At 46.0% G+C, this 57671-nt stretch carries 48 protein-coding genes, 5 tRNA genes and 1 rRNA gene (1 of these 54 running past the window's edge); 22 read left to right on the top strand and 32 right to left on the bottom strand.

Annotation, left to right across the window (positions count from 1 at the left end):
• From R7F64_RS06655 to R7F64_RS06635, 5 genes are all read right to left on the bottom strand, one after another.
• Nucleotides 1–810, bottom strand: the start of a protein-coding gene (locus R7F64_RS06655) for a diacylglycerol kinase family protein (RefSeq protein ID WP_318071553.1). Its footprint begins 855 nt before the window's first position; 810 of the gene's 1665 nt are visible here — the first part of the coding sequence; its start codon is at nucleotides 808–810; its stop codon lies beyond the left edge, outside the window.
• 144 nt (nucleotides 811–954) lie between these two features.
• A complete protein-coding gene (locus tag R7F64_RS06650; protein ID WP_005379185.1) occupies nucleotides 955–1386 on the bottom strand; it encodes a hemerythrin domain-containing protein in 432 nt (143 codons plus the stop codon).
• 104 nt (nucleotides 1387–1490) lie between these two features.
• Nucleotides 1491–1688: a hypothetical protein gene (locus R7F64_RS06645; protein WP_005379178.1), complete on the bottom strand. Its 198-nt coding sequence runs from the start codon at nucleotides 1686–1688 to the stop codon at nucleotides 1491–1493.
• An 8-nt stretch (nucleotides 1689–1696) separates the two neighbouring features.
• Nucleotides 1697–1873: a DUF1328 family protein gene (locus R7F64_RS06640; protein ID WP_005379177.1), complete on the bottom strand. Its 177-nt coding sequence runs from the start codon at nucleotides 1871–1873 to the stop codon at nucleotides 1697–1699.
• 45 nt (nucleotides 1874–1918) lie between these two features.
• The gene (locus R7F64_RS06635; protein WP_005379174.1) at nucleotides 1919–2470 is read right to left on the bottom strand and encodes a BON domain-containing protein; all 552 of its coding nucleotides are present in this window, start codon (nucleotides 2468–2470) and stop codon (nucleotides 1919–1921) included.
• 436 nt (nucleotides 2471–2906) lie between these two features.
• Between R7F64_RS06635 and R7F64_RS06630 the strand changes: the two genes are divergently transcribed.
• Nucleotides 2907–4250, top strand: a complete 1344-nt coding sequence (locus R7F64_RS06630; protein WP_005382945.1) for a sigma-54 interaction domain-containing protein — start codon at nucleotides 2907–2909, stop codon at nucleotides 4248–4250.
• A 93-nt stretch (nucleotides 4251–4343) separates the two neighbouring features.
• Here the strand turns inward: R7F64_RS06630 and R7F64_RS06625 are convergent, their stop codons facing one another.
• The 3 genes from R7F64_RS06625 to ftnA all read right to left on the bottom strand — a co-directional run bounded on the left by R7F64_RS06625 (nucleotide 4344) and on the right by ftnA (nucleotide 6660).
• Nucleotides 4344–5537 carry an NAD(P)/FAD-dependent oxidoreductase gene (locus R7F64_RS06625; RefSeq protein WP_005382944.1) on the bottom strand — a complete coding sequence of 398 codons (1194 nt, stop codon included), beginning with the start codon at nucleotides 5535–5537 and terminating at the stop codon, nucleotides 4344–4346.
• Nucleotides 5538–5717: 180 nt separating this feature from the next.
• Nucleotides 5718–6041, bottom strand: coding sequence for a universal stress protein UspB (gene uspB / locus R7F64_RS06620; protein ID WP_005379169.1), 324 nt, complete (start codon nucleotides 6039–6041; stop codon nucleotides 5718–5720).
• Nucleotides 6042–6132: 91 nt separating this feature from the next.
• Nucleotides 6133–6660, bottom strand: coding sequence for a non-heme ferritin (ftnA, locus tag R7F64_RS06615; protein WP_005379167.1), 528 nt, complete (start codon nucleotides 6658–6660; stop codon nucleotides 6133–6135).
• Nucleotides 6661–6942: 282 nt separating this feature from the next.
• On the opposite strand from ftnA, the gene uspA reads away from it, so the two are divergent.
• Together uspA and R7F64_RS06605 are read left to right on the top strand one after the other, a co-directional pair.
• A complete protein-coding gene (gene uspA / locus R7F64_RS06610; RefSeq protein WP_005379165.1) occupies nucleotides 6943–7368 on the top strand; it encodes a universal stress protein UspA in 426 nt (141 codons plus the stop codon).
• Nucleotides 7369–7432: 64 nt separating this feature from the next.
• The gene (locus R7F64_RS06605; RefSeq protein ID WP_017635030.1) at nucleotides 7433–8311 is read left to right on the top strand and encodes a carboxylate/amino acid/amine transporter; all 879 of its coding nucleotides are present in this window, start codon (nucleotides 7433–7435) and stop codon (nucleotides 8309–8311) included.
• 69 nt (nucleotides 8312–8380) lie between these two features.
• On the opposite strand, the gene R7F64_RS06600 is transcribed toward R7F64_RS06605, so the two are convergent.
• The 3 genes from R7F64_RS06600 to R7F64_RS06590 all read right to left on the bottom strand — a co-directional run bounded on the left by R7F64_RS06600 (nucleotide 8381) and on the right by R7F64_RS06590 (nucleotide 13134).
• On the bottom strand, nucleotides 8381–8953 hold the full coding sequence (locus R7F64_RS06600; protein ID WP_318071552.1) for a hypothetical protein: 573 nt from the start codon (nucleotides 8951–8953) through the stop codon (nucleotides 8381–8383).
• Between the two features lie 186 nt (nucleotides 8954–9139).
• A complete protein-coding gene (locus R7F64_RS06595) occupies nucleotides 9140–9919 on the bottom strand; it encodes a class I SAM-dependent methyltransferase (protein WP_005382933.1) in 780 nt (259 codons plus the stop codon).
• 89 nt (nucleotides 9920–10008) lie between these two features.
• Complete coding sequence (locus R7F64_RS06590) at nucleotides 10009–13134, bottom strand: EAL domain-containing protein (RefSeq protein ID WP_318071551.1); 3126 nt, start codon at nucleotides 13132–13134, stop codon at nucleotides 10009–10011.
• Nucleotides 13135–13247: 113 nt separating this feature from the next.
• Between R7F64_RS06590 and asnC the strand changes: the two genes are divergently transcribed.
• Complete coding sequence (gene asnC, locus R7F64_RS06585) at nucleotides 13248–13712, top strand: transcriptional regulator AsnC (RefSeq protein WP_005389595.1); 465 nt, start codon at nucleotides 13248–13250, stop codon at nucleotides 13710–13712.
• A gap of 66 nt (nucleotides 13713–13778) precedes the next feature.
• Here the strand turns inward: asnC and prlC are convergent, their stop codons facing one another.
• Nucleotides 13779–15821: an oligopeptidase A gene (prlC, locus tag R7F64_RS06580; RefSeq protein ID WP_258477649.1), complete on the bottom strand. Its 2043-nt coding sequence runs from the start codon at nucleotides 15819–15821 to the stop codon at nucleotides 13779–13781.
• Between the two features lie 399 nt (nucleotides 15822–16220).
• Here prlC and R7F64_RS06575 point away from each other — a divergent pair, with 399 nt between their 5' ends.
• Together R7F64_RS06575 and gorA are read left to right on the top strand one after the other, a co-directional pair.
• Nucleotides 16221–17060 carry a 23S rRNA (adenine(2030)-N(6))-methyltransferase RlmJ gene (locus R7F64_RS06575; protein WP_005379158.1) on the top strand — a complete coding sequence of 280 codons (840 nt, stop codon included), beginning with the start codon at nucleotides 16221–16223 and terminating at the stop codon, nucleotides 17058–17060.
• Nucleotides 17061–17319: 259 nt separating this feature from the next.
• Nucleotides 17320–18675: a glutathione-disulfide reductase gene (gorA, locus tag R7F64_RS06570; protein WP_054579538.1), complete on the top strand. Its 1356-nt coding sequence runs from the start codon at nucleotides 17320–17322 to the stop codon at nucleotides 18673–18675.
• Nucleotides 18676–18756: 81 nt separating this feature from the next.
• On the opposite strand, the gene R7F64_RS06565 is transcribed toward gorA, so the two are convergent.
• Nucleotides 18757–19662, bottom strand: a complete 906-nt coding sequence (locus R7F64_RS06565; RefSeq protein WP_005379156.1) for a LysR family transcriptional regulator — start codon at nucleotides 19660–19662, stop codon at nucleotides 18757–18759.
• Nucleotides 19663–19783: 121 nt separating this feature from the next.
• Between R7F64_RS06565 and xapA the strand changes: the two genes are divergently transcribed.
• Nucleotides 19784–20608: a xanthosine phosphorylase gene (xapA, locus tag R7F64_RS06560; RefSeq protein ID WP_005379149.1), complete on the top strand. Its 825-nt coding sequence runs from the start codon at nucleotides 19784–19786 to the stop codon at nucleotides 20606–20608.
• A 105-nt stretch (nucleotides 20609–20713) separates the two neighbouring features.
• Here xapA and R7F64_RS06555 read toward each other — a convergent pair whose 3' ends face one another.
• Both R7F64_RS06555 and R7F64_RS06550 read right to left on the bottom strand, forming a co-directional pair.
• Nucleotides 20714–21325 carry a bifunctional 4-hydroxy-2-oxoglutarate aldolase/2-dehydro-3-deoxy-phosphogluconate aldolase gene (locus tag R7F64_RS06555; RefSeq protein ID WP_318071550.1) on the bottom strand — a complete coding sequence of 204 codons (612 nt, stop codon included), beginning with the start codon at nucleotides 21323–21325 and terminating at the stop codon, nucleotides 20714–20716.
• A gap of 9 nt (nucleotides 21326–21334) precedes the next feature.
• A complete protein-coding gene (locus R7F64_RS06550; RefSeq protein WP_318071549.1) occupies nucleotides 21335–22711 on the bottom strand; it encodes a GntP family permease in 1377 nt (458 codons plus the stop codon).
• A gap of 153 nt (nucleotides 22712–22864) precedes the next feature.
• Between R7F64_RS06550 and R7F64_RS06545 the strand changes: the two genes are divergently transcribed.
• A complete protein-coding gene (locus tag R7F64_RS06545) occupies nucleotides 22865–23389 on the top strand; it encodes a gluconokinase (protein WP_318071548.1) in 525 nt (174 codons plus the stop codon).
• Entirely contained in the window at nucleotides 23389–25185 is a 1797-nt protein-coding gene (gene edd, locus R7F64_RS06540; RefSeq protein ID WP_318071547.1) for a phosphogluconate dehydratase, read from the top strand. The genes R7F64_RS06545 and edd overlap by 1 nt, the downstream gene beginning before the upstream one ends.
• Before the next feature lie 1234 nt (nucleotides 25186–26419).
• On the opposite strand, the gene R7F64_RS06535 is transcribed toward edd, so the two are convergent.
• From R7F64_RS06535 to R7F64_RS06520, 4 genes are all read right to left on the bottom strand, one after another.
• Nucleotides 26420–26749: an SMR family transporter gene (locus R7F64_RS06535; protein WP_005478614.1), complete on the bottom strand. Its 330-nt coding sequence runs from the start codon at nucleotides 26747–26749 to the stop codon at nucleotides 26420–26422.
• A complete protein-coding gene (locus R7F64_RS06530) occupies nucleotides 26746–27150 on the bottom strand; it encodes an SMR family transporter (protein WP_005379135.1) in 405 nt (134 codons plus the stop codon). Before R7F64_RS06530 ends, R7F64_RS06535 begins: the two co-directional genes overlap by 4 nt.
• Nucleotides 27151–27419: 269 nt before the next feature.
• A complete protein-coding gene (locus R7F64_RS06525) occupies nucleotides 27420–28355 on the bottom strand; it encodes a LysR family transcriptional regulator (RefSeq protein WP_005379132.1) in 936 nt (311 codons plus the stop codon).
• A 55-nt stretch (nucleotides 28356–28410) separates the two neighbouring features.
• A complete protein-coding gene (locus R7F64_RS06520) occupies nucleotides 28411–29418 on the bottom strand; it encodes a substrate-binding domain-containing protein (protein ID WP_047103689.1) in 1008 nt (335 codons plus the stop codon).
• Between the two features lie 219 nt (nucleotides 29419–29637).
• Between R7F64_RS06520 and R7F64_RS06515 the strand changes: the two genes are divergently transcribed.
• The 6 genes from R7F64_RS06515 to R7F64_RS06490 all read left to right on the top strand — a co-directional run bounded on the left by R7F64_RS06515 (nucleotide 29638) and on the right by R7F64_RS06490 (nucleotide 37330).
• Nucleotides 29638–30990 carry a serine/threonine-protein kinase gene (locus R7F64_RS06515; RefSeq protein ID WP_318071546.1) on the top strand — a complete coding sequence of 451 codons (1353 nt, stop codon included), beginning with the start codon at nucleotides 29638–29640 and terminating at the stop codon, nucleotides 30988–30990.
• 13 nt (nucleotides 30991–31003) lie between these two features.
• Nucleotides 31004–32476: a chromosome partitioning protein ParA gene (locus tag R7F64_RS06510; protein WP_238952165.1), complete on the top strand. Its 1473-nt coding sequence runs from the start codon at nucleotides 31004–31006 to the stop codon at nucleotides 32474–32476.
• A gap of 2 nt (nucleotides 32477–32478) precedes the next feature.
• Nucleotides 32479–33051 (top strand): sigma-70 family RNA polymerase sigma factor, encoded by a 573-nt coding sequence (locus tag R7F64_RS06505; protein WP_104979902.1) that lies wholly within the window; start codon nucleotides 32479–32481, stop codon nucleotides 33049–33051.
• A gap of 2 nt (nucleotides 33052–33053) precedes the next feature.
• Nucleotides 33054–34613 (top strand): hypothetical protein, encoded by a 1560-nt coding sequence (locus R7F64_RS06500; RefSeq protein WP_318071545.1) that lies wholly within the window; start codon nucleotides 33054–33056, stop codon nucleotides 34611–34613.
• A gap of 262 nt (nucleotides 34614–34875) precedes the next feature.
• A complete protein-coding gene (locus R7F64_RS06495; protein ID WP_318071544.1) occupies nucleotides 34876–37197 on the top strand; it encodes an acid phosphatase in 2322 nt (773 codons plus the stop codon).
• Nucleotides 37187–37330: a hypothetical protein gene (locus R7F64_RS06490; protein ID WP_012841245.1), complete on the top strand. Its 144-nt coding sequence runs from the start codon at nucleotides 37187–37189 to the stop codon at nucleotides 37328–37330. Before R7F64_RS06495 ends, R7F64_RS06490 begins: the two co-directional genes overlap by 11 nt.
• 75 nt (nucleotides 37331–37405) lie before the next feature.
• Here R7F64_RS06490 and R7F64_RS06485 read toward each other — a convergent pair whose 3' ends face one another.
• The 5 genes from R7F64_RS06485 to R7F64_RS06465 all read right to left on the bottom strand — a co-directional run bounded on the left by R7F64_RS06485 (nucleotide 37406) and on the right by R7F64_RS06465 (nucleotide 44022).
• Nucleotides 37406–38425 (bottom strand): SPOR domain-containing protein, encoded by a 1020-nt coding sequence (locus tag R7F64_RS06485; RefSeq protein WP_318071543.1) that lies wholly within the window; start codon nucleotides 38423–38425, stop codon nucleotides 37406–37408.
• Nucleotides 38426–38582: 157 nt separating this feature from the next.
• Nucleotides 38583–39533 carry an ABC transporter permease gene (locus R7F64_RS06480; RefSeq protein WP_005384239.1) on the bottom strand — a complete coding sequence of 317 codons (951 nt, stop codon included), beginning with the start codon at nucleotides 39531–39533 and terminating at the stop codon, nucleotides 38583–38585.
• 2 nt (nucleotides 39534–39535) lie between these two features.
• Nucleotides 39536–40513, bottom strand: coding sequence for an ABC transporter permease (locus tag R7F64_RS06475; RefSeq protein WP_005379110.1), 978 nt, complete (start codon nucleotides 40511–40513; stop codon nucleotides 39536–39538).
• Between the two features lie 147 nt (nucleotides 40514–40660).
• Nucleotides 40661–42214 carry an ABC transporter substrate-binding protein gene (locus R7F64_RS06470; protein ID WP_005379109.1) on the bottom strand — a complete coding sequence of 518 codons (1554 nt, stop codon included), beginning with the start codon at nucleotides 42212–42214 and terminating at the stop codon, nucleotides 40661–40663.
• Between the two features lie 92 nt (nucleotides 42215–42306).
• Nucleotides 42307–44022 carry a dipeptide ABC transporter ATP-binding protein gene (locus R7F64_RS06465; protein ID WP_005379108.1) on the bottom strand — a complete coding sequence of 572 codons (1716 nt, stop codon included), beginning with the start codon at nucleotides 44020–44022 and terminating at the stop codon, nucleotides 42307–42309.
• A 661-nt stretch (nucleotides 44023–44683) separates the two neighbouring features.
• Here R7F64_RS06465 and R7F64_RS06460 point away from each other — a divergent pair.
• Nucleotides 44684–45409, top strand: coding sequence for an HAD family hydrolase (locus R7F64_RS06460; protein ID WP_154204930.1), 726 nt, complete (start codon nucleotides 44684–44686; stop codon nucleotides 45407–45409).
• Between the two features lie 339 nt (nucleotides 45410–45748).
• On the opposite strand, the gene R7F64_RS06455 is transcribed toward R7F64_RS06460, so the two are convergent.
• The 5 genes from R7F64_RS06455 to R7F64_RS06435 all read right to left on the bottom strand — a co-directional run bounded on the left by R7F64_RS06455 (nucleotide 45749) and on the right by R7F64_RS06435 (nucleotide 46344).
• Nucleotides 45749–45825, bottom strand: a tRNA-Pro gene (locus R7F64_RS06455).
• A 64-nt stretch (nucleotides 45826–45889) separates the two neighbouring features.
• A tRNA-His gene (locus R7F64_RS06450) sits at nucleotides 45890–45965 on the bottom strand.
• A 47-nt stretch (nucleotides 45966–46012) separates the two neighbouring features.
• A tRNA-Pro gene (locus R7F64_RS06445) sits at nucleotides 46013–46089 on the bottom strand.
• A gap of 69 nt (nucleotides 46090–46158) precedes the next feature.
• Nucleotides 46159–46234, bottom strand: a tRNA-His gene (locus R7F64_RS06440).
• A 33-nt stretch (nucleotides 46235–46267) separates the two neighbouring features.
• Nucleotides 46268–46344, bottom strand: a tRNA-Arg gene (locus R7F64_RS06435).
• A 335-nt stretch (nucleotides 46345–46679) separates the two neighbouring features.
• On the opposite strand from R7F64_RS06435, the gene R7F64_RS06430 reads away from it, so the two are divergent.
• Nucleotides 46680–47093, top strand: a complete 414-nt coding sequence (locus R7F64_RS06430; RefSeq protein ID WP_005384252.1) for a c-type cytochrome — start codon at nucleotides 46680–46682, stop codon at nucleotides 47091–47093.
• A gap of 73 nt (nucleotides 47094–47166) precedes the next feature.
• On the opposite strand, the gene rep is transcribed toward R7F64_RS06430, so the two are convergent.
• Entirely contained in the window at nucleotides 47167–49182 is a 2016-nt protein-coding gene (rep, locus tag R7F64_RS06425; RefSeq protein WP_005379104.1) for a DNA helicase Rep, read from the bottom strand.
• Nucleotides 49183–49352: 170 nt separating this feature from the next.
• Between rep and R7F64_RS06420 the strand changes: the two genes are divergently transcribed.
• The 4 genes from R7F64_RS06420 (at nucleotide 49353) to ubiK (ending at nucleotide 54574) form a co-directional block, all read left to right on the top strand.
• The gene (locus tag R7F64_RS06420; protein WP_005384254.1) at nucleotides 49353–49934 is read left to right on the top strand and encodes a TetR/AcrR family transcriptional regulator; all 582 of its coding nucleotides are present in this window, start codon (nucleotides 49353–49355) and stop codon (nucleotides 49932–49934) included.
• Between the two features lie 18 nt (nucleotides 49935–49952).
• Nucleotides 49953–51056 carry an efflux RND transporter periplasmic adaptor subunit gene (locus tag R7F64_RS06415; RefSeq protein ID WP_042523871.1) on the top strand — a complete coding sequence of 368 codons (1104 nt, stop codon included), beginning with the start codon at nucleotides 49953–49955 and terminating at the stop codon, nucleotides 51054–51056.
• Nucleotides 51057–51068: 12 nt separating this feature from the next.
• Nucleotides 51069–54191: a multidrug efflux RND transporter permease subunit VmeD gene (gene vmeD, locus R7F64_RS06410; RefSeq protein ID WP_203345754.1), complete on the top strand. Its 3123-nt coding sequence runs from the start codon at nucleotides 51069–51071 to the stop codon at nucleotides 54189–54191.
• A gap of 131 nt (nucleotides 54192–54322) precedes the next feature.
• On the top strand, nucleotides 54323–54574 hold the full coding sequence (gene ubiK, locus R7F64_RS06405) for a ubiquinone biosynthesis accessory factor UbiK (RefSeq protein WP_005379099.1): 252 nt from the start codon (nucleotides 54323–54325) through the stop codon (nucleotides 54572–54574).
• A 278-nt stretch (nucleotides 54575–54852) separates the two neighbouring features.
• On the opposite strand, the gene ilvC is transcribed toward ubiK, so the two are convergent.
• Complete coding sequence (gene ilvC, locus R7F64_RS06400; RefSeq protein ID WP_005379098.1) at nucleotides 54853–56337, bottom strand: ketol-acid reductoisomerase; 1485 nt, start codon at nucleotides 56335–56337, stop codon at nucleotides 54853–54855.
• A 143-nt stretch (nucleotides 56338–56480) separates the two neighbouring features.
• Between ilvC and ilvY the strand changes: the two genes are divergently transcribed.
• The gene (gene ilvY, locus R7F64_RS06395) at nucleotides 56481–57371 is read left to right on the top strand and encodes an HTH-type transcriptional activator IlvY (protein WP_005379097.1); all 891 of its coding nucleotides are present in this window, start codon (nucleotides 56481–56483) and stop codon (nucleotides 57369–57371) included.
• A gap of 91 nt (nucleotides 57372–57462) precedes the next feature.
• On the opposite strand, the gene rrf is transcribed toward ilvY, so the two are convergent.
• A 5S ribosomal RNA gene (rrf, locus tag R7F64_RS06390) occupies nucleotides 57463–57579 on the bottom strand.
• Between the last annotated feature and the right edge of the window lie 92 nt (nucleotides 57580–57671).

Here is a 57671-nt window from a genome sequence, read left to right as displayed (position 1 = left end):
GCGATATTTTTTGGTTAGTTCACGAATCAAGTGCTGTTCGTTTTCCTCCCATTTGCCGCCACCTGCAACAGGGTTAACCACCATCCAAGTGGATTGATCCAGCCCCAGTACGCCTTTTTCACTGATCGCTTGTAACGTTCTAACCTGTAATTTATTCAATCTCGCGGTACTGCGTACGTCATTGATTTTTTTCATCACGGATTCAACCGTCAGTGACGGGTCTTTGCTCAGTAAATACGCCGCCACAACAAACACTGAACGACCGCGCCCTAACGCACAATGCACAACCACAGCCCGCGAGCACGAGATTTGAGTATCAATCCAGTTAATCGCATGGCGCAGGCGCTCTAGCGTTGGGGCTTTGTGGTCGAGTACCGGAATCGAAAGGTAATGAAACTGCTTGTCGGTCATCGCGCTTTCAAGGCCTGCAAATTCTGCGGTGACATCGACAATACAAGAGATCTCATTGGATTCGAGAAAATCTAAGTCACTCTGAAACAAACGGCGAGATAGGTATAGATTGTCGCTGACTTTTTGGATTGGAGGTACTGTATCACGCCGTCTTTCCCAGGCGTTATACGCTCTAGCCCCCAATAGAAATGGAATGAATGCCCAGCGAATCCACCTGACAATCTTGCCATCTTGGTTTTTTCTAAAAATAGAGGGAATGTCGAATACGTAGGCTACACTGACCAACGCTAAAGAAAGAGATATCCACAAGAACAGCAAACTAACAATAATTTGAGGCGTATAGATAGCGGCCAATAAACTGATCAGAGTGCCAAGAATATAATATTTGATGATAAACATTCGCTCTCCTTGCCTTCAGCGAGTGCACTTTTTAGTGGAAGTTAGAATACGCGGGGGATTGAGCTTGGATACATGAACTTGAGTAAACGCCTTGATTGAGTGCCTTCCCGTGCCGAAATGGCACGAAAAGGTCCAACACTCTACCTAGCTTGCCATCTCTTCAACATAACCATCCGCTAGTTTCATTTTCTGCTTATCGGTCATTACCTTACCGGCTAACTGGAAGAAACGCTGTTCTTCTTCCTCAAGATGGTGCAACACTTTGTGACGCAAGGTTTTCATTAGGTTGAGCCACGCTGGCGAGCTCATATCGGTTGCATCAAGCTGTGCAATCACTTTATCAATTTCATGATGCTCTGCGATGCCATGGCGAGTGAGATCAATGGTCTTATCGCTATCTATTAAAGGCGCGTAGAAAAATCGCTCTTCTGCCGCTGCGTGCTGTTCGAGTTCCTCTTTAAGGTTGTGATAAAACTCTTCACGAGCGGGGGAATCTCCAGACGTTTCCATCAGAGCATCGAGTAAAAGGCGTTGCTTTTCATGACTCTCTTTCAGTACATCAAATATGTTTTTCATCTTTGACTCCTTATCTGATTGTAAACAATTGGGACAAAAGGAAGGGCGGTTATTGACCGCCCCTCTCTTACATAGCTATGCGTAAAAAACCTAACCTGATTCGGCTAACAGTCTTGGTCTTCAGCGTTTAGATTTTCTTTAATGTTTTCACATTCATCTTCAATCGCATTTTGGGTTTCTTCGGCGGCTTCATCTATCTTTTTGCCGGCCTGTTCCATTGGCCCTTCTTCACTACAAGCTGCCAACGCAAACACCAAACCGAATACTGCGGCGATACGGTAAATAAATGACGTAAGTCGCATGTAATCTCCTATCTATTTACGTTTTTTCTTCCCAGCAGAACAATCACTATTGATACAATTAATGACAATAGGAATAGGTAAAATATCACTTGCGCGATAGAGGCAGCAGCTCCTGCAATACCGGTAAAGCCTAATAGTGCAGAAATTAGTGCCAGTGCCAGAAAAATAAACATCCAACGAACCATAGTGTTACCTCCTAATAAAAGTGGGTTAAATCACTCGGCTCGCTATTATTGAACCACTTCTAGCTTATCAATCACCTTATTTACGTCATTGGTGTTATTTGCAATTGAAATTGCAAGATCATGCTCCGCATCTGAATTAACTTTACCTGCCAACGTTACCGTTTTGCGTTCTGTCGTTACATCAATATCCGTACCACTCACATTGGTATCCATTAGTAGGCGCGTTTTAACTATAGTCGTGATTTTAGAATCGGTCAGTGTAGCTAAAGCTTCTGAATCAGTTTCTTTCTTGCCTTCATTCACTACTGACAATTCGTTGTTTACTTTTTTCACACCATCAAGACCAGTAACAAGCTCTTCGGCAAGAGATTTTTCAAGATCATTGTTTACCGAACCAGAAAGGGTAACGACCTGATTCTCAACATCGGTATTGATATCAAAAGAGTTGAGATTGCTGTTTAGCAGTAGTGTGGTTTCAGCTTTACCATCTAGCCAAGCGTCCATGGATTCTTTTTCCCATTTATCACTCGCTAAGACTGCTGTAGATGAAGTAGCAAGAACTGACGTAAGTACAATTTTAGCTGCGATGTTATTCATGGTAATTCTCCTTTATTGACGTTGCACTTCCCTAGGAGCAAACCATGTGCCAACTTTATAACTCATTGTTTTTAAGTGACTAATAAAGGAAAGAGGTAAAAATTAGATGAGCAATAAAGTATAAGCATGAATTATTTACACGTAAAAAATGTAATTTTTAATCGGTGATAAAGCCTCCGTCACTTGTGCCGAAATAACCTGATAAAACAGAAAGGCTATTTCTCCAGAATCAATTAATAGCAAAATTATTATTTTAAAAATAAAAATCTGAACAAAAGGAAATATCTACTGATGGCTCTCACCGATATATATCAAAAAGGGGCTAACAACATAAAAATACCGAACAAATCCTTAAATCTATGCTGACAATATTTTGTCTTGTGAAGTGAGAATAATCCACGTACATTGTTTCTGTCATAGTAAAGAGGACATTTCTATGTCGATGCCAAGCCTGTTTCTAAGAATACAAGATCCATCACTTAAAAATGCCATCGCTTCTTGCCAGGAACTGAACAAATTTCGTCTGCATGACATCGATGCCGCAGACCAATGGATTGAAGATTTCCTACAACTCAAACCGGAAGTTGCGATTGTTGAAGTCGCCCACTTTACTAGTGCAGATTATCAACGTCTTTCTAATATCGAAGACATCTACGATATGGACTTGATCATCATTAGCTCAGGCGCTCCAAACGAGAACTTGGATAAACTGATGAACTTGGGTGCTATTTTTCACTACAGAAAGCCCGTTGATATTGCCATTCTGACGGACACCCTGAGCGAAGTCAGCCAGTACTATCAACACAAACAAGATCAAGGGCGTAAAGTGTCCACCAGCGATCTTGACCAATTTGGTCTTTTGGTCGGATCTTCCTCTCCGATGCATCAGCTCTATCGTATGATCAGGCGCGTTGCTAAAACAGAAGCCAACGTCCTTATTGTCGGTGAAAGTGGATCAGGCAAAGAACTGGTGGCGCAGACCATCCACTTAGCGAGTGAGCGTAAACAACAGCCCTTTATAGCGATTAACTGTGGTGCCATTAGCCCTGAATTGGTTGATAGTGAACTGTTTGGTCATGAGAAAGGCGCTTTTACCGGAGCAAATAAAACTCACCAAGGTGTATTTAAGCAGGCAGAGGGCGGCACACTATTTTTAGATGAAATCACCGAGATGCCTATCGAGCATCAAGTGAAGCTATTGCGGGTGCTAGAAACCGGAGAGTATCGCCCAGTTGGCAGTAATACAGTTCATATCGCTAATACTCGCATCATTGCTGCTACAAACCGTGATCCTAAAATCGCCATTGAGGAGCAGTTCCTGCGTGAAGATCTGTTTTTCCGGTTATCGCATTTCCCATTAACGATACCGCCACTGCGAGAACGAGGCGGTGATATCGTCGGTCTGGCCAAGCACTTTATCGCGCACCGCAACGCCAATGAGGCAAAAACCAAAACGATTCTTGACTCTGCGATCCAAAAAATCGCTGCACACGACTGGCCAGGTAATGTCCGTGAGCTCAAACACACGATCGAACGTGCATTTATTTTGGCTGATGACACCATCCGAGATGAACACCTTATCTTCGACACACCACCATTGGAAACAGGCACCAGCATCGAAGACCTTGTTCCGGCGGGCGTTTCGTTAGAAGAGCTAGAAAAAGCCGCCATTCTCAATACCCTTGAAGAGAATCAAGGTAATAAAACGGAATCAGCGCAGGAGTTAGGCATTAGCGTGAAAACGCTCTATAACAAACTCGAAAAGTATCAAGACGAGTAACTCGCTATGGGAATACAAAAAAAGCACTGAATAAAACTCAGTGCTCTTTTTGTATCTTATCTTTTATGCAGTTAGGCTGCGTTTGGTGTTTGATTAAACCCACTGCCCCGCAACAAAACCGCTCGACCAGCACCACTGAAAATTGTAGCCCCCTAGCCAACCAGTCACATCCATCACTTCACCAATAAAATAAAGCCCTTTAATGTCTTTGCATTCCATGGTTTTCGAGGATAAGTGATCAGTATCGACACCGCCGAGTGTCACTTCCGCAGTTCGGTAGCCTTCAGTGCCATTCGGGGCGATATCCCAATGCTCTAGACGCTCCACAATCGCCGCAAGCTCCTTTTGATTGAACTGTTTTAGCGGTTTATCGACTAGCTCTTTACGTTCAATTAAGACTTCAACCAGACGCTTAGGCAGCACTTTGGCAAGCGTATTCTTGAGTGACTGATTTGGATGCTTCTCACGACTGCGTTCTAATAACTCAGCAACATCATCGTTTGGCACAAGATTGATCAACACCTTTTGTCCGGCCCGCCAGAATGAAGAAATCTGTAACACTGCTGGACCAGATAACCCACGATGTGTGAACAACAGGGCTTCTTTGAACATGGTGCCATCTTCAGCCGTAATTTCCGCAGGTACCGCGATACCAGATAACTCAGCAAAGTCTTCTTTGTCTTCTTTATGCAGAGTAAATGGTACAAGCCCTGCCGTGGTTGGGATAACTCGAAGACCAAATTGTTCCGCGACTTTATAACCAAATGGTGTCGCTCCCAGTTTTGGCATCGACAAGCCACCTGTTGCGATAACTAAAGACTCACATTCGACAATCTCAGTACCAGCATGCAAACGAAAGCCTTCATCAATTTTTTCAATCGAATGAACATCGCATTGGTAACGCTGCTCGATGTTCGGCATGTCACACTCAGCTAACAACATCTTCACGATATCTTTGGCCGTAAATGCATCGACACAAAACAACTGGCCGTGATCACGCTCTTCGAACTCAATGCCATGTTTACACACCATCGAGATGAAATCCCAGTTAGTGTATTGGGAGAGCGCCGACTTAACAAAGTGCGGGTTTTGACACAAATAGTGATTAGCTGAAACGTCGTAGTTAGTGAAGTTACAACGACCACCGCCCGAGATAAGGATTTTACGTCCTGGCTTTTTAGCATGATCGAGCACCAAAACACGGCGGCCTCGCTTGCCTGCTTCTGCAGCACACATTAAACCTGCTGCGCCTGCGCCAATTACAACAACATCAAATTTCTTACTCATCGGTAGCTCTTAGACTGATTGGTATCGAATCAAAATAAAAAAGGATGTGCACATTGCACATCCTTGCTTTCTAGGCGCGACATTCTACCGACAAATACCGAAAGGGAAAAGCGCTTAAACTCTAAGCGCTCTGTATGTCCGCAAAATCTCAGACAGAACAACTATCTAGATTATTGACTCTTAGAGAATGAAGGCTGCAAGTAGCGTCACGCCGAGCAACGCGGTCGATAGAACAAACAATTCACGCACTCTTTCACACTTACCAGTAAAAATTTCATCGTGGTGATGATGATATTCTTTACTTTTAATGTAGTGATACAACCTCACCTGCTTGGTGACATTTCCATGAGTGGTAAAAAAACCATTACCATCAACTTGCTGATATAACAGCGGATGCGCTTCACGCATGATATAAATTAGAGAACGAAGAGCGGTGAGATACCGGACCATATTAACTCCAGTTACCACCATTAGCGCAAATAAGATTGTGTCTCCACTGATCATCTTTTCCTCCCTACATCTTCAACAATGCTCAAGAGAAAAAGACGATCAACACTTCGTCTTTACCCGCTACTTACAGCGTCCCAAAACGCGTTTACGCAGCTGGAGCATCCATGATTGAAGATGAACCTTCTTTCGCCATTTGTGCTAGATCTTTGTCAATGAAGAACAACGCTTTACCGTCTTCACCTACCAGTTCGATCTTATCTAAAATCCCTTTAAACAACTTCTCTTCTTCGTGCTGTTCTGACACGTACCACTGTAGGAAGTTAAACGTTGAGTAGTCTTGGCTAGTAAATGCAACGTGCGCCAGTTTGTTGATTTTTTCCGTGATCATTTGCTCATGTTCAAATGTCTCGCGAAAAACGTCACCTAGGCTCGCAAAGTCATGCTTTGGCGCATCAATAGCGCCTAAGATTGGCATTGAGCCAGTTTCACTCACGTAAGTGAATAGGCGTTGCATGTGCTCCATTTCTTCTACGGCGTGAGCGCGTAAAAATTCAGCCGCACCTTCAAAACCTTTGTCTTCACACCAAGCACTCATTTGTAAGTATAGATTGGATGAGAAAAATTCTAGGTTAATTTGCTCATTCAATTGTTCGACCATAGTTTGAGACAGCATGTTAACTCCTATTATTGTGCATGCAATATACCCAAGTAACCTCGAAATAAGTGACGCTGCGAGAATAGCTTGGTCCGGCAGACACGGCGAAGTTTCACTTCAACTCTAGTCAGTAACACTACGCTTATTTCAGCATATCAAAGTCACTTGGGTATAACGCCACTATAACATGATTACTGAGACAAGACTTTGTACCTACGGCACCGATATGAGATCACTTCAGCAAATTTTTTTTGGGGTTGGTGCTAATCTAAAACTATGACCTTACAAGGAGATAGCAATATGAGTTACAAACACATACTTGTGGCAGTCGACCTTTCAGACGACAGTAAAGTGTTGATTAAGAAAGCCGTATCACTGGCTAAACCTCTGGATGCGAAAGTCTCTTTTATTCACATCGACGTGAACTACGCAGAACTCTACACCGGGCTTATCGATATCAATATGGCAGAAGCGCAACATCAAGCAATGGAAGCATCGCGCACACAATTGGCAAACTTCGCAGAATATGCGCAATACCCAATTGCCCATACTTTAGTCGGTAGTGGCGATTTGAGTAATGAGCTGTGCGATACCATTCAAGACTACAGCATTGATTTGGTGGTTTGTGGTCATCACCAAGATTTCTGGAGCAAGATTCTATCTTCGACTCGACAGCTGATTAACTGCTCACCAGTCGATATGCTGGTCGTACCGCTAAAAGACTGATTGGCGCAACGATAAAACTTGGTTAGACTGCGGGCACATTTGTTGTTGATAAAGATTCTCATCCATGGCTTATCTATCCGCAGTTACCCTACTTTGGGCATTCTCATTTAGCCTGATCGGCGTTTACCTCGCCGGTCAGGTTGATTCTTGGTTCTCGGTGTTCATGCGCGTGGCACTGGCGAGCCTGGTTTTCATTCCCTTTTTGAAATTCCGTGGCGTTAGCAAACCCCTGATCGCGAAACTGATGACCGTCGGTGGCTTCCAGCTCGGCTTGATGTATTGCTTCTACTACCAATCTTTTTTGCTCCTTTCCGTGCCAGAAGTATTGCTGTTCACCGTATTCACACCCATTTACGTCACGCTAATCTATGACTTCTTGAAAGGTCGCTTTTCACCTTGGTACTTAGTTACCGCTGCAATAGCCGTATTTGGTGCCGCCTGGATTAAATTTGCAGGCATTAATGAAGATTTCCTACTGGGCTTTTTGGTCGTACAAGGAGCAAACCTCTGCTTTGCCATCGGTCAGGTGGGCTACAAATATATCATGGAGAGTGAACCCGTCGATTTGCCACAACACACCGTGTTTGGCTACTTCTACTTAGGTGCACTTTGTGTAGCAACCGTGGCTTTCGCGCTCATGGGTAACCTCGACAAACTACCTACCACTGCAACACAATGGGGCATTCTGACATACCTTGGGTTGATTGCTTCTGGTTTTGGTTACTTTGCTTGGAACAAAGGCGCGACTATGGTGAACGCAGGTGCACTGGCAGTAATGAACAATGCATTGGTTCCGGCGGGCTTGATTGTAAACATTGTGATTTGGAACCGCGATGTTGATGTCATGCGACTCGCCATTGGCGGTGCGATCATCATGCTATCCCTATGGATTAACGAAACCTGGGTGAAAAAGCGCGTAGAGATGAGCTACGCCAATAAGTAACGCAGCTAATCCTATAAACATTTCGACAATAAAAAACGCTCTCCGACTGGAGAGCGTTTTTTTATTTGATTAATGCACTTTGGCTTGTGAGATTGCGTTCATCAAAGCATTAGGTGGCGTTGGCAGCAACACTTCTAGTTTCGCATTACGCGCTTCCAGTTTACGCTGACGCTTAAGTAACTTTTGTTGTTTTTTCGCCACTTTTAGCAACTTCTTTTGCTGCTTATAGTGCTTTTTCAGTGCTTTTTTCGCTTTCTTGAGCGATTTTTTATCCGCTAAATCAAACCATACTGATGCGTCGGCTCTTACTGGCTCCGGAGATTTTTCGGCTTGTTTTTTCTCTTTCACGCGCTCAACAACACGCTTCACAATCGCGGCTTTTTCGTTGCTTTGTTTAGTGGTCACTGGAATCGCTTGTGCTGGCAGAGCTTCAACCAATAAGCCACATGCTTGTTGCTCACTCAATGGCTTGTCTTGGCATTTTTGTGGAGGAATTGCGGCTGGCTTACAAAGGGTATCTTTGGCCGATGAAGAGCGTGCGCAAGAACGACAAACGAATTTTGGTGCGACAACTAAACGATGGATATCACCAAGTTCTGCCGCGATCTGTTTGCGACTCATTTTACATAAACGTTTAGCCATTCTACTACTCCAGCTTCCCAGTTATCGACCGCATCACAACAAGTGAAATAATAATAATTCTTAGTTAGATATACAGTCAGAGAAGGGAATTAGCAAGAGAAAACTATCAATAGAGACGAGGAAAGAGAGGCTGAGTCACAGCACGACACACCGCACTGTGACAAGAAAAGTTGAGCCGTCAGGAAGTTATGCCATCGATGCTTTAACGTAGACATCGAAGCGATTTTTTTTCGTTTCAATCGCCATGGTCGGTTTTTTCTCGTTCAGCCAGTTAGCATAGTCTGGGCGTTTAACTACTACACGCTTTGTGGCTAACGCCATGGCTGGTTCTAGTAGGCCATCGGCGTCCAAATCAGCGCCAACCAACGATTGGAAAACGCGCATTTCTTTTTTCACGAGCGCCGACTTCTTTTTATTTTCTGGGTGCGGATACATCGGGTCAAGATACACCACATCTGGCTGGACAAAGTCTTTATCTTGCGCCAATTGTTCCAGCGCATCATGGCTAGAAGCATGGATAAGCGACATGCGCTCAGATACCCAGGTGCCGATTTCTGGGTCTTGTTTCGCTCGATCCAAGCCATCATCTAACAAAGCCGCTACGACTGGATGACGCTCGACCATCTGCACTTTACAACCTAGCGAGGCGAGCACAAACGCATCACGACCAAGACCTGCCGTGCCGTCTAACACGGTTGGCGTTGCCCCTTTGTTCAACCCCGCCGCTTTCGCAATTGCCTGACCTTTACCACCACCGAACTTGCGACGATGACCGACCGCACCACCAATCAAATCCACAAAGATTGCACCCAGCTTTGGTTCATCCACTTTACGTAGCTCCAAACGCTCGGTGGTTAGCACCAAAGCAAAATCGCTATCGTCAGTATGAGAAAGCCGCCAACGCGCAGCGAGTTCATCAAGATGAGATTGTTGAGACGGGTTTTCACAGATCAATTGCAGTTGCAAAAGGAGGCTCCAATAAAAATCGAGGTAACTGGCGCTGAGTGTATACCTAAGTTACCTATTAATGCTAGGTTGAGCTTGCTACGCAGGGGTTATACAGCCGTCAGTTGCTCCACTAGCTCAGAAAGCGGCTTAGGATGGCCAATACCGTAGCCTTGGCCGTAGTCCACACCGAGGTCTATCAAATGCTGCATGACCTGGTCATTTTCGACAAACTCCGCCACCGTCACTTTGCCTAGTTGCTTCGCCAGGTCATTGATTGAACGAACCATCACGCGGTCCATTTCATTTACGTTGATATCTTGCACGAAAAGACCATCAATTTTCACGATATCGACAGGAAGTTTCTTTAAGTAACCAAATGAAGACAATCCAGATCCGAAATCATCCAATGCAATCATGCAACCCAAAGCCTTTAGCTTGGTAAACAACTCAATGGCTTGATCCAGATTGCTCATCGCCGCTGTCTCGGTGATTTCTAAGCAGATTTTTTCACACGGCAGAGTCGAACTTTCCAATCGCTCCAATAAGAAGTCAATAAACTCTTGATTCCCCATAGATTGACCTGAAAGGTTTATCGAACAGCGACCAAGCTGTTCAACCACCTCAGGACGCTGTTCAAACCACTCTAGTGTTTGAGTAATAACCTGCTTATCAATCCAATGGGCAATGTTGTAGCGCTCGGAAGCAGGGATAAACAGCGCAGGAGAAACATAATCACCGTACCCACTGCGAATACGCACCAAAATCTCAAAATACATTTGAGTCTCGTGCTTTTGTAAGCTTTTTATCGGTTGAGCAAACAGTTCTAAACGTTGATTCGACAATGCCTCATGCACCAAATTGACGCTCTGCATTTCCATCTGACGACGCTGCAACTCTTCGTTATCTAAGCTGAATAGATTATAGCGGTTACGGCCTTGCTCTTTAGCGGCGTGACAAGCAGAGTCTGCTTGAGCGTGCACCATTTGTGGCGTATCAGCGGTATGATCGATGATACGGATACCAATTGAGCAACTGATGAACAGGCGTGTGTCTTCCCAAATAAAGAGGTGTTCGCTTAGTGTCGAGATGATCAGTTTGGCAATATTGATGGCGCCATATTCGTCACAGTCTTTGAGTAACACCGCAAACTCATCGCCTCCCATTCGAGCCAAGATGGAATTGTACGGCAGAACGCCTTCCAGCATACTTGCGCAGAATTGAATCGCCGCATCACCTGCATCATGCCCAACCGTATCATTGAGGACTTTTAGTTGATCTAAGTCGAGGTACAACATGGCGTGGACTCGACGATGGCTGTCCACTTCGCACAGTGCGGTCTTAAGCTCTAGTTCAAAATGGTTTCTGTTGTAAGTCCCCGTCAGTAAGTCATAGCGAGCTTGGTATTCCAATTTCTCGGAGAGCAGTTTGGTTTCGGTAATATCTTCGCCCACAATCAGCAGTTGCTCAGATTCACTCAGCGGACGAATATTCTCGCGCACCCAAACACGATGACCATTTGCATGACGATACTCGACTTCACGTCGCCAAACACCATGCACTTGCTGGTTGGGTTGCAATAACACTTGGCGAGGGAACAGCACTTTGTCATCAAAATAGAACTCCCTCAGGCGATGTCCGAGCATGTCCATCGGTTTGTAGCCAAGAAGTAGTTGAGCAAATCGATTCACTTCTTGAATTCGGTTATTACTATCAAGCGTCACCATCATCACGGGCTGCTGCTCATAATAGTTGCGTAGGGTTGACTCACGTTGGTAGAGCTTGTCCTCCATCAATTTACGACTGGTAATATCGCGCGCTTCAAACAAGTATTGCTTATGATTCCCTACTTGCTGAGAAAAAGGCTTGAGCGAAACTTCTAATACCAAGGCGCCGTGTTCTTTACTCCAAATTTCAGCTTCAAACGTCGACACTTGATGGTGAGGCGCATGGAAATACTCCTCAAGCAACGCTTGGGCTTTCTCACTCCAGTTGGGATGAAACCAAAGTGGTCGGTCTAAACGCAGTCCTTGGTGATAAAGTAAGGATTGAAGGTGATCGTTGCCCGATTTAAGCACACCGTTGGCATCCAAAATGCCCATATACTGCATGCTCTGATCGAAAATCGATTCTAGAATAGCCTGGCTTTCTCGCGCAGCGCTCTCACTGCGACGCATCCGCTGTAAATAATAACCCATCAGCAAAATGACCACCGACATCACCACAAACAGACTACCAAACAGGCGAATTTCCTTGGCAAAACGTTCAGAAAGCTTCATTGGCTTATTAAAAAATACCGCAGAAATCTCTTGTTCAGCCCCCAATCCCCAACGCGCTACCGCTTGGTAATCGAGCTTTATTTCAGAATCACTTTTTTTCACGGCAGGCAGAGGCTGATCAGGGTTATCCAAAACGAATTCAAGCATCTCTGCGCTCTCAATACCATGCCGATAACCACTTTGAATAACCCCTCCAACTGCGCCATGACCCAAACCAATGTCATGCACCATAAACAGCGGCGCGTTTGAGACTTTGTTGACACCAACCCAGTCACGCTCGCTGCCAACCATACCTTGTTTATCTCGGTAATAGGTCCAGAACAAGACGACTTTATCGGAACTCAGTTTTGCGACTTGTTGTTTTAGATCGATAATACTGTCTGGAACAACTTGTACGATTTTGTCTCGATATTGCGGGAACTTGAGGACAAAATTGTCGATTTGATAACGCAACACCTCACCGGTCACCGAGTGGTCACTGACGATGAGAACTTGTGTGTAGTTCGGATGTAAGCGCTCAATAAGAGCGAGATTCGCTTCCAAATCGACATCTTCCATGACTCCGGTTGCATTCAGAGAACGATGTAAAGAAGGATGGTAGTTATTAATGCCGTTAAATATAACTGGGGTGTCTTTGATGATTGGGGCTAAACGCTGCATGAGTTCAAGCGCATTGTTATCGCTCACTAAAATGGCATCGAATCGCTCTTTGCGTAATTTCGTAAGATACAAGGATTTTAGTTGTGCAAAAAACTGCTCACTCTGGTTACGTTTCGAGTCTAGATAGAGCACACGCATGTCCAGCGCTCGATCGCCCAGCTGTTGCTCGATGCCTCGCTGTATGGAGTCCGTCCAGAAAAAACCCTGATGATAGGAGTGCACGACCAACACCTTCGGATCTGAGGCCGTAGCAAACGCGCTCCAACATAGCGCGGCAATAACCAGAAAACGCTGCACATTATCTCCATAGCTCGGAGTTAACCCGCAGTTACTCCTGCCAAACCTTGTGAATCCTATCCGCTATGAGTATAAAAGGGAGGTAAAACTCTATCCCTAACGGAAATCATAGTATGAATGCGAGCCTGCCGAAACTCGACGACCTTGACCGCGCAATATTAAAAACACTAATGGCTGACGCCAGAACGCCCTACGCAGAAATGGCAAAGCAGTTCGATGTCAGCCCTGCCACTATCCATGTGCGTATCGAGAAGATGAAGTCGGCGGACATCATCGAAGGAACGGAGGTGATCATCAATACTAAAAAGCTTGGCTACGATGTGTGCTGCTTTATTGGTATTAACCTCAATGCAGCTCGTGATTACCACTCCGCGTTAGAAAAACTCAACGCGCTCGACGAAGTCGTTGAAGCTTACTACACCACGGGCGCGTATAACATATTCGTCAAATTGATGTGCAAATCGATTGAAGAGCTGCAATTTGTACTGATCGACAAGCTGCAAGCCATTGATGAGGTTCAGTCCACGGAGACATTGATATCGTTGCAGAACCCGATCAACCGCAACGTAAATCCGTAAAATTTTTTATAAAAAATGTACAAAAAAGGCCAACCGTTCGGTTGGCCTTGATGTTTTTTGCTCAATTTACGCCGCAATACCCGAATGGCGCAACAGTGCGTCGATTTGTGGCTCGCGGCCACGGAAGCGCTTAAACAGCTCCATTGGCTCTTCACTGCCCCCCATTTCTAGAATGTTGTTCAGGAAGCTTAGGCCCGTCTCTTTGTTGAAGATGCCTTCTTCTTCAAAGCGAGAATACGCGTCTGACGACAGCACTTCAGCCCATAGGTAGCTGTAGTAACCCGCACTGTAGCCACCAGCAAAAATATGGCCGAAGCTGTGTGAGAAACGCGCCCACTCAACCGCAGGAACTACCGCGACTTTCTCTTTCACTTTTGCCAGAGTTTCCAGTACACGCGCACCCACTTCTGGGTCATATTCGGTGTGAAGCGTGAAATCGAACAAGCCGAATTCTAGCTGACGCAAAATACCCATCGCAGATTGGAAGTTTTTCGCTGCGAGCATTTTGTCTAGCATCGCTTTAGGTAGCGGCTCACCTGTCTCATAGTGACCAGAAATGAACGCCAGCGCATCCTCTTCCCAACACCAGTTTTCTAGGAACTGACTTGGTAGCTCAACCGCATCCCAAGGCACGCCATTAATACCTGAAACAGCACCTGTATCAACTTGCGTCAACATGTGGTGGATTCCATGACCAAACTCATGGAATAGCGTCACGACTTCATCGTGCGTGAACAGTGCTGGTTTGTCGCCCACTGGACGGTTGAAGTTACACGTTAGATACGCAACCGGCGTTTGCAGCTCGCCAGATAGCGTAACGCGACGACCACGACAATCATCCATCCACGCGCCGCCACGTTTGTGTTCACGAGCGTAGAGATCTAGGTAGAAACTGCCACGGAGTGTGCCTTCAGCATCAAAGATATCGAAAAAGCGCACGGACTCATGCCAAGTGTCTACGCCTTCGCGCTCAGTAACGGCCATGCCAAACACGCGGTTTAGCACTTCAAACAGACCGCTCACGACTTTTGACTCTGGGAAGTATGGGCGCAGTTCTTCATCCGAAATTTGGAACAGGTGCTGCTTTTGTTTCTCGCTGTAGTAAGCGATATCCCAAACGTTCAGCTCTTCAACACCAAACTCACTTTTCGCAAACTGACGTAACTCTTCGACTTCACGTTCACCTTGCGGTTTCGCTCGTGTCGCTAGGTCATTCAGGAAGCCCAGCACTTGATCCGGCGTTTCAGCCATCTTTGTTGCTAACGACTTTTCACTGTAAGTATTGAAACCTAGCATACGTGAAATTTCATGGCGCAGTTTTAGCTGCTCAGTAATGATTTCTGAGTTATCCCATTTGCCTGCGTTTGGACCTCGATCAGAAGCGCGCGTCACGTACGCTTCGTACACTTCTTTACGCAACTCTTGGTTATCGCAGTACGTCATGACAGGTAGGTAAGATGGGATATCTAGCGTAATGAGGTAACCATCTAACTCTTTTGCTTCTGCGGCAGCTTTCGCTGCTGCCAGCGCCGATTCTGGCATACCTGCTAGGTCTTTCTCGTCTGTGATGTGCTTGGTCCAACCCATGGTGGCATCCAGCACATTGTTAGAGAATTTAGAGCTCAGCTCAGACATACGTTTGCTGATCTCGCCGTAACGGTGCTGCTCATCGGATGGCAAACCAATGCCTGATAACTCGAAATCACGCAGTGCATCAGTGATGGTTTTCTGCTGGGCACGAGTTAACGTTGCAAATTCTTCGCTCGCTTTGATGGTTTTGTACGCTTCGTACAACCCTTTATGCTGACCAACCCAAGTGCCGTACTCTGACAAAATTGGTAGGCAACTTTCGTAAGCTTCACGTAGCTCTTCGCTGTTCACTACCGAGTTCATGTGACCCACTGGCGACCAGATGCGGCTTAAGCGATCATCCGCTTCTTCAATTGGCGCAATCACACTGTCCCAAGTTGGGTGAGCGTTGTCTTGTAGAACTTCATCGATTTTTGCTCGGCAGTCAGCAATCGCTTGCTCAACGGCAGGCTTGATGTGTTCTGGTTTAATTTGAGAAAACGGAGGTAGGTCCGTAAACGTCAGAAGAGGATTAGACATGAATAATTCCTTTTGTGTTTTGACTCTGTGATTGCCTGTCTATTTTGTGTAGATAGGCCAACTCAATGTACAGACGAGCCAGCAACATGGATTGGGGGAGCTCCGTTCCCTTTCTCTATGCCGCGATGACCATCTTATAGTCAACCAGCGCTACTCTGTCCTTGAGTCTTGTTATACCTAAATGAGATTTCACACCCTTTTGAGTGCGAGAAACTCACCTAGTTCAATTCGATTACCAATAGTAAGTGTGGGTGACTTAAAGAAATTTCAATAGCGTCCCCTTATCAGAGGAACAGATTTGATTGGAAGTTCTACATCTTTAAGTTACTTGAGTATAATACCGCCATAGAGTGAAAATCACAGACCACACTCAGCCAAAGAGTGTTTCGAGAGTTTAATTTGTTAAGTTACCGCCACAGCTTCCACGCTGGCAACCATGCCGACGTGGTCAAACACATCGTTCAAAGCCTCATTCTTGATGCGCTGAAACAAAAAGATAAGCCATTCGTTTATCACGATACCCACTCGGGTGTGGGCCGTTACGATCTGACTCACGAATGGTCTGAAAAAACGGGCGAATACAAACAAGGCATCGCACGTATTTGGGATAACCCAAGCATTCCTGAAGACATCAAAAGCTACATCGATGCCATTAAAGTGCTCAACAATGGCGAGAAGCTGCGTTACTACCCAGGCTCACCACGTGTAGCGCGCGCGCAAATCCGCCCACAAGATCGTATGGTGCTGACCGAGTTGCACCCGGCCGATCACCCATTGTTAGAGCAAGAATTCCATCGTGATCGCCAAGTGAGCATCTTCAAAGAAGACGGATTCCAACGCCTCAAAGCAAGCTTACCGCCACAAGAGCGTCGTGGTTTGGTGCTGATTGACCCACCATACGAACTCGCGAAAGAGTACCGCGATGTGGTGCGAGCGATTCATCAGAGCCATAAACGTTGGGCAACCGGTATCTACGCGATTTGGTACCCAGTGGTAAACCGCCACGACATCGAAGATATGATCGAAGGCTTGGAAGCACTGGGCATTCGTAAAATTCTGCAAATCGAGTTAGGTGTTGCACCAGATACCAACGAGCGCGGCATGACGGCATCCGGCATGATTGTGATTAACCCGCCATGGAAACTGGAAAGCCAGATGAAAGAGATTCTGCCATTCCTGCAAGACGCGATCGCACCAGCAACTGGCCACTGGAAAGTGGACTGGATTGTGCCAGAGTAAGCACTTCAGTACTGCTATCTTCAAGCGCAACGATATTCTCGTTGCGCTTTTTTATGCTCTCACCTTCTCCCTCCAATCGTGCTTATTCTTCTTTTTGTGCCTCTCATCGCTATTTGTCATAAGTATTGTCGCTTTTTCCCATTTAGGAATTAGTCGAATTCGATTTATGATAGTGGGATAACGGTGGCATTGAGTTCGGACAAGGTCATCCCAATCTATCTATGTACCAGATAAAATTTATAAGCTCTTGGAGAAAGTAATGGCGACTCATTTTGACTATATCTGTATCGGTGGCGGCAGTGGCGGCATCGCATCTGCAAACCGTGCGGCGATGTACGGCGCGAAAGTTGCGCTAATCGAAGCTCAAGACCTTGGCGGTACCTGTGTCAACGTAGGTTGTGTACCGAAAAAAGTGATGTGGCATGGCGCGCAAATCGCAGAAGCAATGAACCTGTACGCAGAAGATTACGGTTTTGATGTCGACGTGAAAGGTTTCAACTGGAGCAAACTAGTTGAGAGCCGTCAGGCGTACATTGGTCGTATTCACCAATCTTACGATCGCGTTCTTGGCAACAACAAAGTAAACGTGATTAAAGGCTTTGCTAAGTTTGTTGACGAAAAAACTGTCGAAGTAAACGGTGAACACTACACAGCAGATCACATCCTGATCGCGGTTGGTGGTCGTCCTACTATTCCGAACATTCCAGGCGCTGAATACGGCATCGATTCAAACGGCTTCTTCGACCTAGCAGAGCAACCAAAACGCGTTGCGGTTGTGGGCGCAGGCTACATCGCAGTTGAAATTGCTGGCGTACTGCACGCGCTAGGTACAGAAACGCACCTGTTCGTACGTAAAGAGTCACCACTACGTAGCTTCGATCCAATGATCATCGATACGTTGGTTGAAGTGATGGACGCAGAAGGTCCAAAACTGCACACCCACTCTGTACCAAAAGAAGTGGTAAAAGAAGCCGATGGCAGCCTAACTCTGCACCTAGAAAACGGTGAAAGCCAAAACGTTGACCAACTGATTTGGGCAATCGGTCGTCACCCTGCGACAGACGCAATCAACCTAGCGTCAACCGGCGTGGCAACGAACGAAAAAGGCTACATCAAGGTAGACGAATACCAAGAAACTAACGTGAAAGGCATCTACTGTGTGGGTGACATCATGGAAGGCGGTATCGAACTAACACCAGTAGCAGTGAAAGCGGGTCGTCAACTTTCTGAGCGTCTTTTCAACAACAAACCAAACGCGAAGATGGACTACGATTTGGTACCAACTGTGGTATTTAGCCACCCACCAATCGGCACTATCGGTCTAACAACGCAAGAAGCAGAAGAGAAGTACGGCAAAGACAACATCAAAGTCTACACATCTGGCTTTACTGCGATGTACACCGCTGTTACTAAGCACCGTCAACCATGTAAGATGAAGCTTGTATGTGCGGGCGAAGAAGAAACGGTTGTTGGCCTACACGGCATCGGTTTCACGGTAGATGAAATGATCCAAGGCTTCGGCGTAGCAATGAAGATGGGCGCAACCAAAGCAGACTTCGACTCTGTTGTGGCTATCCACCCAACGGGCTCTGAAGAGTTCGTAACGATGCGTTAATTACGCTCTAATCGCATTGCTGATTTCAGTGAATCATTTGAAAAGGTCATCTTAGGATGACCTTTTTTTGTTATCCCATGCTTAACTCGCATTCTCTAATAATGTGCGAATAAACTCGGCTTTAATAGCACTCTCTTGCTTACCATCATGAATCAGACACAAGTCTGCACGCAGTGACTCTTTCAGCTTGATAAAACGAATCCCATGCCAATGATGCTGAGAAAACGTCGACGGAACCAACGTCACGGTATTGCTGTTTGCTACATATGCCATCAAGGTGCTTGGCTCCACCACTTGTTTGCCAATATGGGGTGAAAAGCCTTCTTGCAGACAGGCATTGATGATGAAGTTTGCCGAGGCAGAATTCGCCAAACTCATAAACGCAAACTCACACGTCTTTAAATCTTGGAGCCGCAGCAAAGATTTGCTGGCTAACTCATGTTGCTCCGACACCGCCACCACAAACACATCTTTGCCCAAAGATACCGACTGATACGGATAAATGTTGAGTGCATCAGCAAAACGCACAATGCCCACATCGATTTTCTTCTCGCTCAGATGCTTCTTTTGCGTCTCTGGGTTAAGGTCAAAAATGTCGGCGTGATAAGTGTCATGCTCAGCATGGAAGCGCTGTAACAGACGATCAAATCCGCCCCAAAATGCGCTACTTACCACACCAACTCGCAGGATATTTCTCTGGTTCAACCCCACTTGCTGCACTTGATTGAGCGAGACATCCAAGGTCTGAAAAATCAGTTGGCATTTGGACTCCAACAATCGCCCGGCCTCCGTCAGCATGACATTTCTTGAATCGCGCTCAAACAGTTTGACGTTAAGCACCTCTTCCAACTCTTTGATGCGATTGCTCAACGGCGAATTGGTGATATTGAGATTCTCAGCCGCCTTAGTGAAATGCTTGGTTTGTGCGACCTCGTAAAAGTAACGCAGCATCTTCAGCGTCACGCGCTCAAATGGTTCTGACTTCATGCATTGAGTCCTAGCGAATTTCATCATCCTCTTTTTAAGGATGATAGTAGCGAATAAAGCAAAGATAACCAGCGCAGAAAGTCACACAATGGAATCAACACACAACCAGAAGGTGACTAACATGAATCACGATCCAGTAATCGGCGCGCTACAAACCATTCGCGAACGCAAACCAAACTTCCAACCTAAAGCGGCGTTTATTTTAGGCTCTGGCTTAGGCGTATTGGCAGACGAACTACAAGACAAAGTGGTCATTCCATACGAAGAGCTCGAAGGCTTTCCGGTTAGTACCGTGCAAGGCCACTCTGGTGAGTTGGTGCTTGGTACCATGGGCGGCGTAGACGTAGTGTGCATGAAAGGTCGCGGTCACTACTACGAACACGGCTCAATGAAGGTCATGACCACGCCCGTGCGCACCTTTAAAAAGCTGGGCTGTGAGTTTCTGCTCGTCACCAACGCGGCAGGCTCACTTCGCCCTGAACGCATCGACGTCGGTTCTCTGGTGGTATTTCATGACCACATCAATACCATGCCTGAATCGCCAATGATCGGTCCGAATGATGAAGAGTACGGCCCGAGGTTCTTCAGCCTCGCCAATGCGTACGACAAAGACCTACGTGCAGAAGCGTTTGAAGTCGGCAAAGCCAATGGTATTCACCTGAATGAAGGTGTGTTTGTCTCTTACACAGGCCCCAACTTTGAGACCGCAGCCGAAATCCGCATGATGCAAATCATCGGTGGTGATGTCGTGGGCATGTCGGTCGTGCCAGAAGTGATTTCTGCGGCGCATTGCGGCTTACCCGTATTGGCAGTATGTGCGATCACCAACATGGCAGAAGGCTTGGGAGATGTAGAATTGTCTCACGCCCAAACATTGAAGTGCGCGAAGCTAGCCGAAGCCGATTTCATTCGCTTTATTAAGCGCTTTATGAAGCATCACTTCTAAAGCCGTTTCATCCCAAAAAGAAAAAGGGTCATCAAGTTACTTGATGACCCTTTTTCGTATCACGTTTCCCAACGTTCGGGGGCATTTCGGAGCCGTTTGTGCGTTTTACTTAACTGCGCGAACCAATTCAGCAATGCCTTCCCAATCGCCGTTGTCCATCATTGCGGTTGGCACCATCCACGTACCGCCACAAGCTACAACCGATTTCAGCGCTAGGTAATCTTCCACGTTGGATGGGCTTACGCCACCTGTTGGCATGAATTCAACTGGGTAAACCGCCGTGAGTGCTTTCAGCATGCTTACGCCGCCTGATGGCTCAGCAGGGAAGAACTTCAACGTACGCAGACCCATTTCCATCGCTTGCTCAACCAAGCTTGGGTTGTTTACACCCGGTACGATAGTCACGCCACGTTGCTGACAGTATTTCACTGTGGTTGGGTTGAAGCCTGGGCTAACGATAAAGTCCACGCCCGCTTCGATCGCGATGTCCACTTGTTCTGTGGTCAGAACGGTGCCCGCGCCAATCAACAATTCTGGGTACGCTTCACGCATGATGCGAATCGACTCCGCCGCAGCTTCGGTGCGGAATGTCACTTCCGCACATGGTAAACCGTTTTCTACCAACACTTGTGCCAGTGGCAGAGCGTGTGCTACGTCGTTGATTGCGATAACTGGGACGATTTTGATTTCTCTTAATCGTTGTTCAAGTGTTGTCATGGGGAACCTCTAAAGAATAAAGCTTAATGTTGCGACGATAATAAACGCGATACTGCCAAGTAACGTTTCCATTACCGTCCAAGTTTTTAATGTGGTTTTCTCATCCATCTCAAGCAGACGAGATACCAACCAGAAACCAGAGTCATTGAAGTGAGACAGTACCGTTGCACCACCCGCAATCGCGATTACGATAAAGCAAAGGTCGAGTTCACTCAAACCTGTTGATGCTGCCACAACTGGAGCGATAAGAGCCGCCGTAGTGGTTAGCGCTACGGTTGCCGAGCCTTGAGCAACACGCAGACAAGTTGAAATCACAAACGCCGCCACAATCACAGGCATACCTGTGTCTGTAAGAACGTCAGCCAGTGCATCACCAATACCGCTTGAGCGCAGTACGCCGCCAAACATGCCACCTGCACCCGTTACTAGGATAACACCACAGATAGGAGCCAATGACTCACCACATAATTTTTCTAGTTTTGCCATGCCGTAGTCTTTGGCAAACACAGCCAGACAGACAATCAAAGTGATCAGCAACGCAACTGGGGTTTTACCTAGCATACGTAGGAACTCAACCAGTGCCGTTTTACCATCAATCACACCCGCAACCGCCAGTGTGTTCAATACCGTATCCAAACAGATTAGCAGTACTGGCAGCACAAGGATGGTCATAACCGTGTCAAATTTTGGTGCGTTGCGCTCATCCACCATCGCTTCGCCATTAAAGAAGGCTTTAGATAGTGGGATATCGAATTTTTTGCCCGCGTACAAACCAAATAGGTAAGCGCCAAGGTACCAAGTTGGAATAGCCACCAGAATACCCACCACCAATAACAGACCGATGTTTGCGCCAAGGAATTCTGCCGCTGCAACCGGACCTGGATGTGGTGGAACAAACGCGTGCATAACCGCAAAAGCACCGGCTGCTGGCAACGCGTATTTAATTGGTGAGCCACCAAAACGAGCCGCCACACTTAGGATGATTGGCATCATCACTACAAGGCCAGCATCGAAGAAGATTGGGAAGCCAAACAGTAATGAAGCGACGCCCAAAGCAAATGGTGCGCGCTCTTTACCAAAGCGACCAATCAAAGTGTCTGCCAGCACTTTCGCACCGCCAGTCACTTCAAGAATTTTACCGATCATCGCACCAAGACCAACCAGCAATGCCACGGAAGCCAGTGTGCCGCCGAAGCCGCCCATCATGGTCGATACGACTTTCTCAGAAGGAACGCCAGTGGCGATTGCCGTACCTAAACTCACCATAGTAAGGGAAGCAAAAGCATGGACTTTCAGTTTAATGATCAGAACGAGTAACGCTGCAATGGCAAGGCCTGCAATCGTCAGTAGGAACGTAGGATCTGGGGCTTGGGTTAATTGCTCCATAGGTTCACCTTTAAGAATTATTGTTTGTGTTATGGTTCACATTTATTTCAGTTACCGGTAACATGTTACCGATAACATGAATAAGATAAACCCATATTTTAAAGTGAATTCAAAAATTGAGATCACGCGCAAATTTGGTTATGAGGATAAGTTATGGCTGGTAGTAGTATCATCGTTATGGGCGTTTGTGCTAGTGGTAAAAGCACAATTGGTGAGCATCTAGCGAAAAAGCTAGGGCGTAAATTCATTGATGGTGATGATCTTCATCCACGAGCGAACATTCAGAAAATGGCATCGGGCCAGCCTCTGAACGATGATGATCGCAAGCCATGGCTAGAACGCATTCGTGATGCGGCGTACAGCCTAGAAAGCAAAAACGAACACGGCATCATTGTCTGTTCAGCACTGAAAAAGATTTACCGCGATCAGATCCGCGAAGGCAACAACAACGTGACCTTCCTGTTCCTTGATGGCGATAGGGAGTTGATCCTTAATCGCATGCGTATGCGCAAAGGCCACTTCATGAAAGAAAACATGGTGAAGAGCCAATTCGAGACGCTAGAGCGCCCAGACAACGAGCCTCAAACTCTGATCGTCAGTATCGACGGAGACATCAGCGACGTGGTGGAACGCTCTGCCGCTGAGCTAATCAAAATGCAAGCGATCGAGGTGGCGTAATGACTCACTCTGTTGTTCTTGAGGTCACACAGCGTTTGACCGAGCGCAGCCGTGAAGCGCGCGCTGCGTTTCTTGCTCGCACCGAAGTGCAAGCCGAAGCGGGCAAAGGCCGCGTTGGTTTATCTTGTGGTAACTTAGCCCATGCAGTCGCCGCTTCTTGCTCTTCTGAAAAGAAAAATATTCTCGATTTTACTCATGCCAATGTCGCGCTGATCAGCGCCTACAACGACATGTTGAGCGCCCACCAGCCGTACCAAGACTACCCAGCACAAATCAAAAAAGTGCTGGCGGACTACGGCCATACAGCGCAAGTCGCAGGTTGTGTGCCAGCGATGTGCGATGGGGTGACTCAAGGTCAAGCAGGCATGGATATGTCACTGTTTTCGCGTGACTTAATTGCGCAATCAACGGCGTTGTCTTTGAGTCACAATGTCTTTGATGCCACATTACTGCTTGGCATCTGTGACAAAATCGCACCGGGGCAACTGATGGGCGCGCTGTCTTACGCACACCTACCAACGGCGTTTGTGCCAGCGGGTCTGATGGCAACAGGCATCAGCAACGAAGAGAAAGTCGACGTGCGCCAAAAATACGCAGCGGGAGAAGTCGGCAAAGACGCTCTGCTGGATATGGAGTGTCGCGCTTACCACTCTGCGGGTACGTGTACATTTTACGGCACCGCCAATACCAACCAGTTGGTGTTCGAAGTCATGGGCTTGATGCTGCCAGGTTCGGCATTCATCCATCCCCATACCCAACTGCGTAAAGCGTTAACCGATCACGCGGCTCTGAAAATCGCCTCAATGACGGCGGGTTCTGCACACTTCCGTCCGCTGGCCGAGGTGGTCACAGAAAAGAGCTTGGTCAACGGCATCATCGCTCTACTTGCATCTGGCGGCAGCACCAATCACACCATTCATATGATCGCCGTGGCGCGTGCTGCTGGCATCTTGCTCACGTGGCAAGACATCAGCGATCTGTCGGATGTGGTTCCTTTATTAGCGCGCGTTTACCCGAACGGCCCAGCCGATATGAACGCGTTCCAAGACGCGGGGGGCGTGCCAGCGTTATTGCACCGCTTGAACGAATCCGAGCTTTTGCATCGCGATGTGAAACCCGTGTTTGGTGAATTTGAAGACCAGATAACGCTACCGAGTCTTGTCGATGGACAACTGACTTGGACACCGTGCCAAGGCAGCCAAGACGGTGACGTGATCGCCAAACCAGACGCCACTTTCCAAAACACTGGCGGCACTCGCGTACTGACTGGCAACTTAGGCAAAGCCGTGGTGAAAGTGTCTGCGGTGAAAGAAGAGCAACGCGTGATTGTGGCACCAGCGATCGTATTCCAATGCCAACACGAAGTGGAAGCCGCTTACAAACGTGGCGAGCTGAACAAAGACTGCATCGTTGTGGTCACACACAACGGCCCAGCGGCAAACGGCATGCCTGAACTGCACAAGCTGATGCCAATTTTAGGGAACGTGCAAAAAGCGGGCTTTAAAGTCGCGCTAGTGACGGACGGTCGTTTATCTGGTGCATCCGGTAAAATTCCGTCTGCGATTCACGTTTCTCCAGAAGCCATTCGTGGTGGCGCGATTGGTTTAGTGCGCAACGGTGATTTGATTCGTCTGGATTGCCAAACGGGCGAACTGAACAACTTAAGCGATACCACTGGACGCGAGTTGATTCATTTCGATACCGAATCGACCCAACAAACATGGGGACGAGGCTTGTTTAGCGTGATCCGCCAAAACGTATCGAGTGCAGAAGAAGGCGCAAGCTTTATTGTTTAAGGCGAGAAGAAAGACCTCGTCATTCCGACGAGACTAAGCAAGATCAGGAATCTACTATCAACGTACTGTGAAGTCAGAGAAAACACCTCTGCCACAGCACTTTTTGTTGGTAGATTCTGAATCACACTCGTCCCTCGCTTTTCAGAATGACGAGCTTTAGGATTGGCCTCTATTCTTTCTAAAAAACGAATGAATCCGTCATTCCGACGAGCCTAGGCGAGATCAGGAATCTAATAGCAAAATGCTGTGAAGCCAGAGAAAACCCCTCTTCCACAGCACTTTTTGTTGGTAGATTCTGAATCACGCTCGTCTCTTGCTGTTCAAAATGACGAACTTTAGGATTGGCCTCTGTTCTTTTTAAAAATGAATGAGTCCGTCATTCCGACGAGCCTAGGCGAGATCAGGAATCTAATATCAAGGTGCTGTGAAGCCAGAGAAAACCCCTCTGCCACAGCACTTTTTGTTGGTAGATTCTGAATCACGCTCGTCCCTCACTGTTCAGAATGACGAGCTTTGGGATTGGCCACTGCTCTTTCTAAAAAACGAATGAATCCGTCATTCCGACGAGCCTAGGCGAGATCAGGAATCTAATAGCAAAATGCTGTGAAGCCAGAGAAAACTCCTCTGCCACAGCACTTTTTGTTGGTACGACCGTCCCTCGCAGTTCAGAATGACGAACTTTAGGATTGGCCTCTGTTCTTTCTAAAAAACGAATGAATCCGTCATTCCGACGAGCCTAGGCGAGATCAGGAATCTACTATCAACGTGCTGTGAAGCCAGAGAAAACCCCTCTTCCACAGCACTTTTTTGTTGGTAGATTCTGAATCACGACCGTCCCTCGCAGTTCAGAATGGCAAGCTTTAGGATTGGCCTCGGTTCTTTTTAAACGAATGAATCCGTCATTCCGACGAGCCTAGGCGAGATCAGGAATCTAATAGCAAAATGCTGTGAAGCCAGAGAAAACCCCTCTTCCACAGCACTTTTTGTTGGTAGATTCTGAATCACGCTCGTCTCTTGCTGTTCAAAATGACGAACTTTAGGATTGGCCTCTGTTCTTTTTAAAAATGAATGAGTCCGTCATTCCGACGAGCCTAGGCGAGATCAGGAATCTAATATCAAGGTGCTGTGAAGCCAGAGAAAACCCCTCTTCCACAGCACTTTTTGTTGGTAGATTCTGAATCACACTCGTCTCTTGCTACTCAGAATGACGATATCTAGCATTCATTAAATTACATCAAGCGGTCTTCATCACCACGACGGCAGCAATCACCACAAAGATACCAAACCAGCCGATTGGCTTGAGTTTCTGCTTAAACAGCAAGGCTCCACCCACTGCGGTACCCAAGATACCGATCGCACCCCAAGAGGCATAAGCAATGGCTAAGTCGATCTCTTTCACCGCTTGTGCCAACAGCGTGAATGCTGTCAGTACCAACACAATCGCCGCAATGCCCCAGCCTTTATATTTAAAACCTTTTGAGCGTGTCAGCGCCATATTGGCCATGATATCGACCAAGGCAGCCATCACGACAAATCCAAATGACATCGTAAAAAATTGACTCATGATTCGCACCTTGTACTAGTAGAAAATGAACGTTCTTTTGCCGGTTTATCGGCATTTTTCTTGGCGTTAGGTTGACCATGTGATTCCCCTAAGGTCACACACACAATGCCAACAACGGCTAACATCAAACCAAACAACTCTTGATGGTTTAAGTTGGCATCAAAGGCGATGATCGACACCACGGTGATCAACGAGATACCCAACCCTTCCCAGACAGCGTATGCCACACCGATAGATATTTTCTTCGCGGCAAACGCGAGAAAGTAGTAAGAGATTGCGATCAGTACATACATTACGATGTAGCCCCACCACCCGTGCCCTTGTCCGATAAGAGACATAGTGCTGGTGCCAGCCACTTCGGCAACGATGGCGAGCAATAAAAATAGACGTGCAACTAGCATGATTAATCCTCCATCAGAAATTAAAAAAATGCATAACGGAGAATGGTGAATGCCGCGTACCTGTATCGACATTCAAAAAGTTAAAAAGATAAAAATAAGCCACTTCTCCTGACTATTTGAGATAAGGTTAGCGCTGGGTAGGAAAAAGAGACAGGTAATTGAGATATTCATTTTTGAATATCTTAAGAAATAAGTTGTCTATGTAATCACACAACATTGATAAGGTTAAAGCATCTGCTCTCTCATTCAGCTGATGCCATCAGGTGACGTCACTGCGTAAAAATCAGCGGCGTATTGAGGGTTTGTCGCACCACTTTATGTAGGTGTCTGTGCAAAGGATGGTTGCGGTTGGTTTGAAGGAAACCGCCAGAGACCACAAACTGACTGAACTCACGATTAACGGGTGGCATTGCGTAAGAGGCGAGTTCTGGCATCAACAATGCCGAGCTTTGACTGGCATACATAATCGCGTCGGTTTCTTGCAACATTTGGCAAGCCAAACGCAAATTATAGGACTTCAGTAACACTACTGGCTCATAACCCATACGTCGATACTCGGACTCCACGGTACAAAGCGGTTTATATGATGCAGGCGCAGGCAAAGAGACGAGTGGTAGTTTGGACACCGTGTCCCAATCATTGCTGACTTTCGACAACGTTGGGTGGTTTTTGCGCGCCAAAATCACTCGTTTTTCAACGAATAACGGGCGCATGTAAATGTCTTTCGACAGCTCGGTCTCTTGGTCAAGAATGCAGTAATCGTGCTCGCCTTCTAACATTTCATCGTGCGAGTAAGTATTCCAGCTGGAAAAGGCAAAGTGCGCTTTGGGAAAGGCTCGATGACAGCCAGTGAGCAGTCGCTGCCCTTGTTCATCCATCAAATAAGGGTCAGTTACAATCGCAATCTGCCCTTGGTATTGCAGTGGGTCGAACACTTCAAATTCTTGCACCACTTTTTCCAGTGGTGCAACCATATTGTCGAACTCGGCGGCGAGACGAATCGCCATGGGTGATGGCTCTACCCCATGTGCTTTACGCACAAAAAGCGGGTCATCAAACACTTGCTTCAACTTCATCACGCCGCGGCTGGCGCTCGGTTGAGAAATGCCAAGCTGCATTGCGGCCAGCTTGATGCTGCGGTTTTCCACCACGGCTTTTAATAAACGCATTAAGTTGAGATCCAATGCATCCAGCTGATGTGCCATACCCTAACCTACCAATACCATTGATGAGCGAATACAAAGAGCAGTTAACAATTAGTTAAACACTCTCTCCCGACGTGATCTGATACCCCATATCGAAGACTTTTTCTTCTTGCGTTTCGCCTTTCAGGCGCGCAATTAATAGCTCTGCGCTCTTTACACCAATTTGGAAACGCGGCGTATCAACGCTGATCAGTTTCGGGCTGATGGTTTGACCGATATCCAGCGCGTTATAGCCCGCCACTGCCAATTGCTGTGGAACTTGAATGCCACGTTGCTGCGCACTCAGCATGGTGCCAATTGCGATGTCATCGTTGGTACAGAACACCCCATCGAGCGTTGGGTGCGTTTCCAGTGCGCGTTCGAGCAAATCATGCGCTAAAGAAAAACTAGAATGATCACCAGTTAATACATGTTTGGGTTCTAGCCCTGCTTCTGTCATCGCGCGATCGTAACCTTGCATCCGCAACTTGGTTCGCGTATCCAGACGCGCGCCAAAATAGACGATTGTACGCTTCCCCGTATCTAGCATCTGCTTAACCACGGTGTACGACGCATCTTCATGATCGAGTCCAACCGCCATATCAATCGGCTCCGATGGCAGTTCCATGGTTTCGACCACCGGAATGCCCGCATTTTTGATCATCTGTAATGTACGCGGCGTGTGATGGCTTTCAGTTAGAATAAGCCCATCGACTTGATAAGAGAGTAATGACGCGATCTTGCGCTCTTCTTCAAGCTCATCGTAGCTAAAATGCGCTAAAAGCGTCTCATAGCCATTGGCTTTGGTCACCATCTCTATGCCCTGAACAAAGGAAGCAAAAATTTGGTTGGACAAAGACGGCAGTAAAATACCAATGGCTTTACTGGAGGACTTTGACAACATCGCCGGTGCACGGTTTTCGATGTAACCCATCTCTTCAATCGCAGTCGCAATCTTGGCCCGAGTCTTTTCTGCCACCGATTCAGGGTTACGCATATAGCGTGAAACGGTCATCTTCGTGACGCCAACCTGGTCTGCGACATCCTGCAATGTCGTACGAGTTTTCTTATTCTGTTGAGCCATAAATATGTGATTTATCAGTAATGTTACAAGTAACATTATGACGAATAGACTCTCTGCCGACAAGTTCAGTGAAAATAATTCGCAAAATCATGACGTTATTACTCCATTAGCAATCAAATTGCGTTTCATGGATTGTGAATCAAAACCGAATAAATAAATGACATTTATATCAAAGTTCTTATAAAATGCCGTACCTAAAAGAATAAGACATTAGTCACAGTGCAGTTAGGCTCTAGCGAAACCCAGATTTACTACCACCTGCTTGATCTGGACGACTCCCAAAAGCAGCAATACCTCCAAGCATTGCAACGAAGTCAACCTGAGCTGTATCGACAACTCGTTCCTCTTTTAGCCAACGAGACACCGGAAGAACAACTAACGCAGTTACTTTATTTTGGTGCTCATCAGGCAACGAACCAAGACGTCGATCTAAGCGGAGAAATCATCAGTAAGTACCGCCTAACTCATGAGTTGGGGCGTGGTGGCATGGGTGTCGTATACGCAGCTCTACGTGCAGATGAAACGTTCGAGCAAGATCTGGCTATCAAGTTTATTCAAAGCAATTTGAGCAATGTGTTAGGGCAACGTGCACTCTTCGACGAAGCTCAACTTCTCGCGCGTCTAAACCATCCTTACATCGCGAAAGTGTTTGACGGCGGTCTCCATCAAGATTCGGTTTACATCGTGATGGAGCGGGTGTTTGGTCAAACTTTGGATGAGTATCTATCTGAAAATAAGCTAGAAAAAACGGAGAAGCTGCTGTTGTTTAAGCAGATCTGCCAGGCGATGGAGCACGCCCACCAACACCAGGTTTTGCATGCCGATCTAAAACCAGAAAATATACTGATTGATCGTAGCAAGCGTCCCAAGCTGCTTGACTTCAACTTGACTCAAAAAGCGCACTCCAACCGAGAAGACTCACCCTCAGCGCTGATTGCGTTTAGCCAAAATTTTGCCAGCCCAGAGCAGCAAGCAGGACTGGTTCTAACAGAGCAAAGCGACGTGTACTCCTTGGGCAAAATTCTCGCTTTGATGTTTCCATCACCAACAATTTGGTCTGATGTTTACTGGGTGATAAGACGCGCAACGCGTCCTGCCACTCAAATGCGATATACCGATGCTAGAGCATTGCGCATTGATATCGAAAGAATTATCGAACGCCGTCCAATCGAGCAGAAAAAAAACTGGCCATTGTATAGCGCCTTTCGCTTGGTACAGCGACGTCCCCTTGCTTCGGTATTGTCAGGCATCATTGTGCTCTCTGGTGTGTTATTTGGCAGCGCCATGATGCAAAAGAATATCCAGCTGCAACAAGAGAAGAAGATTGCAGAAGATATGATGTACGAAATGACTCGCCTCATCTTCCACGCGAAGGGGCAAAATGTCGAACATCTCTCAGTGAACTCCATGATGGAGTTAACACGAAGGCGGATACTCTCTAACCCAGATATCCCCAAACATATAAAACAAAAAATGTTGTTGGCGATGATGACACCGGTGCCAGAGAAGCACCTAACTACACCAATGAGTTGTCAGCCAAATTGTGCGTCTAAGGACAGCACCAACCAATAAGGCTTAAAACAAGATGTATACACGTTCAGTGGTATTTTGGCTGTCTGCATTGACGGCTACGTCCACGTTGGCAGCAGACGTTTCAGCTGCCACTTCACACCCACCAGCTTCAACCTTGAAGCAAGGCTACTTTATCGACGCCCCAGTGACTGGCCTGTATTACAAAACCAGTTCCAATATCACTGGCGTCACTCAGCAAGGAGCATTTCATTACCAACCCGGTGATGTAATTAGCTTCTTCCTTGGTAACGATGATAAAGGTTATCTGCTGACGACCTTATCAAGCCAAGAAGTGCTGACGCCGACGATGGCGACAACCAAACCTAGCCGCAGCATCAATATGACGCGTCTGCTGCTTTCTCTCGACAGCACGCCTGAGAATCGTGAGGAAATTGTCCTAGCAAACCGTGTGCTGTCTGATCCTCACTTTCAAAGCCAGCTCAAAGGCCTTGATCTCAATTACCTGGATGACGCTAAACGCTACCTCAATCTCGATTGGGTATCTGTCAATGAGGCGATTGAACACCTAAACGAAAGCCAGCAGTACATTGAAAAAAACTTTTCCTCTGATGAGATCATTTTTGAACCTCGCGACATGACGTTCAAAAACATCGTCATCAAAAAGAAGGATTGGCAAGGCCGCGCTTGTGCTTACGATCTACGCTATCAGCATCATCCCAAATATCGTCCTCCTATTGGTGAAACTCGATTCACCATCACCAAAGACTCATTGATTGAACACCCAAGCATTGGCGACCATTTTCAAGGCTGCTTCCTCTCGATGAAGCGCCCTATCACGGAAGATGTCGTCGAACCGATAAGCAAGTTTGCGGATTGGTTTAATATCGTTGGTTGTTCAATCACAGGGTGCACCCGCAACGACTTGAATGGCTTTTCTCTCGAAGACTTCGATGATGAAGGCGACTGGAAGTACCGCTCCGTTGCCCTCAATTTTGATCCGAGCACCGAGTTATTGATGGAAAAAGTACAAGGTCTCGGGCGTAAAAAAAACATCCAACACAATAACCGCACAGAAATGCTCTGGTTTACGTATCCCAATACTAGCGAACACGATATTGACTACCTCGGCGTGTGGCAGCAAACCGAATACCACCAACAGTCCATGACACAATCGTGCCTATTGATGCGCCATCAACAAGTCATGCGACTGCCGAAAAATACGGACACCTGCCCAACCGATACAAGCCTGTACACCCAAGATGTTACCCGCGAATTTGCCGACATGTGGTGGGTCAACAATAGCGCCCCCAAAGCCGAACTCGCGCAAATGAACGTCATGGTACGTTGGTCAACAACCCCATCCGAAATCAATTACACCACCTGGGAATACTTGCCAGCTGGTGCAACTTGGGAGCAAGGCATTTTATATCGCTATCAACAAAATGTTCTGCGCAACCAAGACGGCTCTGATCGCATTGAAACCCACACCATTTCTGAATTTGTCAAAGTGAGCGAGGATGTATAACCATGGCAACAGCAGTAGCACTGACACAAATCATTCAACAATGGCAATCTGGTGATAAACAAGCTGAGAGCGAGCTCTATCAGTTTGCTTATTTACAGTTGCGTAAGATCGCCCAACACGAACGTGAACGAAATGCAGAAAAGTACGGCACCGACAACAAAGTACTGGCAGACAGCGTCAACAGCACCACGGCATTAATTCATGATGCTTACCTGAAAATGTCCAACTGCGACATGAGTGAAATTGAAACAAAGCGCGATTTCTTTTTGATGGCCGCCAAAGTGATGCGTCAAATCTTGATCGACAACGCACGCTCGCACCAAGCACAAAAGCGTCAACACATTACATTGATGAGAGATGAAGAAGATCGTTTCGAGCAATTGATTATCATGGATAAAGCTCTGGATAGTTTCAGTAGCCGCTATCCACGCCAATCGAGCGCACTCAAACTCAAGTATTTAATGGGCATGAAAAACCAAGAAATCAGTGAGCTACTCGAGTGCAGCGCAAGCCTGATAGAGAAAGACCTCAAATTCTCTCGCAGTTGGCTACAATCACGAATGGCGCACACGTAATCATGAACAAAAAGCTTTGGATAATCGGCGCAGTATGCGTCGGTTTGTTCGGTATTTACTTCATTTCAAACAAACACAATTTGGCATCTGTAAAAGACTCGTCAGACAACGCCGACAAGTCAACCCAGCAAGCACATCGTCAATATGAGCGCACATCTTTAGTTGAAGTAAAGCAAGCGTTGACAGGTTCTGCGTTGGATCGCACTCCTAAAAAAACGGGAGATGACGCATTTAACTCCGCCCTTTTAGGACAACCAGGCCCTGTTACGAATCCATTTCATACCACAGAAGACAACACGTTTTACGAGTCAGCATTGGGTGATAAGAACAGCCGACCACAAGAGGACCCATCAGAGAATAATAAACCCATCATCAACCTCACTGTGGAACAGCAGCTACAAACCATTATTTATGCTTGGGAGCTGAAACAAAACTCTCCGGTGAGTTATTCGCTCAACCTTAACCAGCTTTTTGAAGACCCAGATGGCGATCTCCTCACCACTCAGATTTGGCTTGAAAACGCCAATGGGTTAAGAGTCCTCAACCAAGGACAAATGATGGTACAAGGAGCGCCTGAGGAAATAAAAACCACCACATATTTGGCGGTAGCCGCGCGCGATGATTATCACGGTAATAGCGATCATGCATGGGTCACAACGCACTTTGAGTTACCCGTTATCACACCCGATCAAAATGACACAGAACACCCGTTAGTTGGCGATGTAGTTTATCGCCTAGAGACGACACAAAATCTTGCCGGTATCGCGTACGCGTATGAAGTGGTGTATTGCGAGGCCTTTCAGTTTGAGGGGGGCGAAGTAAGTTATGCCGCCTCACACAACAAACGCCAGTGTCCTGAAAAGGGAGACTTGAAAAAAGTGGGCAAGTACAAAATCAGTGATGACTCGTTGATCGTTTATGTCCAAGGTGTACGCCAAATTTGGACCATCAAAAAAGAATACCCATCTCAGGTTCATGAAGATACTCGGAACTACTTCACCACCGTGTTTGATGGTAAACAATTCGAAAGCTATACCATGCAAAAGAACAAGCAGTCCATGGAAAAGCGCATCAATGTCCACACTGGCGAGTACGAATATCAAGGAACGTCGTTTGACTACCTCTTCCCAATTTCAGGAGGAGGTTACATAAACGGGACTGCTAGCAACTACATATTTGATAAAAGTGTTCAGGGTAACGAACCAGTGCACAAACTGGACTCTGATCTCAATATGAAATCAAATCAACATGACCTATTTTGTCATGATTATTTATTTTACTGGTACAGCTCTATCGTAGCGGGGCGAGGCGAGTTTGCCGATATTATCTCTAGCTCAATGGATTTTGACGGCGTAAATCCAATACATTGTGCTGAATGGCCAGATAATTACTGGCAACGAACATTTATGTTTTACAACCTTGAATACACAGATTACGACATATTCATTCCAGGCGAAGTCTACAGTTATGTGCTTAAACCTCACCCTCAATTTGCTGATCGCGTTGAGGAATTTAAGATCAACATGATTTATCACGCCCCTGTCCTTAGCGACACCCAATAAACCTTTTTTACCGGTGGTTATATTAACAAAACAATCATTCCCAAAATAAAACTGGAACCGTGATCAAATTATAAATTTTCCATCATAGACAAAAAATAGAAATAAATTTTACGGGTTTTGTGCGGATTTTCGTGTCTTGAACCTAAGCTCAATAGTCATTAAAAAGACACCACTCTCTTATATCTCACTAGTGAGATATAAAGAAAAAAATAATAAAAAAAGCGACTTTCTCATTCGGAAACGAAACAAGGACAAATAAATAATGAATAAGGTGAGTTTACTAGCAGCGTCAGTGGCTATCGCTCTTACAGGCTGTGGCGGTTCAGATGGTGGTTCAAACAGTGCTAACGACGGCGTTGTGATCACAGGTTTTGACGGCTACTTCAAGCATGCCGTTGTTTTTGAAGATACGAACAACAACGGCCAATGGGACACTCAAGAAACATTCCTTGGTCTGACCGATGAGAAAGGTCAACTGAAATTGGATGCAAAACCAGAAAGCACTCTAGCGCTACAGACCATCACACCAAACGGTTCAAAGCAGAAACAGCTCATCGCCTTGGATGCGAAAGAGTACGCTGGCAAATACACGGTTGATATGGATCATCCAGGCCAAGCTATGGCGCACGAAATCGTATTCCGTGCACCAACATCGTCAAACGTGATTTCACCTATCACGGATCTTGTGGCGATTGAAATGGCAAAAGATCCAGCCATTAGTGAAGAAGATGCGAAAGCGAAAGTAAACCAAGCGCTAGGAGGCTCAGAAGAAGCACCAATTGATCTGTACAGTGATTTTGTTGAAGGTGCGACAAAAAACGCCGAACTACATAAAACCGCTCAGATTCTGACCGACTCGAAAGCACAAAACCCAACGAACTACGAGAAAAAAGCCACGGAGTTTGCTCAAGCGGCAAACCAAGAAGTGGAACGTCTTGTTGCATCTGGCGAAAACATCAATGACCCAAATCTACGTCCAATCATCACTGACGCGACCCCAGACAGCGATACCTTAGCACCTGAAACGGCAGTTAATAACAAGCTAACCGTAAACAAAATCGTCGAAAAGGCAGCTAAAGATAAGCTAGAAAAACTACCAAAAATCGTACAAGGCGTGGACTTTGATGGCTTAGAGCTAGACATTGAAGGTCTATTTGCAGACAAAGACCAAAACCTTGTGACAACCAAACTGACGCACAACTTTGCAGGCACAGGCATTGAAGTTGTGCAAACTGGCAACCTGATTGTTCTACATCCAACTGCAATCGTAGAGAAAGCTGGTGATTTTGAGATTGTTCTAACGGCGCAAGACATTGATTCGTCAGGTAAGGTTTTGGGTACGGTAAGCACCGTATTTCAGTTCGAAATCGAATCGGCAAACTTACCACCAATGGTTGTAGAAACAGAACAAGCGCGTCTGCAGTCCATCGTTGATGGTTGGTACCTACAACAAGGTGAAGTGTTTGAACAAACACTCGATATTTCTGGTTTGTTCCAAGATAAAGACGGTCAAATTACCGACTACTCAGCGGACTATGTAGACATCGAAGGTCTAACAGTATCTGAGGATGGTAATGCAATTATCACCATTAAAGGCACACCAACAAAAGCAGGTGAAGCTGGAGCAGTACTTGCGATTAGCGCAACAGATGGCCATACCGCGGTACAAATTGCGCTCAGCATGCCAACGGTTATCGAAGGCGTCACGCCACCACCAGTAGTACCGACTTTGGGCTTCACTCACGAGCACTTCAACGGTCAAGAATGGAAAATGGGTAGCTTTGCACAGAAAGATGGTGAAATTGGCTACGCCATATTGATGCAAGATTCTGAAGGCCTACTATTCTGCTGGGGTTCAAACCACGATGAGATGAATCAAGAGTACAAAGCGAACATCAGTGACTTCCTAAAAGACACATGGGAACACGATGCTTACGCCATTCTTGCCGATCTGGACCAACAAACTGGTTACACGGAATACAACAATAAAGACTGTAACGACGTTGAGCTGAAAGACGGTAAGCTATACAACAGCTACGGCGACGAGTATGAAATGTTGTACCAGCACAAAACCGAGCATAACGGCACTCAAATGATCGTTAAAATATCAGATGATGAGCTGTTCTGGATGGACTCAAGCAATACCCCATTTGCAGAATCACTTTCGGTTGCAGAACACATCAAACACGGCACGGTAGAGCATGACTTGATGGTAGAAAGTAATGGCACAGGCGACGACACAGTCCTGAAATACTCGTCAGGTGCGTACGAATACGACACTGATACTTACAACTACACTTCGTTCATGCCAACAGGATTCCAAACTCCAGGTAATTGGGAAATCCAGAATGATGAAGACCGTGAACTGCTGATTCTAGAAGAAACAGGCTCAGAGTCAGATTACAAAACTCGTCATCGTTACATCAACCGCGATTTTGGTGACTTTTATATTGGTATTCGTTGGAGTAAAGAACAAAACGGTCATGAATCCGCACCGGAATATGGTCTGTACTCTAACAGCAAAGAAGCCATGACAAGCATCGCGAGTTCACTACCGATTTTGGAGCCTGGTGATGATGACTAAAGCAACCATCGTTAACCCTTGCTGTGATAGCGTGCATTTGCGTAGAAGACGCAGAACACTTTGGGAACGATTGGTCGGCATCAAAGAAGTGTATATCTGCTCTAACTGTCACAAAGAAACGCCACTCAAATAGCGATAATATTTGAGACCGCAAAAAAGCCCCGAACTCGGGGCTTTCTTCTATATTTTGACCACAATATCTGAGTCGTTATTTCACGCACACCACGTTCAATAATGAGGTCCCGGTGAGCTGATTGGGCTCACGATCGGCGAACAAACCTTTCTTATCTTTGCCCCAATACGGCAGTTGCAGTGGCCATTGATTTTTTTCCATCACCCCAGACGCCCTCAGCGCTTTAAACTCTGCAGGGTTAGCTAAGTTCATACCCAGTTGCTGACATACTTTGTGCGAGTTTTCGTAGTTGAGGCGGTTCCACGGCTTACCATGTTCCATGTAAAACTGATTATGGTGATCGAGTAAATATGGGACCACGTACGTTTTGCCCTGCACTGAAGTTCTCAACCGAACTTCAATGTCATCATTTCCAGTGACAATTGGCTTCGCTTTGGTCTTAGCAACAGGCGTAGACGAAGAGCTATCACGTGAACTTTTTGCCTTGGTATCTGGCTTCTCTGCCCGCGCTTTAAAGGCGTCGGTATCAGCTCGCACAGCAGGAACTGGCGCGGGTTTCGGGGTCACCGTCGGTGTTGGCTTAACCGAAGATGCGGCTGATTTCGACGATACAGTAGATTTAGGTGTAGGTGGTGTTACTGGTTGTTTCGTCCCTTTCCCAACCACTCGGATGAACGCCTCTTTGTAATTCGACAAGGTTTTGACTCCTCGTAAGTCATCCCTCGCATCAGACAATGCCTTGTAAGGTCCAATCAAACAGCGATAGCCTTTGGATTCAGGCTTCATCCATACGTCAGTCGTGATTTTACTATAGAGAGGCTTAGCTTTCGCGAGAGACATAGGCTTGGGTAGCAATCCGCATTGAATCCAGTAAAGGTAGTTGCCCCCCTGCGGCACTTTCTTTCCCCATACTCCGTTACCAATTGGGCACGTTTTCTCAAGCATCGGTAATTCTTTCTCGCTGGCTTGAGTGGCTTGGCAAAGGAACTCCTCCGCCGATACTGGGCTAGAAAACTGGGCGCATACCAGCAACAAGCCGAAAGCTAGGCTTGCTTGGAAGACGTTAGATGGGCGTTGGGCCTTCTTCATTTCCATACACTTCACTCTAAATTAGTGGGTAAGGTCATTATGGCGGCAAAGCGCCAAAAAAATGTGAACAAAGAATAACTAGCAAAAAAAGAGCCGGAATTTGCATCCGGCTCTCAGTTTAGGAAGGAATTAAGCGAATTTACAACGCTTGGCGGGAAAATTCTTAACCTTTGTACAGTTTCGGGTTGAATACATCTCGTAACCAGTCACCCAATAAGTTGATAACCAGAACCAGTGTAACCAACACGATGCCTGGGAAGGCAGTAATCCACCACGCACCTGAGAAGATGTAGTTAAAGCCGATGCTGATCAGCGCACCTAGTGACGGCTGATCAACAGGAAGACCCAAACCTAGGAATGACAGTGCCGCTTCCGACATGATCGCGTTCGCTACCTGTACCGTCGAGATAACCAAGATTGGCGATAGACAGTTTGGCAGAATGTGACGGAACATGATTCGAGGCGCTTTAAAGCCCATCACACGCGCCGCTTCGACGTATTCTTTCTTCTTCTCTGCCAATACCGAGGCACGAATAGTCCGTGCGTATTGCGGCCATTCTGCCACACCGATGATCACCACCAGCATGACCACCGCATATTGGCTGTAAAAATCACTGCCAAAGCTGGCTTTAAAGATTGCAGAGACGATGATCGCGACCATCATGGTCGAGAACGATAGTTGAACATCCGCAAAGCGCATCAAGAAGCTATCGATACGACCACCGAAGTAACCCGCCGACAAACCAATGATGATACCCAGAATCAACTGAAGACCGACGGCTAAAAAGCCGATCGTCAAAGACAAACGAGAACCGTAAAGAATGGTCGATAAAATATCGCGACCTTGCTCGTCAGTACCCAACACAAAGCGCTCATCGCCATCTTCCATCCACGAAGGTGGCAACTCAGAATCCATGATGTCGATAGACGTCAGATCGTACGGGTCTGTTGGCGCAAGAATCGGTGCAGCCAATGCCAATACTAAGAACATCATAAAGACGGTAAAACTCGCCATCGCCACTTTGTCGCGTTTGAAGTAATACAGAAAATCTGACTCTTTGAAACGCTGCCACGCTGATGGAGCAGGAGCTGGTGTTAAATTTGATTGGCTCATGATTAAGCTCCTTTTCCAGTTAGGTTCACAGTTGGGTTGATGATGCCGTACAGCAAGTCAACGATGGTATTGGTTACCACGAAGATCAGACCAACAAAGATAACGTAGGCAGTGATCAGCGGTGTATCTACACGGTTGATTGCCTCTAGGAAAAGGAAGCCAGTGCCCGGCCATTGGAACACGGTTTCAGTAAGAATGGTGTAGGCCACCATGGTACCAATCTGCACGCCACCTACCGTCAATACTGGTAGCATGGTGTTCTTAAGTGCATGTTGGTAATAAATCTTTTGTAAGTTCAAACCTTTTGCTTTGGCGAACTTAATGTATTCCGAACTCAGAACTTCCAGCATTTCTGAACGCACCAAGCGGATGAACAACGGCAACATGATAGACGCTAGCGCAATACAAGGTAGGATGAGGTGCTTGATACCATCAATGGTAAAGAAGCCAGATTCCCAACCGAGTACGTTAGCGGTCTCGCCCCGCCCATAGGAAGGCAACCAACCAAGTTCTATGGAGAAGACATACATCAGCATGATTGCGGTTAAGAACACCGGAATCGAGATACCGACACTGCTCATCGCCATGACAAATTTGGTAAAAACACTCTTAGGATGAATCGCAGAGTACACCCCAAGCGGAATAGAGAAAACAATGATGATAAGCGTCGCGCCAAACACGAGCTCTAATGTAGCCACCAGCTTGTCGAGAATCACCTCAACCGCAGGTCGCTTGAAAAAATATGAGGTACCCAAATCACCTTGCAGTGCATTACCCACAAAGCGCGTGTACTTTGTGATAAAGGGATCGTTCAGGCCCAAGTCATCGCGTAGCGCTTGACGCTCCGATTCCGAAACCGACTGACCTACAAGCTCACGCAGCGGATCACCCAGGTTGTCCTGAATGGCAAACGCCACCAAACTGATCACAAACATCACTATCAGTGCCTGAAACAGGCGCTTGACCAGAAACGAAAACATTCCTTGCCCCTTAACTATCCATAGATCTCTAAATTAGAGAGAAAATTCAGTCTAAATAACCAACTCAATCCGACTGAAACAAAACTGAGTCGAGTGCTTTAAGTTGAGGAGGGAAATCCATCCCTCCTCAAAGTCGACTAACCGTGATTATTCAACCACTAGGTCACCGAAGTAAGGCATTACCATTGGGTTAACGATGTCTGCCGCTTTCACGTTAGACTTCGCACCCCACGCTTCACTTTGCCAGTGTAGCGGTACGAATGCTGCGTCGTTGTATAGTGTTGCTTCTACACCTTTCAGCATTTCTGCACGTTTCGCAGGATCCGTTTCTACGTTCGCAGCTTCAACCACTTTGTCCATTTCTGGGTTTGAGTAGTAACCACAGTTGTACTGACCACGACCGGTTTCTTCGTTACGAGTCATAGTTAGGAACTCGTTGAAGTTCGCTGAGTCTTCTGTATCTGAGTGCCAACCGATCATCAGCATGTCTGCCGCACACTTGTCGAACTCAGGCCAGTACTGCGCTTTTGGCATGGTCTTCAGATCAACCTTGATACCGATCTTAGACAACATTGCCGCTGCCGCTTGTGCTACTTTCGCATCATTCACGTAACGGTTGTTTGGTGCGATCATCGTTAGCGTCAGGCCGTTTTCGTAACCCGCTTCTTTCATCAGTTCTTTCGCTTTCTTCAAATCGTAGCGAGGAACCAGTTTGTCATCGTGACCTACGTAACCTGCCGGGCTTTGCTGACCAGCGGCCGTTGCGAAGCCTTTCATGATTTTCTTCACAATACCTTCGTTATTGATTGCGTGAACAATCGCTTGGCGAACGCGAACGTCTTTCAATGCTTCGTTGCTGTTTTGGTTTAGTTGGAACGTGATGATACGAGTACCAGGTAGCGTAACTAGGTCGATGCCGTCAGCATCTTCAACGCGTTTGTGGTCGTTTGGCGCTACAGGGTGAATCATGTCAACACCGCCAGAAAGCAGCGCTGCTACACGAGTTGCGTCTTCTTTAATTGGCACAAGCGTTAGCTTATCAACATTACCTTTCGACTCTTTGTCCCAGTAATCTTTAAAGCGTTCAAATTCCACTTTTACGCCCTGCTCACGTGAAGTCACAATGAATGGACCCGTGCCAGATACGTTAGTCGATGCAAATGAGTTACCGTGCTTCACTAACTCAGACTTGTCTTTGCCGTCCGCAGTTTTGCCCGTGTAGAACTTGCTGTCCATTGGGAAAATGTACGTTGCGGTTTGCAGCACTAGTGGGTAAGGACCTTTGGTTACAAGATCGAACGTGTTGTCGTCCACTTTGACGATTTTTTCGTACGGGTCGAAGATGTTTTTAAAGTCAGGAGAGCTTTGTAAACGCTGGAACGTCCACACGACGTCGTCAGCCGTTAGAGTATTGCCAGAATGGAATTTCACACCTTCACGCAGTTTGAAACGAACAGTCGTATCGTTTATGCGTTCCCAGCTTTCTGCTAGGCGAGGCTCGAAATCCATTTTTTGAGTAAAGCGAACCAACGGATCAAATACCATGTGTGACATTTGCAGTGTGCCACCTGATAGCTGCTCATGTGGGTCAAGCGATACTGGGTCAGCTGCATAGCCAACTTTGATATCTGCTGCCATTGCATTAAAGCTTAGGCCCGCAGCCATTAGCGCCACTGCTAATTTGCTTTTCATGGTTTTCATTTGCATAACTCCTTCATGCGGGGATACGGATCCCTTGTTGTTGTGTTTGCGTCTTTGTTATGACTAAAGGTTAGCCAAGCGAATTGCTTGGTTTATGCCGTTTCGATCTCTTCTCGCAAGCCAGTAAACTCCGGCATCAGAGAAATCAATTTTTTGCTGTATTCGTGTTGAGGTGCCGTGAATAACTGTTCTGTTGGTGCCACTTCTAAAAGTGTACCCATTTGCATCACACCTACTCGGTCACACATCTGGCGAATAACAGGTAAATCGTGGCTGATAAACAACATAGTCAAGTTCAGCTCACTTTGCAGATCTTTCAGCAAGTTTAGAATTTGTGCCTGTACCGATACGTCCAGAGCTGAGGTCGGTTCATCACAAATCAAAAGTCGAGGACGAGTCGCCAACGCACGCGCAATAGAAATACGCTGACGCTGACCACCGGAGAATTCATGAGGGTACTTAAGCCCAGCCATTCGACCCAAACCAACATGATCCAATAGGTCATTCACGATTTGGCGAGTTTCCGACTCGTTTTTCGTCAATTTATGGAAACGGATTGGCTCAGCAATAATATCGAATACCTTCATACGAGGGTTCATTGAAGTATATGGGTTTTGGAACACCATCTGCATTTGACGACGCATCGGGCGGCGCTCTTTCTCAGAGGTTAAAGCGGTCAGGTCAATGCCCTCGAATTTCACCTGACCAGAGTTAGGTTGGTATAAACCAGCAATCACACGTGCAATGGTCGATTTACCTGAACCAGACTCGCCCACCAAACCAAAGGTTTCGCCTTCGTGCACTTCAAAGCTCACATTATTAGATGCTTGCACGTATTCTCGGCGGCTCTCGAACAAAGAGTCTTTGGTCACAAAGCGAAGATTGACGTTCTTCACGTCCAAAAGCGGGCCAGTGTACTCACGCTCATCTTGGCTTTGTCCTAACCAGTGGTTCTTGATATCGAGTGGCTCCATTTCCGCCGCTTCTTCGATATAGCTTACTAACGGGAAACGATCTAGCTTTCTGTCTGAACGTGGTACCGCTGAAATTAGACTGCGAGTATAAGAGTGATCAGGATCGCCCAATACTTTGGCTGTTGGTCCAAACTCCACTAAGTCACCACGATACATTACCGCCACGCGATCGGTGACGTTGGAGACGACACCCATATCGTGAGTAACCAACATACAGCCGACATTGTTCTTGATACACAGCTCGCGGATCAAGTTGAGGATTTGGTCTTGGATAGAAACGTCTAACGCCGTAGTTGGTTCGTCCGCAATGATCAGATCTGGCTCACCAGCCAAAGCAATCGCAATGACGACACGCTGACGCATACCACCAGAGAATTGGTGCGGGTACTGTTTTAAGCGGTTTTCTGGCTGCGGGATGCCAACTTGCTGCATCAGAGAAAGTGCACGCTGATACGCCTCTTCATCAGAGACTTTCATGTTGGCGTGGATCGTCTCTTTCAGCTGCTGCTCAACCGTAAAAAGTGGGTTAAGTGAGGTCATTGGATCTTGGAAAATAAAACCAATTTTCGATCCGCGAACCTTACGCATCGCTTCTGGTGATAAACCAGAAATTTTTTCTCCATCCAAGAATACATCACCGCTAGCAACGCGACCTGGAGGGCTAAGCAAATCAATAACGGCGTTACCAACGGTGGATTTACCCGCACCTGATTCGCCAACAACACCCACGATTTCACCACGTTCAATATGAAAAGAAAGTGACTTCACGGCAGCGTGAACGCCGTGTCGGGATGGGTATTCAATACGAAGGTTTTTCACTTCTAATAGTGACATTTCAGACCTCTACTGCCTTGTCTGTGGTATCGAATCGCGCCAAAGGCACCATTCATCACCTGAATGAATCCGTTCAAATTCAGAATAATACTCTGAAATCTTAATGCGGAAATAATTTGGCAAAAATCACACAAAAAAGCAACAATTAAAGTATATTCCGCCGAAAAAACATTAAATAAACGCACAATTAGCGAATAAAAATGCATTAACAAGTATTTAACCATTTTCATATCACACTATTTTTGTGCGTCATGCACCAATAAAACTAGAAAAATGCTCTAAAAGTAAACATGAGCTAAACAAGATCATTAACCATATTATTCATGTGCATTTATTAACATTTAACAAACAATATCATATGCAAAAAGTGTTTTTTCAACATAAAAAACTATTAATAAAATAGTCGGCAAATACAAAAAGCCAAACTTAGGAAGAGAAAGGATCGGTCAAAACGTGAACAAAACAGCAAAACCACACAAATCCAGCTCCAACGCAGATTATGCGCCACTTAAGCGGTTTATTGACTAAGCAAAGGAAAGTACCGCTATCCTCATTCGTACGTCATAAGAAAACTCGCCGATTTTAACCCTTTACGACACAATTGAGAGTGGGATAATAGATGAACAGTGTCAAAGCCAAGCCGTAAATAAAAGGAGCTCCTGTGCTTAAAGCGATTTTTTTTGATATGGACGAGACTTTATGTGCAACGTCACAAGCCGATAAAGTTGCAGGACAAGCGTTTACAACTTGGATTCATAAAACCTACCCACAAGTGACTGAGCCAAAAGCGTTTTTGCAGCGCTACTTACAGGGTGTATACAAAAAGCTGAATGCTGAGTTCCCTCACCTTGTGGCTCTGCTACCCGATGAAAATGCCTTCCGTTGTGGCCTGATCCAAAACATCTTGGCGGAGCACGGCGTCAACATTACTGCAAAAGAGGCTCAACAAGCTCAAGACTACTTTGACTCTGCACGTATGGGCGCGTTCACTTTCTTCCCTGGTGTAAAAGAAATGCTCAGCGACCTTCGTCAACATTACAAACTCGTCGTGATCACTAACGGCCCGATTTTTTCTCAACACCCTAAATTAAACGCGACACAAATGAGCAACTGGGTGGACCATATTATTGTGGGAGGAGAAGAGCCAGAAGAGAAACCTGCTACAAGTATTTTCCAAAAAGCGCTCGACTTGGTCGAAGTAAAACCAGAAGAGGCTCTACACGTGGGCGACTCTTTACCTGCTGACATTGCTGGCGCTAACAATATGGGCATTTTGAGTGTGTGGGTGAATGCGACAGGCGCAAGTAACTCAACGGATATAACGCCAAGTTTTGAAATCCAAAAAACGGTAGAAGTAAAAGAAATCCTTAAAACACTCGCCCAATAAAAGCAGCGGATTAGAAAACTACAAACCCCCAGACACTGCTCTGGGGTTTATTTTGTCAGCTCGAAAAGCATTTGGATCATAGGTGGTCAAAAGCCCCTAGAGCTGTACACTTTTGGGGAAAATTGAAATGGAATGCCGATTCTTTTCAGGAGAGATGCAAAAAAGCCCCAGTCTTTCGACTGAGGCTCTAAATAGCGGTCGGTGAAGAGCCGAATTCTAACTTCAGGCGAACCCCCACTTGGGTTCAAATCCATTGATACATTACCGACTAATACAGTCCAAGCGAGATCATAAACTCTAAAACGACGAAAGCCTGCTAAAAAGCAGGCTTTCTAATAGTGGTCGGTGAAGAGGGATTCGAACCCCCGACCCTCTGGTCCCAAACCAGATGCGCTACCAAGCTGCGCTATTCACCGAACTGTATTTACTGATTTTCTCAAATCAGACAGGACACTTCAACTAAGAAGTCACCTTAATTAATGGGGTGGCTAACGAGATTCGAACTCGCGACCACCGGAATCACAATCCAGGGCTCTACCAACTGAGCTATAGCCACCATCAATTTTTGCTGTTTACCGCTCTATATAGCCATAAACTAAATAGTGGTCGGTGAAGAGGGATTCGAACCCCCGACCCTCTGGTCCCAAACCAGATGCGCTACCAAGCTGCGCTATTCACCGACGATGTTTTATCTTGATTGAATCAAGATTGGGAGCAATGCTACCGCATTCAATCTAAAAAAGAAAGAATGGGGTGGCTAACGAGACTTGAACTCGCGACAACCGGAATCACAATCCGGGGCTCTACCAACTGAGCTATAGCCACCACTGATTTTTACCGATGTATCCTCCGAGGCAATGGTACGCCCGAAAGGATTCGAACCTTCGACCTTTGGCTCCGGAGGCCAACGCTCTATCCAACTGAGCTACGGGCGCATGCCCTATCGGCGGAGTGGAATAATACGGATATCACACTATGCCGTCTAGTACTTTTTTTACTTTTTTTATCGTTTGGTCTCTTTTTCGACAGTTATCTTCCGTTAAAGTGGATTTTTGATGTGATTCACGCCCTGTCATGGATAACTTGTTGTTTATTGCAACAAGTTATCGGGATATAATCACCCATTATTTACATTGATTTAACAGCTGCAACCAAGTTGTCTAATCATTCTATGCCATTCAGTGGAATTTAATGATTTCTCTGCTCGGCATTAATACTCTAACTATATAAATAGGTAAGTCACTTACCTCGGGAATGTGAAGTGGGTTTAATGGATATGTCTCGACAAATGATTAGCGTTTTGTTCGCTGCCTTAACGTTTTCTACGGCAGCTTTAGCTTCTGACATCAGCCAAACTGAATACGATGCGATCGCAGAACGCATCCAACCTGTCGGTGATGTTTATCTAGCGGGTTCTGAGCCAGTGAAAGAAGAACCAACCGGTCCACGTGATGGCGCCACAGTTTATGGTACTTTTTGTATTGCTTGTCACGCATCTGGTGTAAACGGCGCACCTAAAACAGGTAATGCCGATGATTGGGCACCACGTATTGCACAAGGCAAAGATACGTTAGTGAAGCACGCATTAGAAGGCTTCAATGCGATGCCAGCCAAAGGAACCTGTATGGACTGTTCTGACGATGAAATCATCGCAGCAATTGACCACATGATTGAAGGTCTATAAGTAAAGACATCAACGAAAAAGGCTTGCCAGTTGGCAAGCCTTTTTGTTTTTAGTCAGTGAGAACAAGGTTACTTTACTTCTTGAACATTGCTCGAATATTGGCAATGTGTGCTTGACCTTTCGCCATACGCTCTTCTGCTGATACTGGCTTTTTGTTTACTTCCCATTCAACGTCATCAAATGGCAACTCATCCAAAAAGCGGCTTTGAGTCGGTTTTATCAACTCGCCGAACTGCCGACGCTCTTTGCACATAGTGAAAGTCAGTTCACGTTGCGCTCGAGTAATACCAACGTACATCAGGCGACGCTCTTCTTCCACGTTATCTTCATCAATACTGGTTTGGTGCGGTAAAATACCTTCTTCGGACCCAATTAAGTATACATATGGGAACTCAAGGCCTTTTGATGCGTGCAAGGTCATCAGTTGTACTGCATCACTGTCTTCATCTTCTTCACCGCGCTCCATCATGTCACGCAAGGTCAAACGTTGAACGACTTCTTTTAACGTTTTCTCTTCTTGATCGTAGTTGTCACCCTCTAGGTCCGCCACTATCCATGAATAAAGGTCAGAAACGTTCTTCATTCTCATTTCAGCGGCTTTCGGACTTGCTGAAGTTTCGTATAGCCAATCTTCATAATGGATATCACGAACTAGCGAACGAACCGCTTCGACGGTATCACCACGCTCAGCTTGATCAGCAATCGCCACTAGCCATTGGGTGAAACGACGCAAGTTTTCTAGGCCACGTCCCGTTAGGTGCTGTTCGAGCCCCATTTCAAAGCTCGATTCAAACAGGCTCTTGCCTCGCATATTGGCATAACTGCCTAATTTCTCTAACGTTACTGGGCCAATTTCACGTCGCGGAGTGTTCACAATGCGCAAAAATGCATTGTCGTCATCCGGATTAACCAAAACGCGCAAATACGCCATGATGTCTTTAATCTCTGCGCGCGCAAAAAACGAGGTGCCGCCAGAAATTTTATACGGTACACGGTTTTGCATCAGAGACTTTTCAATCAAACGTGATTGGTGGTTACCACGATATAGAATCGCATAATCTTTATATTCGGTACGGTTTAGGAACTTATGCGCAATTAGTTCACCCGTTACGCGCTCTGCTTCGTGCTCTTCATTTTTAGCCAACAACACTTTGAGTTTTTCACCGTCAGGAATTTCAGAGAACAAGGACTTCTCATAGACGTGAGGGTTGTTAGCTATCAAAATGTTGGCCGCACGCAAGATTCGACTCGTTGAACGGTAGTTTTGCTCTAGCTTAATCAAACGCAAATTCGGATAATCTTCACCCAGCAACACGAGGTTCTGAGGTTTCGCACCACGCCATGAATAAATAGACTGATCGTCATCCCCTACAACCGTCAATCGCCCACGTTCTCCGACGATTAATTTGACCAGCTCATACTGACTCGTGTTGGTATCTTGATACTCGTCAACCAGTAGGTAACGGATACGATTCTGCCAACGCTGACGAACGTCTTCATGATTACGTAAGAGTAAAACGGGCATCAAAATTAGGTCATCAAAATCAAGCGCGTTATAGGCTTTCATTTGTTTTTGGTACATATCAAAACAGAACGCAAACAATTGTTGCTGTTCACCTTGCGCACGCGCTTTGGCTTGCTCTGGCGTCAACATGTCGTTTTTCCAGTTGGAAATACAACTCAGAAGCTGACGTAGCAGATCTTTATCACCATCAAGCTGCTTTTCGGTAAGTTCTTTGAGCAGCGCTAGCTGGTCTTGGTCATCAAACAGTGAGAAGCCCGCTTTCAACCCTAAATGCTTGTACTCACGCTTGATGATGTTCAATCCTAAAGTGTGGAATGTTGATACCATCAAACCTTTAGACTCACCTTTCCCTAACGTTTGACCTACACGCTCCTTCATTTCACGTGCTGCTTTGTTGGTAAACGTCACCGCCGCAATGTTACGCGCTTTGTAACCACATTGCTGAACCAGATAAGCGATTTTATTGGTAATAACACGAGTTTTGCCCGAGCCAGCACCAGCTAGCACTAGGCATGGACCAGACACGTATTTCACGGCTTCATCTTGACTAGGGTTCAGCTTCATAGAAATTCTCTGCGGGTGATGAATGTGGCGCCTATGATAAAGGGGTGGCCTCGTGAAAGCTATGCTGATTTCTTGTAATTTTCACACCAATTAAGTGCAATATTCTGTTGCATAAATGGCTGGTATTTAAGCTATAATGAATGAACGTTCATTCACTAAAGGGTGACATTATGAAGGATAACCCTGCTGTAGATAAACGAGAACAAATCTTAGTCGCTGCTGAACAACTCATTGCTGAATCTGGTTTTCAAGGGCTTTCCATGCAAAAGCTCGCCAATGAGGCAGGTGTCGCAGCAGGGACGATTTACCGTTATTTCTCAGATAAAGAACATCTTTTAGAGGAACTACGCCTTAACGTTGCTAAGCGTGTTGCTACTGCGGTGCAACTAGGTGTTAGTGAAGAGATGCCTTTAAAACAGCGTTATCGAACCATGTGGCTCAATATTTGGAATCTAGCGAGCTCGAACTTAAGTGCGATCAGCAACCGAGTCCAATATGAGTCTTTACCCTGTTCAAATAGTAGCAAAGCTCGGGAACTTGAGAGACAAATGTTTGCCCAAGTAGATCTTCTTTTTAATCAGGGTAAAGACGAGGGAGTATTCAAGCTTCTCGATAACGAAGTACTTTCTGGATTAAGTTTTGAGGCAAGTGTTGCACTTGCTCGGAAACACGCTTTGGGATTTTATCAACTGGATAAGACGGCATTAGAGGCCGCTATTGAAGCCAGTTGGGATGCAATTATTAAACACTAACTTGGAGTTCTTAATAGAATGAAAAAGTGGATTTTGATGCTATCAATTGTTTTATTACTTTTTGGTAGCGTTGTTACATACAGACTAATTGATATCAAAGACAAAATGGAGCAGTTTGCCAATCGCCCTGAACCAGCATTCCCAGTAACCGTAACTGAAGTGCAAGCGGTGGATTGGGTACCAGTCATCGAGGCAATTGGTTTTATCGAGCCAAATCAAGGCGTGACGGTAGCGAACGAAACGAGCGGTGTTATCGATAAAATCGCATTTGATTCCGGTACTCAAGTCAAAGCAGGTCAGCCACTAGTACTGCTTGACTCTGACGTTGAGAAAGCGAATTTAAAGAGCTCGCAAGCCAAGTTGCCAGCAGCAGAAGCGAAATACAAACGCTACCAAGGGCTATTTAAAAAAGGCTCTATTTCTAAAGAAGCGTATGACGAAGCAGAAGCGAACTACTTCTCCTTAAAAGCGGACATTGAAAGCTTGAAAGCGACCATCGACCGACGCGAAATCAAAGCGCCATTTGATGGTGTAGTAGGTATTCGTAACGTGTACCTCGGTCAGTACCTACAAGCGGGTACCGATATTGTTCGCCTGGAAGACACCAGCGTGATGCGTTTACGCTTTACCGTGCCGCAAACCGATATTTCACGTATCAATATCGACCAAGAAGTGGATATCTTCGTGGATGCCTACCCAGAACAGCCTTTCAAAGGTTCAATTTCTGCGATTGAGCCTGCGGTTAACGTACAAAGTGGTTTGATTCAAGTTCAAGCGGATATCCCTAACAGTGACGGCAAACTGCGTAGTGGTATGTTCGCGCGTGCAAACATCATTCTGCCTAAGTTAGAAAATCAGGTCACTCTACCTCAAACCGCGATCACATTTACGCTATATGGCGACAATGTTTACATCGTAACAGAAGAAGATGGCGAAAAACGCGTTAAGCAGCATGTGGTAAAAGTTGGCGAACGCTCTAAAGATATCGCACACATTCTAGAAGGCGTGAAGCCAGGTGATGTGGTAGTGACATCGGGTCAAGTCCGTTTGAGTAACCATGCGAAAGTAAGCATTGTCGAAAGCGATGCAACTACCCCACCTGCTGAAACACCAATGCTTTAAGTTGGAGGCATCATGCGCTTTACAGATGTTTTTATAAAACGTCCAGTTTTAGCGGTATCGATCAGCTTTTTGATTGCATTGCTTGGTTTGCAAGCGGTGTTCAAAATGCAAGTTCGTGAGTACCCTGAAATGACGAATACGGTGGTCACCGTGACCACCAGTTACTACGGTGCAAGTGCCAACTTGATCCAAGGCTTTATTACTCAGCCATTGGAGCAAGCGGTGGCGCAAGCCGATAATATTGATTACATGACTTCGCAATCGGTACTAGGTAAATCAACCATTACTGTCAACATGAAGTTGAATACTGACCCGAATGCAGCATTGGCTGATATCTTAGCGAAAACGAACTCAGTACGTTCTCAGCTTCCAAAAGAAGCCGAAGATCCAACCGTAACCATGTCGACAGGTTCGACAACGGCGGTACTGTACATCGGCTTTACGAGTGACGAGTTATCTTCAAGCCAGATCACTGACTACCTTGAGCGTGTAATCAACCCGCAGTTGTTCACTGTAAACGGTGTATCCAAAGTTGACCTGTATGGTGGTATGAAGTACGCACTGCGCGTATGGCTAGATCCTGCCAAAATGGGCGCTTTGAAGTTGACCGCTACGGATGTGATGAGCGTTCTTAACGCCAACAACTACCAATCTGCAACCGGTCAAGCGACGGGTGAGTTCGTACTTTATAACGGTAGCGCAGATACTCAGGTATCAAACGTTGCTGAACTTGAAGCATTGGTCGTGAAAACTGGTGAAGGGGATGTCATCCGCCTAGGTGATATCGCTAAAGTAACGCTGGAGAAGAGTCACGACGTTTATCGCGCAAGTGCAAACGGTCAAGAAGCCGTGGTTGCGGCGATCAACGCAGCACCAAGCGCTAACCCAATCAACATTGCAGCAGACGTACTTGAACTGTTGCCTCAGCTTGAGCGCAACCTACCAAGTAACATCAAAATGAACGTGATGTACGACTCAACTATCGCCATCAACGAATCGATTCACGAAGTAGTGAAAACGATTCTTGAAGCAGCGGTCATCGTACTTGTGGTTATCACACTGTTCCTGGGTTCATTCCGCGCGGTAATCATTCCTATCGTGACCATTCCACTTTCATTGATTGGTGTGGCAATGGTGATGCAGGCAATGGGTTTCTCTTGGAACTTGATGACGCTACTGGCGATGGTGCTTGCCATCGGTCTGGTGGTGGATGACGCGATCGTTGTACTAGAAAACGTTGACCGTCACATCAAAGAAGGGGAATCGCCATTCCGAGCTGCAATTATTGGTACGCGTGAAATTGCGGTTCCAGTTATCGCGATGACATTGACGCTAGGTGCAGTGTACGCGCCGATCGCATTGATGGGTGGTATCACCGGTTCATTGTTCAAAGAGTTTGCTTTGACACTGGCAGGTTCAGTATTCGTATCCGGCATCATCGCTTTGACACTATCACCAATGATGTGTTCGAAGATGCTGAAGGCGAACGAGAAGCCAAGCAAGTTTGAGCAAAAAGTTCACCATGTACTTGATGGCATGACTAATCGCTACGCAAGCATGTTAAAAGCAATAATGGCTAGCCGACCAGTGGTGATCGTGTTTGCGATAATTGTATTCGCAAGTTTACCAGTCCTATTCAAGTTTATTCCTAGCGAGCTAGCTCCATCTGAAGATAAAGGTGTTGTAGTACTCATAGGGACCGCACCATCAAATTCGAATTTGGACTACATCCAAAACACCATGGATGATGTGAATAAGATTCTCTCTGATCAACCAGAAGTGGAATACGCTCAGGTATTTAACGGTGTACCGGATTCTAACCAAGCGTTTGGTTTAGCTACACTCAAACCATGGGGCGAACGAGAAGCGAGCCAAGCAGAAATCAAACAGCGTGTTGGTGGGCTTGTTTCGAGCATTCCGGGAATGTCTATTGCTGCCTACGAAATGCCGGAGCTACCAGGTGCTGGTTCAGGCCTTCCTGTACAGTTCGTAATTACAACGCCAAACAACTTTGAAAGTTTGTTTACCGTTGCAAATGACATTCTGTCGGAAGTAGCAAGCAGTCCAATGTTTGTCTATTCCGATCTGGATCTGAAATATGATTCTGCAACGATGAGGATCAAGATCGATAAAGACAAAGCAGGTGCCTACGGTGTGACTATGCAAGACATTGGTATCACCCTCAGCACCATGATGGCAGATGGTTATGTAAACCGTATCGACCTAAATGGCCGCTCTTATGAGGTAATTCCTCAGGTTGAGCGTAAATGGCGTCTAAACCCAGAATCGATGAAGAACTACTATGTACGCTCTGTGGATGGTAAAGCGGTTCCATTAGGTAGTCTGATTACCATTGATGTGGTGGCTGAGCCTCGCTCTTTGCCACACTTCAACCAGCTAAACTCAGCAACTGTGGGTGCTGTTACAGGCCCTGGTGTTTCGATGGGGGATGCAGTTAATTGGTTTGAAAATATTGCACAAACCAAACTGCCTGCAGGGTATAACCATGATTACATGGGCGAATCTCGTCAGTTTGTAACGGAAGGTAGTGCCTTGTATGCAACCTTCGGTCTTGCACTTGCGATCATCTTCCTCGTTCTGGCGATTCAATTTGAATCACTCCGCGATCCTATTGTCATCATGGTATCTGTACCTCTGGCAATATGTGGTGCCTTGATCGCATTGGCCTGGGGTACGGCCTCGATGAACATATACTCGCAGGTTGGTTTGATCACGCTGGTCGGCCTAATAACCAAGCACGGTATCTTGATCTGTGAAGTCGCCAAGGAAGAGCAGTTACATAATAAACTGTCTCGTATTGATGCGGTGATGGAAGCTGCGAAAGTGCGTCTTCGCCCTATCCTAATGACCACTGCAGCGATGATCGCAGGTCTGATCCCACTGATGTACGCAACAGGTGCAGGTGCCGCGCAACGTTTCAGTATCGGTATCGTCATCGTTGCTGGCCTTGCAATCGGTACACTGTTCACACTATTCGTGCTACCTGTGATTTACAGCTACCTAGCTGAAAAACACAAACCTCTGCCAGTATTTGTTGAAGACAAAGACTTGGAGAAGTTAGCGCGAGTTGACGAAGCGAAAGCAGCTCATCGTGAATTAGCGGATAACAGATAAGTTATTAAGGCATTCAAAAAGGTCACTTCGGTGGCCTTTTTTATTGCCGCTCTCTTTTTTGCCATCTAAATGGCGACTTTCACGTATCATTTACTTAAAATGAGGACAAATCAAAAGGAGTTTTAGCCACTATGTTTGACCCAAAGAAATTAGAGCAAATTGCTAAACAGATTCACGACTCAATGCCTCAACCTGTAAAAGAGTTGGGCTCTGATGTCGATCAGAAAGTTCGTCAAGTAATCCAAGGCCAGCTAAACAAGCTAGATGTTGTAAGTCGCGAAGAGTTTGATGTTCAAACTCAAGTTTTACTACGTACACGTCAAAAGCTAACAGAAATGGAACAGAAGTTGGCGCAACTTGAAGAAAAGCTTGCTGAAAAATAAGTATCAAAGCGCTCCTCACAAAGGAGCGTTTTTCTTATCGGCGCGCAGATAAATCGGCTAAAAACAAAAAGGCTTGGTCAACGGCGACCAAGCCTTTTGATTAGATGTTGTGTTTTATTTTGTATTTATCACTCCAGTCTGCCTGGAGTTTATCTACTGCGTTACTTGAGACTAAGTAAATTACGCTGTATTAAGGTTTCATTTCTAGGAGAAGGCGCGAACTTTACGATAGTAAACGAGCACCTTCGACACCGAAATGGAGCCTTAAGGCCAGTCATTTAGCCGCCCACTGCGATACGCTTCATATCAGTCATGTAACCACGTAGCTCTTCACCGATGTACTCTACAGGGTGGTTACGGATTGTTTCATTCACAGCGATAAGAGTCGCGTTATCCACTTGGTTAGACGTTTCACCTAAACCTTTACCAATTACGTCAGTATTTACGGCTGGCATAAACTTCTCACGTAGAAGCGGCGTTGCTACGTTAGCGAACAGGTAGTTACCGTATTCCGCAGTGTCTGAGATAACCACGTTCATCTCGTATAAACGCTTACGTGCGATAGTGTTTGCGATAAGTGGCAGCTCGTGTAGAGACTCATAGTAAGCAGACTCATCGATGATGCCAGATGCCGTCATCGCTTCGAATGCTAGCTCAACACCCGCACGAACCATAGCAACCATCAAGATACCGTTATCGAAGTACTCTTGCTCAGAGATTTCTACGTCAGTTTCTGGGTAGTTTTCGAAAGCAGTTTCACCTGTTTCTGCACGCCAGCCTAGTAGATTTGCATCGTCGTTTGCCCAGTCAGCCATCATAGTGCTAGAGAAGTGACCGGTGATGATGTCATCCATGTGCTTGTTGTATAGCGGACGCATCAGTTCTTTTAGCTCTTCAGAAAGCTCAAATGCTTTCACTTTTGCAGGGTTAGTTAGGCGATCCATCATGTGAGTGATACCACCAAACTTCAGTGCTTCAGTGATGGTTTCCCAACCGTATTGAAGAAGCTTACCAGCGTAGCCAGGATCGATACCATCAGCAATCATCTTCTCGTAACATACGATAGAGCCAGCCTGTAGCATGCCACAAAGGATAGTTTGCTCACCCATTAGGTCAGATTTCACCTCAGCAACAAAAGAAGACTCTAGACAGCCTGCACGGTGACCACCTGTTGCTGCAGCCCAAGCTTTCGCGATATCCCAACCTTCACCTTTTGGGTCGTTCTCTGGGTGAACAGCGATAAGAGTCGGTACACCGAAACCGCGCTTATATTCTTCACGAACTTCCGTACCTGGACATTTAGGTGCAACCATTACTACCGTTAGGTCTTTACGGATTTGCATGCCTTCTTCAACAACGTTGAAACCGTGAGAGTAACCTAGTGCTGCGCCTTCTTTCATTAACGGCATTACCGTCTCAACAACGTTTGTGTGCTGCTTATCTGGAGTAAGGTTTACTACTAGATCAGCTTGTGGAATTAGCGTTTCGTAGCTACCTACCTCAAAACCGTTGTCTTTTGCGTTTTTGAATGACTGGCGTTGCTCATCAATCGCGGCTTGGCGAAGCGCATAAGCAACGTCTAGACCAGAGTCGCGCATGTTCAGACCTTGGTTAAGACCTTGAGCACCACAACCTACAATGACTACTTTCTTACCTTTCAGATAATCCGCTTCTGAAGCGAACTCACTGCGGTCCATAAAACGACAACGACCTAATTGGTCCAACTGCTCGCGCAAGTTTAGGGTATTGAAATAATTAGCCATCTGGGTGCTCCTTTGAGATTCTTCCATTGAGGTCAGTAATTGCCTTACCGAATAACTTTATACTAAAACAGACATGAGATTGCTTAAAGTGATATATTCACAATTAGTTATTGCAATTTATGCAACGTGGAAATGAAAATTTAATGAATATCAAAAGCCTGCAACTTTTCATTCATCTCTGTGAGAGTAAAAGTTTCGCCAAGACCGCAGCGGCAATGCATATTAGCCCTTCAGCCTTAAGCCGACAGATACAAAAATTAGAGGAGGAAACCAGCCAACAATTGTTTTTACGCGACAACCGTAGCGTTGATTTAACTATCCAAGGTAAAAAGCTAGTCCCAGTCGCCTTAAAGATTCTTGGCGAATGGCAGCAGTATCAGAGTCATCTGAAGGGAACCGAGGATGAATTGAAAGGAGAAATCCGTCTCTTTTGTTCTGTTACTGCAAGCTACAGCCATCTTCCGGAGCTAATATCTGACTTTCGTATTCAGAACCCTTTCATTGAATTCAAACTATCAACCGGCGATCCAGCTCAAGCGATCGACAAAATACTAGCAGATGAAGCCGATATTGCCATATCAGCCAAGTCAGAACAGATGCCAAATAAAATCGCATTTGAAACGATCAGTGAAATCCCACTTTCTGTCATCGTACCTGTTGGGGTTAGTGCGTTTGCTGAAGAGCTACAAAAAGAAAAACCAGACTGGTCGGTCATTCCATTCATACTCCCAGAAGCAGGAACGGCAAGGGACAGGGCCAATACTTGGCTCAAACAAATGAAAATAAAGCCAAAGATCTACGCACAAACCTCCGGACATGAAGCCATCGTAAGTATGGTTGCATTGGGGTGTGGAGTAGGTATCGCACCTGATGTTGTAATCAACAACAGTCCGGTAAGAGAAAAGATAAATCGTTTAAAAGTCTTACCAATTAAACCTTTTAAACTTGGTGTTTGCTGCAACAAAACTCAGCTGGAGAATCCGCTTGTTAAAGCCTTTTGGAAGGTTGCAGAGAGCAAGTATATCGCACCTTAGATGAACACTTTTTAGGTATAAAGTGAGCTAATTTTAAAACTCTATAGATGCAAAAAAGCCCGCTCTTTCGAGCGGGCTTCTTACATTTAAAGCCTGGCGATGTCCTACTCTCACATGGGGAAGCCCCACACTACCATCGGCGCTATTTCGTTTCACTTCTGAGTTCGGCATGGAAATCAGGTGGGTCCAAAACGCTATGGTCGCCAAGCAAATTCTTTAATCTGGAAAGCTGTTTTTTAATTCTCGTTCTTACACATTCAATGTTCTTTCATTGAGTCCATCAAAACCCCTTGGGTGTTG

Source organism: Vibrio sp. Vb1980 (genome assembly GCF_033338615.1).
GTDB classification, from domain to species: domain Bacteria; phylum Pseudomonadota; class Gammaproteobacteria; order Enterobacterales; family Vibrionaceae; genus Vibrio; species Vibrio alginolyticus.
The sequence above is the reverse complement of the archived record's forward strand: the minus strand, read 5'-3'. Positions and strand labels throughout refer to the sequence as shown.

What these genes read in the sequence shown, in the direction of transcription:
- R7F64_RS06650 (WP_005379185.1), bottom strand. Translation starts at nt 1,386, where the DNA reads ATGAAAAACATATTTGATGTACTGAAAGAGAGTCATGAAAAGCAACGC.
- R7F64_RS06645 (WP_005379178.1), bottom strand. Translation starts at nt 1,688, where the DNA reads ATGCGACTTACGTCATTTATTTACCGTATCGCCGCAGTATTCGGTTTG.
- R7F64_RS06640 (WP_005379177.1), bottom strand. Translation starts at nt 1,873, where the DNA reads ATGGTTCGTTGGATGTTTATTTTTCTGGCACTGGCACTAATTTCTGCA.
- R7F64_RS06635 (WP_005379174.1), bottom strand. Translation starts at nt 2,470, where the DNA reads ATGAATAACATCGCAGCTAAAATTGTACTTACGTCAGTTCTTGCTACT.
- R7F64_RS06630 (WP_005382945.1), top strand. Translation starts at nt 2,907, where the DNA reads ATGTCGATGCCAAGCCTGTTTCTAAGAATACAAGATCCATCACTTAAA.
- R7F64_RS06625 (WP_005382944.1), bottom strand. Translation starts at nt 5,537, where the DNA reads ATGAGTAAGAAATTTGATGTTGTTGTAATTGGCGCAGGCGCAGCAGGT.
- uspB (WP_005379169.1), bottom strand. Translation starts at nt 6,041, where the DNA reads ATGATCAGTGGAGACACAATCTTATTTGCGCTAATGGTGGTAACTGGA.
- ftnA (WP_005379167.1), bottom strand. Translation starts at nt 6,660, where the DNA reads ATGCTGTCTCAAACTATGGTCGAACAATTGAATGAGCAAATTAACCTA.
- uspA (WP_005379165.1), top strand. Translation starts at nt 6,943, where the DNA reads ATGAGTTACAAACACATACTTGTGGCAGTCGACCTTTCAGACGACAGT.
- R7F64_RS06605 (WP_017635030.1), top strand. Translation starts at nt 7,433, where the DNA reads ATGGCTTATCTATCCGCAGTTACCCTACTTTGGGCATTCTCATTTAGC.
- R7F64_RS06600 (WP_318071552.1), bottom strand. Translation starts at nt 8,953, where the DNA reads ATGGCTAAACGTTTATGTAAAATGAGTCGCAAACAGATCGCGGCAGAA.
- asnC (WP_005389595.1), top strand. Translation starts at nt 13,248, where the DNA reads ATGAATGCGAGCCTGCCGAAACTCGACGACCTTGACCGCGCAATATTA.
- prlC (WP_258477649.1), bottom strand. Translation starts at nt 15,821, where the DNA reads ATGTCTAATCCTCTTCTGACGTTTACGGACCTACCTCCGTTTTCTCAA.
- gorA (WP_054579538.1), top strand. Translation starts at nt 17,320, where the DNA reads ATGGCGACTCATTTTGACTATATCTGTATCGGTGGCGGCAGTGGCGGC.
- R7F64_RS06565 (WP_005379156.1), bottom strand. Translation starts at nt 19,662, where the DNA reads ATGAAGTCAGAACCATTTGAGCGCGTGACGCTGAAGATGCTGCGTTAC.
- xapA (WP_005379149.1), top strand. Translation starts at nt 19,784, where the DNA reads ATGAATCACGATCCAGTAATCGGCGCGCTACAAACCATTCGCGAACGC.
- R7F64_RS06555 (WP_318071550.1), bottom strand. Translation starts at nt 21,325, where the DNA reads ATGACAACACTTGAACAACGATTAAGAGAAATCAAAATCGTCCCAGTT.
- R7F64_RS06550 (WP_318071549.1), bottom strand. Translation starts at nt 22,711, where the DNA reads ATGGAGCAATTAACCCAAGCCCCAGATCCTACGTTCCTACTGACGATT.
- R7F64_RS06545 (WP_318071548.1), top strand. Translation starts at nt 22,865, where the DNA reads ATGGCTGGTAGTAGTATCATCGTTATGGGCGTTTGTGCTAGTGGTAAA.
- edd (WP_318071547.1), top strand. Translation starts at nt 23,389, where the DNA reads ATGACTCACTCTGTTGTTCTTGAGGTCACACAGCGTTTGACCGAGCGC.
- R7F64_RS06535 (WP_005478614.1), bottom strand. Translation starts at nt 26,749, where the DNA reads ATGAGTCAATTTTTTACGATGTCATTTGGATTTGTCGTGATGGCTGCC.
- R7F64_RS06530 (WP_005379135.1), bottom strand. Translation starts at nt 27,150, where the DNA reads ATGCTAGTTGCACGTCTATTTTTATTGCTCGCCATCGTTGCCGAAGTG.
- R7F64_RS06525 (WP_005379132.1), bottom strand. Translation starts at nt 28,355, where the DNA reads ATGGCACATCAGCTGGATGCATTGGATCTCAACTTAATGCGTTTATTA.
- R7F64_RS06520 (WP_047103689.1), bottom strand. Translation starts at nt 29,418, where the DNA reads ATGGCTCAACAGAATAAGAAAACTCGTACGACATTGCAGGATGTCGCA.
- R7F64_RS06510 (WP_238952165.1), top strand. Translation starts at nt 31,004, where the DNA reads ATGTATACACGTTCAGTGGTATTTTGGCTGTCTGCATTGACGGCTACG.
- R7F64_RS06505 (WP_104979902.1), top strand. Translation starts at nt 32,479, where the DNA reads ATGGCAACAGCAGTAGCACTGACACAAATCATTCAACAATGGCAATCT.
- R7F64_RS06500 (WP_318071545.1), top strand. Translation starts at nt 33,054, where the DNA reads ATGAACAAAAAGCTTTGGATAATCGGCGCAGTATGCGTCGGTTTGTTC.
- R7F64_RS06495 (WP_318071544.1), top strand. Translation starts at nt 34,876, where the DNA reads ATGAATAAGGTGAGTTTACTAGCAGCGTCAGTGGCTATCGCTCTTACA.
- R7F64_RS06490 (WP_012841245.1), top strand. Translation starts at nt 37,187, where the DNA reads ATGATGACTAAAGCAACCATCGTTAACCCTTGCTGTGATAGCGTGCAT.
- R7F64_RS06485 (WP_318071543.1), bottom strand. Translation starts at nt 38,425, where the DNA reads ATGGAAATGAAGAAGGCCCAACGCCCATCTAACGTCTTCCAAGCAAGC.
- R7F64_RS06480 (WP_005384239.1), bottom strand. Translation starts at nt 39,533, where the DNA reads ATGAGCCAATCAAATTTAACACCAGCTCCTGCTCCATCAGCGTGGCAG.
- R7F64_RS06475 (WP_005379110.1), bottom strand. Translation starts at nt 40,513, where the DNA reads ATGTTTTCGTTTCTGGTCAAGCGCCTGTTTCAGGCACTGATAGTGATG.
- R7F64_RS06470 (WP_005379109.1), bottom strand. Translation starts at nt 42,214, where the DNA reads ATGAAAACCATGAAAAGCAAATTAGCAGTGGCGCTAATGGCTGCGGGC.
- R7F64_RS06465 (WP_005379108.1), bottom strand. Translation starts at nt 44,022, where the DNA reads ATGTCACTATTAGAAGTGAAAAACCTTCGTATTGAATACCCATCCCGA.
- R7F64_RS06430 (WP_005384252.1), top strand. Translation starts at nt 46,680, where the DNA reads ATGGATATGTCTCGACAAATGATTAGCGTTTTGTTCGCTGCCTTAACG.
- rep (WP_005379104.1), bottom strand. Translation starts at nt 49,182, where the DNA reads ATGAAGCTGAACCCTAGTCAAGATGAAGCCGTGAAATACGTGTCTGGT.
- R7F64_RS06420 (WP_005384254.1), top strand. Translation starts at nt 49,353, where the DNA reads ATGAAGGATAACCCTGCTGTAGATAAACGAGAACAAATCTTAGTCGCT.
- R7F64_RS06415 (WP_042523871.1), top strand. Translation starts at nt 49,953, where the DNA reads ATGAAAAAGTGGATTTTGATGCTATCAATTGTTTTATTACTTTTTGGT.
- vmeD (WP_203345754.1), top strand. Translation starts at nt 51,069, where the DNA reads ATGCGCTTTACAGATGTTTTTATAAAACGTCCAGTTTTAGCGGTATCG.
- ubiK (WP_005379099.1), top strand. Translation starts at nt 54,323, where the DNA reads ATGTTTGACCCAAAGAAATTAGAGCAAATTGCTAAACAGATTCACGAC.
- ilvC (WP_005379098.1), bottom strand. Translation starts at nt 56,337, where the DNA reads ATGGCTAATTATTTCAATACCCTAAACTTGCGCGAGCAGTTGGACCAA.
- ilvY (WP_005379097.1), top strand. Translation starts at nt 56,481, where the DNA reads ATGAATATCAAAAGCCTGCAACTTTTCATTCATCTCTGTGAGAGTAAA.